General features: G+C 64.8%; 49 protein-coding genes and 5 pseudogenes (2 of these 54 cut by a window edge). 37 read left to right on the top strand and 17 right to left on the bottom strand.

The features are described from left to right. Positions 1 to 429 carry the final stretch of an acyl-CoA dehydrogenase gene (locus tag ACUXVH_RS05150; RefSeq protein ID WP_065364859.1) on the top strand. 1,374 nt of this gene lie to the left of the window's left edge, so the window shows 429 of its 1,803 coding nt (coding positions 1,375-1,803); the start codon falls outside the window, past its left edge; its stop codon occupies positions 427 to 429. Between the two features lie 156 nt (positions 430 to 585). Here the strand turns inward: ACUXVH_RS05150 and ACUXVH_RS05155 are convergent, their stop codons facing one another. The 4 genes and pseudogenes from ACUXVH_RS05155 to ACUXVH_RS05170 all read right to left on the bottom strand — a co-directional run bounded on the left by ACUXVH_RS05155 (position 586) and on the right by ACUXVH_RS05170 (position 3,171). Further along, entirely contained in the window at positions 586 to 1,431 is an 846-nt protein-coding gene (locus ACUXVH_RS05155) for a methyl-accepting chemotaxis protein (RefSeq protein ID WP_370511282.1), read from the bottom strand. 21 nt (positions 1,432 to 1,452) lie between these two features. Next, positions 1,453 to 2,523 (bottom strand): annotated as a pseudogene (locus ACUXVH_RS05160) (cache domain-containing protein); the annotation flags it as partial. Between the two features lie 118 nt (positions 2,524 to 2,641). Continuing rightward, the gene (locus tag ACUXVH_RS05165; RefSeq protein ID WP_011058865.1) at positions 2,642 to 2,944 is read right to left on the bottom strand and encodes a cell division protein ZapA; all 303 of its coding nucleotides are present in this window, start codon (positions 2,942 to 2,944) and stop codon (positions 2,642 to 2,644) included. Continuing rightward, positions 2,941 to 3,171: a hypothetical protein gene (locus ACUXVH_RS05170; RefSeq protein WP_015633896.1), complete on the bottom strand. Its 231-nt coding sequence runs from the start codon at positions 3,169 to 3,171 to the stop codon at positions 2,941 to 2,943. Before ACUXVH_RS05170 ends, ACUXVH_RS05165 begins: the two co-directional genes overlap by 4 nt. Positions 3,172 to 3,482: 311 nt before the next feature. Between ACUXVH_RS05170 and ACUXVH_RS05175 the strand changes: the two are divergent. The 11 genes and pseudogenes from ACUXVH_RS05175 to trxC form a co-directional block, all read left to right on the top strand. Continuing rightward, a pseudogene (locus ACUXVH_RS05175) lies at positions 3,483 to 4,253 on the top strand (MCP four helix bundle domain-containing protein); the annotation flags it as partial. Then, a complete protein-coding gene (locus ACUXVH_RS05180) occupies positions 4,245 to 5,108 on the top strand; it encodes a methyl-accepting chemotaxis protein (protein WP_370511283.1) in 864 nt (287 codons plus the stop codon). The pseudogene ACUXVH_RS05175 and the gene ACUXVH_RS05180, both read left to right, overlap by 9 nt. Positions 5,109 to 5,368: 260 nt before the next feature. Further along, positions 5,369 to 6,025: pseudogene (locus ACUXVH_RS05185) on the top strand (MCP four helix bundle domain-containing protein); the annotation flags it as partial. A 303-nt stretch (positions 6,026 to 6,328) separates the two neighbouring features. Beyond that, a pseudogene (locus ACUXVH_RS05190) lies at positions 6,329 to 6,928 on the top strand (methyl-accepting chemotaxis protein); the annotation flags it as partial. A gap of 176 nt (positions 6,929 to 7,104) precedes the next feature. Continuing rightward, a complete protein-coding gene (locus tag ACUXVH_RS05195) occupies positions 7,105 to 8,847 on the top strand; it encodes a potassium/proton antiporter (protein ID WP_011058861.1) in 1,743 nt (580 codons plus the stop codon). A 62-nt stretch (positions 8,848 to 8,909) separates the two neighbouring features. Then, positions 8,910 to 12,263 (top strand): mechanosensitive channel MscK, encoded by a 3,354-nt coding sequence (gene mscK, locus ACUXVH_RS05200; RefSeq protein ID WP_065364858.1) that lies wholly within the window; start codon positions 8,910 to 8,912, stop codon positions 12,261 to 12,263. Between the two features lie 49 nt (positions 12,264 to 12,312). Beyond that, on the top strand, positions 12,313 to 13,776 hold the full coding sequence (gene selO, locus ACUXVH_RS05205; protein WP_065364857.1) for a protein adenylyltransferase SelO: 1,464 nt from the start codon (positions 12,313 to 12,315) through the stop codon (positions 13,774 to 13,776). Positions 13,777 to 13,950: 174 nt separating this feature from the next. After that, on the top strand, positions 13,951 to 14,391 hold the full coding sequence (locus tag ACUXVH_RS05210; protein WP_015633891.1) for an IgaA/UmoB family intracellular growth attenuator: 441 nt from the start codon (positions 13,951 to 13,953) through the stop codon (positions 14,389 to 14,391). 82 nt (positions 14,392 to 14,473) lie between these two features. Further along, entirely contained in the window at positions 14,474 to 15,418 is a 945-nt protein-coding gene (locus ACUXVH_RS05215) for a hypothetical protein (protein ID WP_065364856.1), read from the top strand. A 26-nt stretch (positions 15,419 to 15,444) separates the two neighbouring features. Continuing rightward, positions 15,445 to 16,395, top strand: a complete 951-nt coding sequence (locus ACUXVH_RS05220; protein ID WP_255313378.1) for a hypothetical protein — start codon at positions 15,445 to 15,447, stop codon at positions 16,393 to 16,395. Positions 16,396 to 16,494: 99 nt separating this feature from the next. Beyond that, positions 16,495 to 16,929 carry a thioredoxin TrxC gene (gene trxC, locus ACUXVH_RS05225; RefSeq protein WP_015633888.1) on the top strand — a complete coding sequence of 145 codons (435 nt, stop codon included), beginning with the start codon at positions 16,495 to 16,497 and terminating at the stop codon, positions 16,927 to 16,929. Positions 16,930 to 16,980: 51 nt separating this feature from the next. On the opposite strand, the gene ACUXVH_RS05230 is transcribed toward trxC, so the two are convergent. After that, positions 16,981 to 17,751, bottom strand: coding sequence for a ParA family protein (locus tag ACUXVH_RS05230; protein WP_011058854.1), 771 nt, complete (start codon positions 17,749 to 17,751; stop codon positions 16,981 to 16,983). A 345-nt stretch (positions 17,752 to 18,096) separates the two neighbouring features. On the opposite strand from ACUXVH_RS05230, the gene ACUXVH_RS05235 reads away from it, so the two are divergent. From ACUXVH_RS05235 to ACUXVH_RS05345, 23 genes are all read left to right on the top strand, one after another. Then, a complete protein-coding gene (locus ACUXVH_RS05235) occupies positions 18,097 to 18,816 on the top strand; it encodes a beta-ketoacyl synthase chain length factor (RefSeq protein WP_011058853.1) in 720 nt (239 codons plus the stop codon). Next, entirely contained in the window at positions 18,792 to 19,613 is an 822-nt protein-coding gene (locus ACUXVH_RS05240) for a lysophospholipid acyltransferase family protein (RefSeq protein WP_011058852.1), read from the top strand. The genes ACUXVH_RS05235 and ACUXVH_RS05240 overlap by 25 nt, the downstream gene beginning before the upstream one ends. Then, complete coding sequence (locus ACUXVH_RS05245) at positions 19,582 to 19,854, top strand: phosphopantetheine-binding protein (protein ID WP_011058851.1); 273 nt, start codon at positions 19,582 to 19,584, stop codon at positions 19,852 to 19,854. Before ACUXVH_RS05240 ends, ACUXVH_RS05245 begins: the two co-directional genes overlap by 32 nt. 9 nt (positions 19,855 to 19,863) lie before the next feature. After that, complete coding sequence (locus tag ACUXVH_RS05250; RefSeq protein ID WP_011058850.1) at positions 19,864 to 20,118, top strand: acyl carrier protein; 255 nt, start codon at positions 19,864 to 19,866, stop codon at positions 20,116 to 20,118. Continuing rightward, positions 20,115 to 20,660, top strand: coding sequence for a COG4648 family protein (locus ACUXVH_RS05255; RefSeq protein ID WP_011058849.1), 546 nt, complete (start codon positions 20,115 to 20,117; stop codon positions 20,658 to 20,660). Before ACUXVH_RS05250 ends, ACUXVH_RS05255 begins: the two co-directional genes overlap by 4 nt. Further along, positions 20,657 to 22,330 carry an ApeI family dehydratase gene (locus tag ACUXVH_RS05260; protein WP_065364854.1) on the top strand — a complete coding sequence of 558 codons (1,674 nt, stop codon included), beginning with the start codon at positions 20,657 to 20,659 and terminating at the stop codon, positions 22,328 to 22,330. The genes ACUXVH_RS05255 and ACUXVH_RS05260 overlap by 4 nt, the downstream gene beginning before the upstream one ends. Before the next feature lie 65 nt (positions 22,331 to 22,395). Beyond that, complete coding sequence (locus tag ACUXVH_RS05265; RefSeq protein WP_065364853.1) at positions 22,396 to 23,130, top strand: glycosyltransferase family 2 protein; 735 nt, start codon at positions 22,396 to 22,398, stop codon at positions 23,128 to 23,130. Then, positions 23,127 to 24,083, top strand: coding sequence for an LpxL/LpxP family acyltransferase (locus ACUXVH_RS05270; protein WP_015633885.1), 957 nt, complete (start codon positions 23,127 to 23,129; stop codon positions 24,081 to 24,083). The genes ACUXVH_RS05265 and ACUXVH_RS05270 overlap by 4 nt, the downstream gene beginning before the upstream one ends. Further along, positions 24,064 to 25,608: an HAL/PAL/TAL family ammonia-lyase gene (locus tag ACUXVH_RS05275; protein WP_065364852.1), complete on the top strand. Its 1,545-nt coding sequence runs from the start codon at positions 24,064 to 24,066 to the stop codon at positions 25,606 to 25,608. Before ACUXVH_RS05270 ends, ACUXVH_RS05275 begins: the two co-directional genes overlap by 20 nt. Continuing rightward, entirely contained in the window at positions 25,601 to 26,026 is a 426-nt protein-coding gene (locus ACUXVH_RS05280) for an acyl-CoA thioesterase (RefSeq protein WP_065364851.1), read from the top strand. Before ACUXVH_RS05275 ends, ACUXVH_RS05280 begins: the two co-directional genes overlap by 8 nt. Continuing rightward, a complete protein-coding gene (locus ACUXVH_RS05285) occupies positions 26,023 to 26,703 on the top strand; it encodes an outer membrane lipoprotein carrier protein LolA (RefSeq protein ID WP_065364850.1) in 681 nt (226 codons plus the stop codon). The genes ACUXVH_RS05280 and ACUXVH_RS05285 overlap by 4 nt, the downstream gene beginning before the upstream one ends. After that, positions 26,687 to 29,029, top strand: coding sequence for an MMPL family transporter (locus ACUXVH_RS05290; protein ID WP_065364849.1), 2,343 nt, complete (start codon positions 26,687 to 26,689; stop codon positions 29,027 to 29,029). The genes ACUXVH_RS05285 and ACUXVH_RS05290 overlap by 17 nt, the downstream gene beginning before the upstream one ends. Continuing rightward, positions 29,023 to 30,213, top strand: a complete 1,191-nt coding sequence (locus tag ACUXVH_RS05295) for a hypothetical protein (RefSeq protein ID WP_011058842.1) — start codon at positions 29,023 to 29,025, stop codon at positions 30,211 to 30,213. The genes ACUXVH_RS05290 and ACUXVH_RS05295 overlap by 7 nt, the downstream gene beginning before the upstream one ends. Further along, positions 30,200 to 31,447 (top strand): NAD(P)/FAD-dependent oxidoreductase, encoded by a 1,248-nt coding sequence (locus ACUXVH_RS05300; protein WP_065364848.1) that lies wholly within the window; start codon positions 30,200 to 30,202, stop codon positions 31,445 to 31,447. The genes ACUXVH_RS05295 and ACUXVH_RS05300 overlap by 14 nt, the downstream gene beginning before the upstream one ends. Beyond that, positions 31,444 to 32,205 carry a class I SAM-dependent methyltransferase gene (locus ACUXVH_RS05305; RefSeq protein WP_019095190.1) on the top strand — a complete coding sequence of 254 codons (762 nt, stop codon included), beginning with the start codon at positions 31,444 to 31,446 and terminating at the stop codon, positions 32,203 to 32,205. The genes ACUXVH_RS05300 and ACUXVH_RS05305 overlap by 4 nt, the downstream gene beginning before the upstream one ends. After that, on the top strand, positions 32,202 to 32,687 hold the full coding sequence (locus ACUXVH_RS05310) for a DUF3261 domain-containing protein (protein ID WP_065364847.1): 486 nt from the start codon (positions 32,202 to 32,204) through the stop codon (positions 32,685 to 32,687). The genes ACUXVH_RS05305 and ACUXVH_RS05310 overlap by 4 nt, the downstream gene beginning before the upstream one ends. Continuing rightward, positions 32,684 to 33,880, top strand: coding sequence for a beta-ketoacyl-[acyl-carrier-protein] synthase family protein (locus tag ACUXVH_RS05315; RefSeq protein ID WP_019095189.1), 1,197 nt, complete (start codon positions 32,684 to 32,686; stop codon positions 33,878 to 33,880). Before ACUXVH_RS05310 ends, ACUXVH_RS05315 begins: the two co-directional genes overlap by 4 nt. After that, positions 33,877 to 34,350 (top strand): ApeP family dehydratase, encoded by a 474-nt coding sequence (locus ACUXVH_RS05320; protein WP_011058837.1) that lies wholly within the window; start codon positions 33,877 to 33,879, stop codon positions 34,348 to 34,350. The genes ACUXVH_RS05315 and ACUXVH_RS05320 overlap by 4 nt, the downstream gene beginning before the upstream one ends. Continuing rightward, entirely contained in the window at positions 34,347 to 35,075 is a 729-nt protein-coding gene (gene fabG, locus ACUXVH_RS05325; RefSeq protein WP_065364846.1) for a 3-oxoacyl-ACP reductase FabG, read from the top strand. Before ACUXVH_RS05320 ends, fabG begins: the two co-directional genes overlap by 4 nt. Continuing rightward, on the top strand, positions 35,075 to 36,301 hold the full coding sequence (locus ACUXVH_RS05330) for a beta-ketoacyl-ACP synthase (RefSeq protein WP_011058835.1): 1,227 nt from the start codon (positions 35,075 to 35,077) through the stop codon (positions 36,299 to 36,301). Before fabG ends, ACUXVH_RS05330 begins: the two co-directional genes overlap by 1 nt. Before the next feature lie 25 nt (positions 36,302 to 36,326). Continuing rightward, positions 36,327 to 36,776: a hypothetical protein gene (locus ACUXVH_RS05335; protein WP_065364845.1), complete on the top strand. Its 450-nt coding sequence runs from the start codon at positions 36,327 to 36,329 to the stop codon at positions 36,774 to 36,776. Positions 36,777 to 36,838: 62 nt separating this feature from the next. Further along, the gene (locus tag ACUXVH_RS05340; RefSeq protein ID WP_015633874.1) at positions 36,839 to 37,285 is read left to right on the top strand and encodes a hypothetical protein; all 447 of its coding nucleotides are present in this window, start codon (positions 36,839 to 36,841) and stop codon (positions 37,283 to 37,285) included. A gap of 192 nt (positions 37,286 to 37,477) precedes the next feature. Beyond that, the gene (locus ACUXVH_RS05345) at positions 37,478 to 37,969 is read left to right on the top strand and encodes a hypothetical protein (RefSeq protein WP_015633873.1); all 492 of its coding nucleotides are present in this window, start codon (positions 37,478 to 37,480) and stop codon (positions 37,967 to 37,969) included. Here the strand turns inward: ACUXVH_RS05345 and ACUXVH_RS05350 are convergent. Beyond that, positions 37,937 to 38,836 (bottom strand): LysR family transcriptional regulator, encoded by a 900-nt coding sequence (locus ACUXVH_RS05350; RefSeq protein WP_011058831.1) that lies wholly within the window; start codon positions 38,834 to 38,836, stop codon positions 37,937 to 37,939. The genes ACUXVH_RS05345 and ACUXVH_RS05350 overlap by 33 nt on opposite strands. Before the next feature lie 120 nt (positions 38,837 to 38,956). On the opposite strand from ACUXVH_RS05350, the gene ACUXVH_RS05355 reads away from it, so the two are divergent. Beyond that, entirely contained in the window at positions 38,957 to 40,216 is a 1,260-nt protein-coding gene (locus ACUXVH_RS05355; protein WP_065364844.1) for an MFS transporter, read from the top strand. 466 nt (positions 40,217 to 40,682) lie between these two features. On the opposite strand, the gene hemE is transcribed toward ACUXVH_RS05355, so the two are convergent. The 11 genes and pseudogenes from hemE to pilM all read right to left on the bottom strand — a co-directional run bounded on the left by hemE (position 40,683) and on the right by pilM (position 56,151). After that, entirely contained in the window at positions 40,683 to 41,750 is a 1,068-nt protein-coding gene (hemE, locus tag ACUXVH_RS05360; RefSeq protein ID WP_065364843.1) for a uroporphyrinogen decarboxylase, read from the bottom strand. A 251-nt stretch (positions 41,751 to 42,001) separates the two neighbouring features. Then, entirely contained in the window at positions 42,002 to 43,420 is a 1,419-nt protein-coding gene (locus ACUXVH_RS05365; protein WP_011058828.1) for an FAD-dependent oxidoreductase, read from the bottom strand. A gap of 33 nt (positions 43,421 to 43,453) precedes the next feature. Further along, positions 43,454 to 47,902 (bottom strand): glutamate synthase large subunit, encoded by a 4,449-nt coding sequence (gltB, locus tag ACUXVH_RS05370; protein WP_011058827.1) that lies wholly within the window; start codon positions 47,900 to 47,902, stop codon positions 43,454 to 43,456. Between the two features lie 348 nt (positions 47,903 to 48,250). Then, positions 48,251 to 49,831 carry an SPOR domain-containing protein gene (locus ACUXVH_RS05375; protein WP_053156027.1) on the bottom strand — a complete coding sequence of 527 codons (1,581 nt, stop codon included), beginning with the start codon at positions 49,829 to 49,831 and terminating at the stop codon, positions 48,251 to 48,253. Positions 49,832 to 49,841: 10 nt separating this feature from the next. Then, positions 49,842 to 50,942, bottom strand: a complete 1,101-nt coding sequence (gene aroB, locus ACUXVH_RS05380) for a 3-dehydroquinate synthase (RefSeq protein ID WP_011058825.1) — start codon at positions 50,940 to 50,942, stop codon at positions 49,842 to 49,844. A 145-nt stretch (positions 50,943 to 51,087) separates the two neighbouring features. Further along, positions 51,088 to 51,606, bottom strand: coding sequence for a shikimate kinase AroK (gene aroK, locus ACUXVH_RS05385; protein ID WP_011058824.1), 519 nt, complete (start codon positions 51,604 to 51,606; stop codon positions 51,088 to 51,090). A 4-nt stretch (positions 51,607 to 51,610) separates the two neighbouring features. Beyond that, positions 51,611 to 53,278: pseudogene (locus tag ACUXVH_RS05390) on the bottom strand (type IV pilus secretin PilQ); the annotation flags it as partial. Positions 53,279 to 53,376: 98 nt separating this feature from the next. Next, complete coding sequence (locus ACUXVH_RS05395; protein WP_065364841.1) at positions 53,377 to 53,907, bottom strand: pilus assembly protein PilP; 531 nt, start codon at positions 53,905 to 53,907, stop codon at positions 53,377 to 53,379. Further along, a complete protein-coding gene (locus ACUXVH_RS05400; protein WP_019095186.1) occupies positions 53,904 to 54,527 on the bottom strand; it encodes a type IV pilus inner membrane component PilO in 624 nt (207 codons plus the stop codon). Before ACUXVH_RS05400 ends, ACUXVH_RS05395 begins: the two co-directional genes overlap by 4 nt. Continuing rightward, positions 54,524 to 55,090, bottom strand: coding sequence for a PilN domain-containing protein (locus tag ACUXVH_RS05405; RefSeq protein WP_065364840.1), 567 nt, complete (start codon positions 55,088 to 55,090; stop codon positions 54,524 to 54,526). Before ACUXVH_RS05405 ends, ACUXVH_RS05400 begins: the two co-directional genes overlap by 4 nt. Continuing rightward, on the bottom strand, positions 55,090 to 56,151 hold the full coding sequence (gene pilM, locus ACUXVH_RS05410) for a type IV pilus assembly protein PilM (RefSeq protein WP_065364839.1): 1,062 nt from the start codon (positions 56,149 to 56,151) through the stop codon (positions 55,090 to 55,092). Before pilM ends, ACUXVH_RS05405 begins: the two co-directional genes overlap by 1 nt. 220 nt (positions 56,152 to 56,371) lie before the next feature. Between pilM and ACUXVH_RS05415 the strand changes: the two genes are divergently transcribed. Then, a protein-coding gene (locus ACUXVH_RS05415; RefSeq protein WP_370505886.1) for a penicillin-binding protein 1A crosses the window boundary here: on the top strand, positions 56,372 to 57,262 show its 5' end (the start). It continues 1,542 nt past the right edge of the window; the window shows 891 of its 2,433 coding nt (coding positions 1-891); the start codon lies at positions 56,372 to 56,374; the stop codon falls past the right edge of the window.

Consider the following 57,262-nt stretch of genomic DNA (forward strand, 5'->3'; position numbering starts at 1 on the left):
CAGAACGGCGGCGCCGGGCTCAAGCGCCTGGTACGCCTGATTGCCGAGACCGGCGAGCGGGCCCGCGCCCATCAATCACTGGACGCCCTGCGCCTGCCCCTGGAACAACTGGTAACGCGCCTGCAAAGCGTGACGCTGGGGTTGCTGGGTGACCTGGCCAGCGGCAAGGTCACCGCCACCCTGGCCAACTCGGCGCTGTATCTGAAAGCCTTCGGCCATGCGGTGATCGGCTGGCGCTGGCTGGAACAGGCCATCCGGGCCGAGGAAGGACTGGCGCGAGCAGTGGCGGCGGATCGGGATTTCTACCTGGGCAAGTTGCAGGCCGCGCGCTACTTCCTGACCTGGGAAGTGCCAGGCTGCCAGCACGAGCTGGCACTGCTGGAAGCGCGGGACGATACCTGCCTGAGCATGCAGGACGCCTGGTTCTGAGGCCACCCAGGAGCCGGCTGCCGACGAAGGCGCCCGGCCTGACGCACCGCGGCGCATGGTTCGCTGGCAAGCCAGCTCCTGCACCAGGCGCCATTGCTCCCCGTAGGAGCCGGCTTGCCGGCGAAGGCGCCCGGCCTGACGCACCGCGGCGGGTGGTCAGTGCAGCTTGAAGCCGCCCACCTGTCGGGCCAGGTCCTCGGAGAGGCGCTGCAGGGTCCGGCAGTCTTCACGGCAGGCCTGGACTTCGGCCGCGGTGGCCCGGGCCAGATCGGAGATGCCCTGGACATTGCGGTTGATCTCTTCGGTCACCGCCGACTGCTCCTCGGTGGCGGTGGCCACTTGCTGGTTCATGTCGCTGATGTGCTCAACCTGCCCGGTAATCGCTGTCAGCGAAGCCCCGGTCTGCTGGCTGGACTGCACCCCGGTACCCGTGGCCGACTGCCCGGCATGCATGGAGGCCACGGCATTCTCCGCGCCCTGCTTGAGGCTCTGGATCATCTGCTGGATCTCGTCGGTGGAAGCCTGGGTGCGCTGGGCCAGGGTCCGCACTTCGTCCGCCACCACGGCAAAGCCTCGGCCCATTTCCCCGGCACGGGCTGCCTCGATAGCCGCATTGAGGGCCAGCAGGTTGGTCTGCTCGGAGACCCCGCGGATCACCGCCAATACCTGATCGATGGAGGCCACCTGATGCGCCAGTTCACTGACAGCGCTGGCGGCCAGGGCAATTTCCCCGGACATGCTTTCGATGTGCCGGATCGAGCCGTCCACCACCCCCTGGGCCAGCTGGGCCTCATCCCGGGCCGCCTGGGACGCATCGGCCGCCTGCCCGGCATTGCGCGCGATGTCCTGGACGGTCAGGCCCATCTGGTGCACGGCCGTGGCCACCATGTCGGTCATTTCCTGCTGCCGCCCCGAGCGCTCGGCAGTGTTCTCCACCACCGCCGCCACCTGCCCCACGGATGAGCGCAGACGCTCGGTGGTGGCCAGCACTTCGCCGATCATGCCGTGCTGGCTGTCGAGAAAACGATTGAAACCCCGGGCCAGGTCCCCCAGCTCGTCGGCCCGGCTGGCATCCAGGCGCAGGGTCAGGTCGCCACCACCGCTGCCGATGGCTACCAGCCCGGCGGTCACCTGGCGTACCGGCCGCACCAGGCCGCGAGCCAGCCAGATCACCAGCAGCAGGCAGACCAGGGCGATAGCCAGGCCGATGCCGGTGGTCAGCCACAAGGTTTGCCGGGCATCGGCGTAGATCTGCGCTTCGGGCACCTCGGCCACCAGCGACCACCCCATGCCCCGCAGTGGCAGGCTCAGGGCCACAAAGTCTTCGCCGTCGCGCACGAACCGGCTGCTGGCCAGCCCCTCGTGCCCCATGACCGCCTGGGCGGCCGACTCGCCGATCTGCTCGGACAGGTGCCGCTTGCCGCTGAACTGCGCCTCGGGGTGAACCTGGATCAAGCCGTCGGCGCGCACCAGATAGACCTTGCCGTGCTCGCCGAAGCTGAAATCATGGATCAGTTGCGACAGCGCCTGCATCTTCAGCCCGAGCCCGGCCACCCCCACCAGCTTGCCGTCCTTCTTGACCCGCATGTCGATGAACATCGCCAACTCGCCGGTGGCCACATCGGTGTCGATGTTGAGCAGCCGCGGCTTGTCGCTGTCGATGAAGCTGTAGAACCAGGCGTCCTTCGGATTGGAACGGCTGAGGGTGCGATCCAGCCCCTTCTCGTTGTAGTAGTGGTTGGTCGCGGTGCCCACCATCAAGGTGGTGAAGGCCTGGTTTTCGGCGCGGATGCCTTCCAGGTAGTCGACGAACACCTGGGCCTGGGCCGGATCCTCGCCGCCTGCCAGCCAATCGCGCAGCATGCCGTTGCTGGCAATGTCCCGGGCGACCGTCAGCGGCTGGGCGAGGATGCGTTCGATATCGTTGCGCATGGCTTCGATGCTCGAAGGCAGCGCCTTGTCCACCAGGTAGTTCTGGGTCAGGTGGTTGATCACCACGGTGTAGACCGCCACCACCACCAGCAGGCTGACCAGCAGGGCCGAGCCCATGCTGAGGACCAGTTGCCATTGAATACTGCGTCGCCAGAATTGCATGGAACACCTCTTTCTTATTGGTATAAGAGGCTGAAATGTCGCGCCAGCCGCGGAAGGTTGTATACAAACATTAGTTATGTTTGTCCAACCTATAACCCTGCGGCTGTGTGCAGTTCCGTCAGTTCTGTTGAATGGTCTTGGCAATGACCTCGACGGTGGCGCTCACTTGCTCCTGATAGCGCTCCAGTTCCTGGGCATGGCGCTTCTGCATCTCGATCTGCTGCGAGCACAGGTTCATCGCCGCCAGCACCAGCAGGCGCTCGCCGATCAGCGTCGGGTACTTCTTCTTGGTGTCGGCCAGGGCCGCCTTGAGCATCAGCGCAGCGTCCATCAGGGTCTGTTCTTCCCCGGCCGGCGCCTTGATCGAGTAATCCTCCCCCAGGATCGAAACGACCTTCACTCCATCGATGTGATGTCTCATGGATTGGCCGGGCTCGCGCTGACACGCTCAACCAGCGCCTGGATCCGGGCAGCGGTGGCGCCTTGCTTTTCTTCCTGCTCCATCAGGCTCAGTTGCAGGCTTTCGTTTTCATCCTTGGCCTGGTCCAGTTGTTCCTTGAGGGCTGCGTTCGTACCGAGCAGTTCCTGGTTCTGTACCACCAGGTCGCTGACCAGCTGTTCCAATTGGCTGAGGGATGCTTCCAACATTTTGATCTTCCGGGCTTTTTGCAAAGGGCGCGTACGATAAAGAAAAGTCACCCTGGATGCCAGGGTTATCCAGGCGCAAAGCCTTGATTTTACTGGCGATGACCCTTCCGCGAGAGCTGTTAGAGACTGTCATTCTGCGCTCCGGTTCCTGACGCCTCGTCGGAGTCTCGGACTTTTATGAACTTTCCCAGTTACGCATAAGAAATTTCTGAAACTGCATCCGCCGGTTCAAGAAGCCATTGTTCAACGCGATAGACAGGTACGTCCCTGATCCTGCCAGCGCAATAAAGCGCTCACCCGAGGTAATGTCCATGTCCCTGCGCTCCCTGAATATTGCCCCGAGGGCTTTCCTCGGATTTGCCCTGATCGGCTGCCTGATGCTGTTTCTCGGGGTGTTCGCCCTGAATCAGATGGGCAAGATCCGCTCAGCCACCGAGCGCATGAGCCAGGACACCATCCCGAGCATCAAGAGCGTCGATGAATTCACCCAGCTCAGCCTGCGCCAACGGGTCCAGGCCTACCGGCTGCTGCTCAACCGCGAACCCCAGGCCCAGCAGCAGACCCTGGATGCCATCGACCAGCGCAACCAGAAGATCGAAGAAGCCCGGGCCCAGTACCTGAAGCTCATCAGCAGCCCCGAGGAGCGCCTTGCCTACGAGCAATACGGCACGCTGCTGAGCCACCACCGGCAGTTGGAGAGCCAACTGATCGAGCTGTCGCACAACAACCAGCTTGAGGCCATGCAACAACTGCTCAATACCGACCTGATGGACAGCGCCGAAAAGATCAACGCGGTCCTCAACCAACTGGTGGAGATCAACAGCCATTACGCCACCGTCGCCGACGATGATGCTGCCGCTCAGTACCGCAGAGCCTTCAATCTGGTGGTAGGGCTGCTGGTGCTGGCCAGCGCCCTGACCCTGCTGTTCGCCTGGCGCCTGATCCGCAGCATCACCCAGCCCATCGCCAATGCCCTGAGGGCCGCCGAAGAGATCGCCGAAGGCAACCTGACCCGCCCCATCACGGTCGATGGCAGCGACGAAGCCGGGCGCCTGCTGCAAGCCATGGTCACGATGCAGGAAAAGCTGCGCGACACCCTGCAGAGTATTTCCGGCTCCGCCCATCAGTTGGCGTCGGCGGCCGAAGAGCTCAACAGCGTCACCGAGGAAGGCGCCCGCGGCCTGACCCAGCAGAACAACGAGATCGAACAGGCCGCCACCGCGGTCAATGAAATGACCAGCGCCGTGGAGGAAGTGGCGCGCAATGCGGTGAGCACCTCCGAAGCCTCGAAGAGCGCCACCACTTCCGCCGGCGACGGCCGCGACCTGGTGCGCGAAACCGTGTCGGCCATCGAGCGCATGAGCTCCGACGTGCAAGGCACCGCCAGCCTGATCGGCGACCTGGCCAACGAGTCCCGGGACATCGGCAAGGTACTGGACGTGATTCGCGGCCTGGCCGACCAGACCAACCTGCTGGCCCTCAATGCCGCCATCGAGGCTGCCCGGGCCGGTGAGGCCGGTCGCGGTTTTGCCGTGGTCGCCGACGAAGTCCGCGCCCTGGCCCACCGCACCCAGCAGTCCACCAGCGAAATCGAACGCATGATCGGCAGCATCCAGAGCGGCACCGAGCACGCCGTGGACTCCATGCGCAACAGCACCGAACGCGCCGAATCGACCCTGAGCATCGCCCGGGGGGCCGGCCAGTCCCTGGACACCATCAACAGCGCCATCAGCGAAATCAACGAACGCAACCTGGTGATCGCCAGCGCCGCTGAAGAACAGGCCCAGGTGGCCCGTGAAGTGGACCGCAACCTGGTGAACATCCGCGACCTGTCGGTACAGTCCACCACCGGTGCCAACCAGACCCAGGCCGCCAGCAGCGAGCTGTCACGCCTGGCGGTCGACCTGAACAACCTGGTCACCCGATTCAAGCTCTGAAGCCCTTGCGCCCTGCTCCAGCTCCCGCCGTTGAGCGGTGGGGGCTGGTGAGGGTGGCGTTCAAGGCACCCCAGCAGGCAGGTACCGGACAGGCTTAATCCACGGCGAGACTCAAGACTTTAGTCGTACGACCGATAAGTCACGGTAGAGTCAGTCTCAAGCCCCGCACGGATGCGCCCTTTTTGGTACCTACCATGTCCCTTCGTAATATGAATATCGCTCCGCGGGCCTTCCTCGGCTTCGCCATGATCGGCGGCTTGATGCTGATCCTCGGGGTGTTCGCCCTGAACCAGATGAGCAAGATCCGCGGCGCCGCCGAAGACATCACGTCGAGCAGCGTGCCAAGCATCAAGAGCCTCGACGAATTCACCCAGTTGACCCTGCGCCTGCGGGTGCTGTCCTACCGCTTGCTGGTGAACCGTGAGCCGGACGTGCAGCAAAAGACCATCGAACTGCTGGAAATGCGCAACCAGCAGATCCGCGCCGCCCAGGTCATCTACGAAAAATTCATCACCAGCCCGGAAGAAAAATCCGCCTACGAGCAGTATCTCCAATTGCTGGGCCAGTACCGGCAGATCGAAGAGCGGATGAAGAGCCTGTCGCGCAACAATCAGGTGGATGAGCTGCGCAACTTGCTCAACACCGAACTGCTGAACAACTCCGAAGCCATGAACACCGTGCTCAACCGCTTGCTGGAGATCAACACCCAGCAGACCGTGGACACCAACCAGCAAGCCGCCGAACAGTACTCCTCGGCCTTCAACCTGGTGGTGGCGCTGCTGGTGCTGGCTACTGGCCTGACCTTCCTCTTCGCCTGGCTGCTGACCCGCAGCATCACCCAGCCCATCGCCAACGCCCTGGGCGCCGCCGAGGAAATCGCCGAGGGCAACCTGACCCGGCCGATCAAGGTCGATGGCAGTGACGAGGCCGGGCGCCTGTTGCAGGCCATGGCCAAGATGCAGGAAAAACTGCGCGACACCCTGCAGCGCATCTCCGGTTCCGCCACCCAGTTGGCTTCGGCGGCCGAAGAGCTCAACAGCGTCACCGAGGAAAGCGCCCGCGGCCTGACCCAGCAGAACAACGAGATCGAACAGGCCGCCACCGCGGTCAATGAAATGACCAGCGCCGTGGAAGAAGTGGCACGCAATGCGGTGAGCACCTCCGAAGCCTCGAAGAATGCCACCGCCTCCGCCGGCGACGGCCGCGACCTGGTGCAGGAAACCGTGTCAGCCATCGAGCGCATGAGCTCCGACGTGCAAGGCACCGCCAGCCTGATCGGCGACCTGGCCAACGAGTCCCGGGACATCGGCAAGGTGCTGGACGTGATTCGCGGCCTGGCCGACCAGACCAACCTGCTGGCCCTCAATGCCGCCATCGAGGCCGCCCGTGCCGGTGAGGCCGGTCGCGGTTTTGCCGTGGTCGCCGACGAAGTCCGCGCCCTGGCCCACCGCACCCAGCAGTCCACCAGCGAAATCGAACGCATGATCGGCAGCATCCAGAGCGGCACCGAGCACGCCGTGGATTCCATGCGCAACAGCACCGAACGCGCCGAATCGACCCTGAATATCGCCCGGGGTGCCGGCCTGTCCCTGGACACCATCAACAGCGCCATCATCGAGATCAACGAACGCAACCTGGTGATCGCCAGCGCCGCTGAAGAACAGGCCCAGGTGGCCCGGGAAGTGGACCGCAACCTGGTGAACATCCGCGACTTGTCGGTGCAGTCCTCCACCGGTGCCAACCAGACCAGTGCAGCCAGCAACGAGCTGTCGCGCCTGGCCGTGGACCTCAACGGCATGGTTGCCCGCTTCCGCCTCTGAAACACCCCGCCAGCCCTGGATGGCGCCGGTAAAACGGCGCCGGAATTCGCACCTGGGGAATCCGCCACTGTCGCCAAAAGCTTTTTGACAGTGGCGTATTTCAACAGGTTAGAATCGCTGGCACGCAGACTGCATGGTCAGCCTACGCCCGCCTTTTTCGCCCTGGAGTACTGCCTTTGAATGCGACGACCATCAACAGCCTGTTCTTGATCGGCGCGTTGCTGGTAGGTGCGAGCATTCTGGTGAGTTCACTTTCATCGCGCCTGGGCATCCCGATCCTGGTGATCATCCTGGCCGTGGGCATGACCGCCGGGGTGGACGGCGGCGGCATCATCTTCGACAACTACCCGACCGCCTACCTGGTGGGCAACCTGGCCCTGGCCGTGATCCTGCTGGACGGCGGCCTGCGTACCCGGGTCGCGAGTTTCCGCGTGGCCCTGTGGCCGGCGCTGTCCCTGGCCACGGTGGGGGTGCTGATCACCACTGGCCTGACCGGCATGGCAGCCGCCTGGCTGTTCGACCTCAACCTGATCCAGGGCCTGCTGATCGGCGCCATCGTCGGCTCCACCGACGCCGCCGCGGTGTTCTCGCTGCTGGGGGGCAAGGGCCTCAACGAGCGGGTCACCGCCAGCCTGGAGATCGAATCCGGCAGCAACGACCCGATGGCGGTGTTCCTCACCGTGACCCTGATCGACATGCTCGCCAGCGGCCACACCGGCCTGCACTGGAGCCTGCTGACGGACCTGATCCGCGAGTTCGGCATCGGCGCGGTGATCGGCCTGGGCGGTGGCTGGCTGATGTTGCAACTGGTCAACCGCATCCACCTGGCCACCGGTCTGTACCCGATCCTGGTGGTGGCCGGCGGCCTGGTGGTGTTCGCCCTGACCAACGCCCTGCACGGCAGCGGCTTCCTCGCCGTGTACCTGTGCGGCCTGGTGATCGGCAACCGCCCGGTACGCAGCCGCCACGGCATCCTGCACATGCTCGACGGCATGGCCTGGCTGGCACAGATCGGCATGTTCCTGGTGCTGGGGCTGCTGGTCACCCCCCACGACCTGCTGCCCATCGCCCTGCCGGCCCTGGGCCTGGCGCTGTGGATGATCCTGTTCGCCCGACCGCTGTCGGTGCTGGTGGGCCTGGCGCCGTTCAAGGCCTTCCATGGCCGGGAAAAGGCCTTCATTTCCTGGGTCGGGCTGCGCGGTGCGGTACCGATCATTCTCGCGGTGTTCCCGCTGATGGCCGGGCTGCCCAATGCCCAGCTGTACTTCAACCTGGCGTTCTTCATCGTCCTGATCTCGCTGCTGGTGCAGGGCACCAGCCTGCCGTGGGTGGCCAAGTGGCTGAAGGTGACGGTTCCACCGGAGCCGGCACCGATCTCCCGGGCGGCCCTGGAGGTCCACGTCACCAGCGAGTGGGAGCTGTTCGTCTACCGCCTGGGGGCGGAGAAATGGTGCATCGGCGCCGCCCTGCGGGAGCTGAAAATGCCCGAGGGCACGCGCATCGCCGCACTGTTTCGTGGCCAGCAACTGCTCCATCCGTCGGGTAGTACGGTGCTCGAAGCCGACGATCTGCTGTGCGTGATCGGCCATGAACACAACCTCCCGGCCCTGGGCAAACTCTTCAGCCAGGCTCCGGAACGCGGCCTGGACCTGCGCTTCTTCGGTGACTTCGTGCTCGAGGGCGATGCCCAGCTGGGCGCGGTCTCGGCGCTCTACGGGCTCAAGCTCGACGGCCAGGACGCAGACATGCCGCTGGGCGCCTTCATCGCCCAGAAGGTCGGTGGTGCACCGGTGGTCGGCGACCAGGTGGAATGGAACAACACCATCTGGACCGTGGCCGTGATGGACGGGAACAAGATCGGCAAGGTCGGCGTCAGATTCCCCGAAGGAAGTCGCCCCGGCCCCGGACTCTTCCTCTAAACTGCGGAACGCGTCAGCCCCCGGCATGGCGCCCCCTATTCCTACTTGCTTGACCGACCTCTATGCCTATCCTGCGTAAATTTTTCGCTGTTGCCCTGCTGGGCCTGAGCCTCTCTGTCGGCGCGGTACAGGGCGGTGACCCGCCCAGCGCCGAGGCGGTCCAGCAGAGCCTGGACAAGATCGCCGAGCGCAAACTGCCGGAGGCCGACCAGAAGGCCCTGCAGACCCTGCTGCAGAACACCCTGAACCAGCTGGCCAACAAGCAGAACTATGAGCAGCGCCTGAGCGATCTCAAGCAGCAATTGAGCAATGCCCCGCGCCAGACATCGGAAAACCAGCGCGAACTGGCCCGCCTGAAAGCCAGCAAAGTGGTCCCGGTGATCCAGCGCTACGGCTCGTTGCCGGTATCGCAGCTCGAACAGCTGCTGACCGAGCGCACCAGCCTGCAGGGCGACCTGCAAAAGGCCCTGGCCGACGCCAATACCCTGGACATCACCGCCCAGACCCGCCCCGAGCGCGCCCAGGCGGAGATCAGCAGCAGCCAGACGCGCATCCTGCAGATCAACGCCGCACTCAAATCCGGCAAGGACGGCGGCAAGCTACTCAGCGCCGACCAGCGTAACCTGCTCAACGCCGAGCTGGCAGCGATCAACGCGCTGATCCCCCTGCGCCGCCAGGAACTGGCCGGCAACAGCCAATTGCAGGATCTGGGCAGTAGCCAGCATGACCTGCTGATGGAAAAGACCGCGCGCCTGGAGCAGGAAATCCAGGACCTGCAGACCCTGATCAACCAGAAGCGCCTGGCCCAGTCCCAGGAAACCGTGACCCAGCAGTCCATCGAGGCGCAGAAGGCCGGGAGCAGCAGCCTGCTGGCCACCGAGAGCGCCAGCAACCTCAGGCTCTCCGACTACCTGCTCAAAAGCACCGACCGCCTCAACGAACTGACCCAGCAGAACCTGCTGACCAAGCAGCAGCTGGACAGCGTGACCCAGAGCGATGCGGCCCTGGACGAGCAGATCAACGTGCTCAAGGGCAGCCTGCTGCTGTCGAAGATCCTCTATAAACAGAAGCAGGCCCTGCCGCGCCTGAAACTGGACCGCGACCTGGCGGACGAAATCGCCGACATCCGCCTCTATCAGTTCGAAGTCAATCAACAGCGCGAGCTGCTGGGCAGCCCCAGCACCTACGTCGACAACCTGCTCAAGAACCAACCCCCGGAACAGGTCACGCCACAACTGCGCCGGACCCTGATCGATCTCGCCATCACCCGCGCCGACCTGCTGGAACGCCTGAACCGCGAGCTGAGCGCGCTGCTCAATGAATCCATCACCCTGCAGCTGAACCAGAAGCAACTGCTCAGCACCTCCCAGAGCATGCGAGCGACCCTCGACGAGCAGATGTTCTGGATCCCCAGCAACAAGCCGCTGGACGCCGAGTGGCTGCAAAGCGTCCCCGTGCGCCTGGAGCGCCAGGTCACTACCCTGCCCTGGGCCTCCAGTCTCAGCGAACTGACTGACGGCCTGGCCCAGCGGCCACTGCTGTTCCTGCCCCTGGCGCTGCTGTTCGGCGCCCTGCTGTGGCGGCGCAAGGCCCTGTATGCGCGCCTGAACAAGGTGCACAAGGACATCGGCCATTTCAAACGCGACAGCCAGTGGCACACACCGCTGGCGATCCTGGTGAACATCCTCCTGGCGATGCCGGTAACCCTGGTCCTGGCCCTGTGCGGCTACGCCCTGCAGATCGACGCCCGTGGGCAGAACGCCAACCTCGGCGCCGCGCTGCTGCAGATCGCCCAGGCCTGGCTGGTGTTCTATACCGCCTATCGGATCCTCGCCCCCGGCGGCGTGGCGGAACTGCATTTCCGCTGGGAAAAACCCCAGGTGGAATTCCTCCAGGGCTGGGTCCGCCGCCTGGGGCTGGTGGTCCTGGCACTGGTGGCCGTGGTGGCGGTGGCCGAGCACCAACCCGCGGCCCTGGCCGAGGACGTGCTGGGCATCGCCGTGGTGCTGACCTGCTATGCACTGATGGCCTGGCTGCTGAGCCGCCTGCTGCTGAGCAGCCCGACCCACCAGAACACCTCGCTGTTCCGCAAGGCCGTGGGCGTGCTCTTCACCCTGCTGCCGATCGCCCTGTTCATCGCCGTGTGCTTCGGCTACTACTACACCGCCCTGAAACTCAGCGACCGGCTGATCAACACCCTGTACCTGCTGATGTTCTGGCTGGTGATCGAGGCCACCTTCGTCCGCGGCCTGAGCGTGGCGGCCCGGCGCCTGGCCTACCAGCGCGCGCTGAGCAAGCGCCAGGCCGCCAAGGAAGCCGGGGAAAGCGGCGAGGCGGTGGTGGAAGAGCCGACCCTGGATATCGAGAAGGTCAACGAGCAATCCCTGCGCCTGATCCGCCTGGCCCTGCTGGGCGGCTTCATGGCGGCGCTGTACTGGGTATGGGCAGACCTGATCACGGTGTTCTCTTACCTGGACAACGTCACCCTCTACGAATACACCAGCGGCACCGGCGCCAACATGAGCATGGTGCCCATCAGCATCGGCGACGTCATCGGCGCGCTGATCATCGTCGGCATCACCTTCGCCCTGGCGCGCAACCTGCCTGGCCTGCTGGAGGTACTGGTGCTGTCCAAGCTGGACCTGGCCCAGGGCAGCGCCTATGCCACCACCACCCTGCTGTCCTACGCCATCGCCGGGATAGGTTTCGTCGCCACCCTGTCGACCCTGGGGGTCAGCTGGGACAAGCTGCAATGGCTGGTGGCCGCCTTGTCCGTGGGCCTGGGCTTCGGCATGCAGGCGATCTTCGCCAACTTCATCTCCGGCATCATCATCCTGTTCGAGCGCCCGGTACGGATCGGCGACACCATCACCATCGGCAACCTGTCGGGCACCGTGAGCAAGATCCGCATCCGCGCCACCACCATCACCGACTTCGACCGCAAGGACATCATCGTCCCCAACCAGACCTTCATCACCGGGCAGTTGATCAACTGGTCGCTGACCGACACCATCACCCGGGTGACCCTCAAGCTCGGTGTCGACTACGGTTCGGACCTGGACCTGGTCAAGGAACTGCTGCTCAAGGCCGCCCGGGAGAACCCGCGGGTCCTCAAGGAGCCGGAACCCCATGTGTACTTCCTGAACTTCGGTGAAAGCACCCTGGACCATGAGCTGCGCATGCACGTGCGCGAGCTGGGGGACCGCAACCCGGTGGTCGACGAAGTCAACCGCTTCATCAACCGCGAGTTCAAGAAACAGCACATCAACATCTCGTTCCGGCAGATGGAGGTCTACCTGAAGAACCTCCACGGCCAGGAATACAAGATGGTGCCCATCGAACCCGAGGCCAAGACCATAGTCCCGGTGGCCGAGGGCAAGCCGCTGCAGGAACCGCCGGCCAGCAAACTCGACTAAGGCCTCTTTCCCCAGCAGAATACTCGGACATTCTGCTGGGAGATGGCCGTTGAAAGCCCTCGACGAACTGACCTTCGACAACCGCTTCGCCCGCCTGGGCGACGCCTTCTCGACCCACGTACTGCCCGAACCCCTCGACAACCCGCGGCTGGTGGCCGCCAGCCCTGGCGCCATGGCGCTGCTGGACCTGGACCCGGCCGTGGCCGAAACCCCGGTGTTCGCCGAACTGTTCGGCGGGCACAAGCTGTGGGCCGAGGCCGAGCCCCGGGCGATGGTCTATTCCGGGCATCAGTTCGGCTCCTACAACCCGCAATTGGGGGACGGCCGCGGGCTGCTGCTGGGCGAGGTCTACAACCAGGCGGGAGAACACTGGGACCTGCACCTGAAGGGCGCCGGCCAGACGCCCTATTCGCGCATGGGCGATGGCCGCGCGGTGCTGCGCTCGTCGATCCGCGAATTCCTTGCCTCCGAGGCCCTGCATGCCCTGGGCATTCCCAGCAGCCGCGCACTGTGCGTGATCGACTCGGACACTCCGGTATGGCGCGAGAAGCAGGAGCGCGGGGCCATGGTCCTGCGCCTGGCACCGAGCCATATCCGCTTCGGCCATTTCGAGTATTTCTACTACACCAAGAAACCCGAGCAGCAGAAGCAGTTGGGGGAGCATGTGCTGGCCCTGCATTTCCCCGAGTGCCAAGAGCTGCCTGAACCCTACCTGGCGATGTTCCGCGAGATCGTCGAGCGCAATGCCGAGCTGATTGCCAAATGGCAGGCCTACGGTTTCTGCCACGGGGTGATGAACACCGACAACATGTCGATCCTGGGCATCACCTTCGACTTCGGCCCCTTCGCCTTCCTCGACGATTTCGACGCCCACTTCATCTGCAACCACTCGGACGATCAGGGGCGCTACTCCTTCAGCAACCAGGTACCCATCGGCCAGTGGAACCTCAGCGCCCTGGCCCAGGCCCTGACCCCGTTCATCAGTGTCGAGGCGCTGCGCGAAAGCCTGGGCCTGTTCCTGCCGCTGTACCAGGCCCACTACCTGGACCTGATGCGCCGGCGCCTGGGCTTCACCCAGGCCGAGGACGACGACCAGCAGCTCGTGGAACGCCTGCTGCAACTGATGCAGAACAGCGGCGTCGACTACAGCCTGTTCTTCCGCCGGCTGGGGGAGCACGCCCCGGAGCAGGCGCTGGCACGGCTGCGGGACGACTTCGTCGACCGCAACGGCTTCGACGCCTGGGCCGAGCTGTACCGGGAACGGGTCGCCCGCGATCCGATCCAGGGCCAGGACCTGCGCCGCGAGCGCATGCACGCGGTCAACCCGCTGTACATCCTGCGCAACTATTTGGCGCAGAAAGCCATCGACGCCGCAGAAGCCGGGGACTACAGCGAAGTGCGCCGCCTGCATCAGGTGCTGAGCCGGCCTTTCGAGGAACAGGCCGGCATGGACAGCTACGCCGAACGCCCGCCGGAGTGGGGCAAGCACCTGGAAATCAGCTGTTCGTCCTGAGTCGGGCGAAGCTGTCCATCGATACCTTCAAGCCCTAGGCCAACCTGCGGACCTGCCGCAGGTTGAGCAGGCGCTTGCCGTCCAGCACTGGCTCAACCTGGGATTGCGCATGGACCCGCCACTGACGGGCAGGGATAATGCGCGCCCTGATTTCCAGTACCTGCAAGGATGCACATGAACCTGTTCTTCACCCTGGCCACCCTCGCCCTGGCCGTCTTCAGCCTGGTGTCGGTCGTCATCTACCTGAGCCGCCGCGCCAAGTACCGCATGAACCTGCAGGACCTGCACCTGCACGGTAAGGCGCACCGCAGCATTACCCAGGCCGAACTGGACGAGCTGGCCAAACAGACCGCCAGCCTGCAACGCATCCAGGGCAGCGGCGGCATGTCCTACAAGCCGATCAGCGACAGCGTCTATCTGATTAGCGGCGGCACCGCGAGCGACGGTCTGGAACTGCAGGTCCAGTCGGTGAAACACATGTCGATCGCCGGTATTCCCGTGGAATTTCCCTTCCCGATGGAAAGCTTCCTGGCCGACAACAACCAGGCCGAAGTGGTGATCGCCAAGAAGTTCGCCGTGGTCATCGGCCTCAACGGGCATCGCCTGGCCCAATGACGCACTGGCGGCCTGGCTGCCACCTTCACCGCTCGCCCATGCCCCGAGCCCTGCCACCATCGCTGCCCTGCAAGAGTCCGCCATGAAACGTCGCTACCTGCTGCTGTTGCCCCTGCTGCTGTCGCTGGCCGGGTGCAAGGAAGACTTCGCCACCCTGCACTTCCAGGAGTCGGTGCGCTCCGACCCCAAGGCCGGCCCGCAATACTCCGACCAGTTGGTGCACGAGGCGTACAAACACAGCATTTACACCGCGCTCGGCGCCCAGGGCCTGGACCCGGACGCCATCGCCCTGGAGCGGGACCAGGAGGACGACAAGGTCATTCACCTGCGCCTGGTGGACTACTCCCTGAGCCCGGAACAACGGGGCAGCCTCAAGGCCATCCTCGAACAGGTCGTCAGCGCGCGAAATGCCAGCTCGATGAACCTGCGCCTGGAGCTGGACAACGCCCATGCCAAGGTCACCCCTTCCGGCACCAGCGACCTGCCGGACAACATCGACGCCCCCCTGGCGTTCGAGCCGGAGTTCGGCATGCTGCTGGACCGCAGCTACGAAGACAGCATGCAGGCCATCGTCAACGCGAGCGAAATCGAAGGCCCGGTCAGTTGCAAGATCACCGCGCGCCTGGCCATGCCCAGGCCCTTGAAACTGATCGCCTACGAAGCCCTTGAACAGGACAACAGCGAGCGCGGCCTGATCTCCTTGCTGACCCGCGGCGGCAGCATTGCCAAGGTGCCACTCAAGGTGCATTTCGATGACCCGGACCTGAACCGGCTCCTGCGGCACAAAACCGTCCAGGCCTGGCCATCCAGCTCGAAGATCACCCGGCCCGCCCCGGTGCCCCTTGACGAATTCGCCATCGTCATCGGCTCCATCGGCGTCCAGACCCTGACCTCGGCCCTGGCCTTCGACACCCGCAAGGACGAGCTGCAAGCGCTGTGCGAGCAGAAGATGCAGACCTTGGGCCGGCCGTTCACCTTTCACATGGGCCGGACCCTGGATCGCCTGACCAGCGTCGACTACCGCTAACAGCCACTATGCGACCAGGATTTCCATTGAACCGACGTCTCTCCACTGCCGCCCTGTTGCTGATGCTGCTGACCGGCTGCAAGCAGACCTACCTCACCCTGCATTTCCAGGAAGAAGTGGGCAACCCCCAGCAGGCCCGGATAGTGCCGTACTTCGCAGAGGCCATCACTCAGATGGCCGCCGGGATCGGCATCGAACCCGACGCCATCGGCCTGGAAATGGACCGCAAGGACGACAAGACCCTGCATATCAGCCTGGACAGCAGCGTGCCCGAACCCCAGCGCCAGCGCCTGCAAGCGCTGTTCAGCGAGATTGTCGAGGCACGCGCAGCCGGCACCTTCGAAGCCGTTCTGGAGATCGCCCCGCAAACCGGGAGATACACCACCCCCGAGTACCGCAAAAGGGCCATGGCCTTGCCGCGACGTTTCTCCCTGGCGCTGGAGCCGGTGAAATACGCCGACGTGCTGTTTCATTACTCGATGGAGGAGTTGATCAGCGGCAAGCTCGCGGCCACCGGCACGCCCAACGAGGCGTTCTGCCAATACCAGGCCTCCCTCCAGGCGCCGGGCATGCCGTTCAGCCAGATGGGCAGCAAGGCCGGTAGCGGCACAGGGGATTACAACGTGTATCTGGAGTGGAAAGACGGCAAGCGCGAACCGGCGCAATACTTGTTCGGCAACATCACTTTCGCCAACCCCACGCTCAACCAGATGCTGTTCGACAACCGCATCCAGCTGTCCGCGATCAAGACCTCCTGGGGCACGCGAGCGGACCGCCGGGCCGACCGCGTCGGTTTCAGCGTCGGCTCCCTGGGCCTGCAGTACCACGAAGACGGGGAGATTTCCCCGTTGCAACACATCGGCTTCATGGGCAGGTGCGAGGGCATGGCCATGGCGCTGGGGCGGCCCTTTACCTTCTACATCGGCCGCTCCATGGACCGCCTGGTCAGCGTCGAACTGGCCCCGCCCAGCGCATGAGCCCTGGAGCCGCAACGGCTCCAGGCCGACCGCTGCGACTTGATATTGCCCCCGGGCGCCGCCATCTAAGGCGCTCTACCCTGTTTGCGGAGCCCGACCATGTCCGACCCACTGCTGATCCCCTGCCCGCACTGCAACGGCCTCAACCGCATTCCCGCCGAGCGCCTGGGGGACCACCCCAAGTGCGGGCGCTGCAAGGCCGAGGTCTTGCTGAGCAAACCCTTTGACTTGAAACAGGGCGACTACGCCAGCCAGATCAAGGGCGACCTGCCGTTGCTGGTGGATGTGTGGGCAGACTGGTGCGGGCCGTGCAAATCCTTTGCGCCGGTCTTCCAGCAAGCCGCCGCGCAGCTCAGCGGCAAGTGCCGCCTGGCCAAGCTGGACAGTGAAGCCAACCCGCAGCTGGCGGGGCAATTGGGGATTCGCTCGATCCCCAGCCTGATTCTGTTCAAGAACGGTCGGGAAGTAGCCCGGCAAAGCGGCGCCTTGCCACTGCCGCAATTGTTGAGCTGGCTGCGCAGCCAGGGGATTTGACGCAGCGCCAAGAGCCGCAGGCCAAACCCTGTGCTCATGGCCTCTTGAGGGTCAGGCGTTTTCCAGCAGGTTGTGCAGGTCGACGAATTGCTGGGTCAGCTTGTGTCGTGGGTCCAGGTGGATCAGCGGCATGCTGGCCTGGTGGGATTCACGCATGCGCACCGAGCTGCCCAGGTACACCGGCAGCACTGGCAGGCCCTCGCTGATCAGTTCGTCGAGCATCTGCTGCGGCAGGCTGGCCCGGGCCTGGAACTGATTGACCACGATGCCCTCGACCTCCAGCCCCTCGTTGTGGTCTTCCTTCAGCTCTTCGATCTCCGCCAGCAGGCCGTACAGGGCCTGACGGGAAAAACTGTCGCAGTCGAAGGGGATCAGCACACGATCAGCGGCGATCAGCGCCGATACCGCGTAGAAATTCAGGGCCGGCGGGGTATCGAGGTAGATCCGGTCGTAATCCTCGGCCAGTTCGTCCAGCAATTTGCGCAGCTTGTTGATCTTGTGCTTGGCCTCAAGCTTGGGCTGCAGGTCCGCCAGCTCGGCGGTGGCCGTGATCACGTGCAGGTTGTCGAAGGGGGTCTCGTAGATATCCACCTGGTTTTTCTTGGCGAACGGTCCGGACGACAGGGTTTGCTTGAAAAAATCGGCAATGCCCATGGGAATGTCCTCGCCGGTCAGGCCGGTGAGGTACTGGGTCGAGTTGGCCTGGGCATCCAGGTCCACCAGCAAGGTGCGATAGCCCTCGCTGGCGCTGACCGCCGCCAGATTGCAGGCAATACTGGATTTGCCCACGCCACCTTTCTGATTGAACACCACACGCCGCATGTCTAGACCTCCCTGTATCAAAGATCACCGAGTGTAGTAGGCCACGCGGCCCCTTAGCTACCTTGCTGTCACACAGATTTTCCTTGCCCGCAACCCTGGCACAAACACCGGGCAATGTCGGCCCCGAGGCCGACCTGGGACTGAAAGACTTCAGATAGTGGCAAAAAGACACCTCGCATCGCGTCGGATTTTTCTCTTTTGCGACCAACAGGCCAAGGAGCATTTGCTACAAGCCAGTCGCACCGGGATAATGCGCGCCACTGACGCCTTCGCGTCACTCAGGCCAATCGCCGATCGAAGCGATATGCCGCGTCAAGGAAGCCCGCAGGGGCGGGATGAAATCAAGTGATCAAGTTCAACATCGCTCAATGGCGTGCGTGGGCCCCTGGGCTCGAAAGCGTGGACGCCTGGCAGGCCTGGAGCCGTCAACCGGCCCTGCCTGAAAACAGCGATGCCGCCCCCGATGTGTCCTTTCTCCCCGCCATGCAGCGACGCCGTCTCAGCCGCCTGGCGCGCATGGCGTTCAGCGTCGGCTGGCCCCTGGCCGAGGGCCTGGAACAACTGCCGCTGGTGTTCATCTCCCGGCATGGCGAAACCCCGCGCACCTTCGAGATTCTCAGCGACCTGGCCGCCGAGCAGCCGTTGTCGCCCACCCAGTTCAGCCTCTCGGTACACAACGCAGTGATCGGCCTGTGGTCGATCATGCGCGGCGAAACCAGCGAAATGACGGCCCTGGCCGCTGCCGGCGATGGCCTTGAGCATGGCCTGCTGGAGGCGGCCACGCTGCTGGCCGACGGCGCCCCCCATGTACTGCTGGTGATCACCGAGGAACAACCGCCCGAGGCCTATGCCAGCTGGATCGACGACGTGCCGTTCCCCTATGCCCTGGGCCTGCTGCTGACCCCCGGCGACGACTGGCAGTTGTCCCTGGGCAGCCATGACGGTCAAACGCCCAGGGCCCAATGGCCCCACGCCCTGAATCTGCTGCGTACCCTGCTGGGCGCGCAGACCTTTTGCCAACATGCCTGGATGAATCGTGTATGGACCTGGCAACGCAACCACTGAGCGCCAAGGGCCGCAATGCCTACTACTGGCGCCTGACGGCCACGGCGCTGAGCTTTGCACTGTTCGGAATAGGTGGTTTGTGCCTGCGCCTGGTGATTTTCCCCCTGCTCGCCTGCCTGCCCGGCGACGCCCAGCGCCAGCGCCAGCGGGCGCGCAAGACCGTCAGCCGGCTGTTCTGGCTGTTTATCCGCTTCATGGCCAGGAGCGGCGTGCTCACCTATGAGGTCCAGGGCGCCGAGCGGCTCGGGCGACCGGGGCAGATGATCATCGCCAACCACCCCTCGCTGATCGACGTGGTGTTCCTCATCGGCCTGGTCCGCGACGCCAACTGCGTGGTGAAGCAGAGCCTGTGGAACAACCCCTTCACCCGCGGCCCGGTGCGCGCCACCCAGTACATCAGCAACGACGGCAGCATGGACATGCTCGACAGTGCCTGCGGGGCGCTGCAAGCAGGCCAGACCCTGATCGTCTTTCCCGAGGGCACCCGCACCCAGCCGGGTGCCGCTCCGGCCTTTCATCGGGGAGCGGCGGCCATTGCCCTGCGCGGTGCGAAGATCATCACCCCGGTGGTGATCCGGGTCAGCCCCAGCACCCTGACCAAGGCCGAACCCTGGTACCGCATCCCGCAACGCCGTGTGCACTTCAGTTTTCACGTCGGTGCCGATATAGACCCACAGACCTTTGCAGCCCAGGGCCCGGCGCCCCAGGCTTCGCGCAAGCTCAATGAGCACTTGCACCATTTTTTCATTAAGGAGCTCGCCAGAGATGAGCGATACACACCCGGACCTGATGCTTGAAATCAAACTGCTGATCATCGACGCCCTGGGCCTCGAAGACATCAGTGCCCAGGACATCGGCAACGACCAGACGCTGTTCGGCGAAGGCCTCGGCCTGGACTCGGTGGATGCCCTGGAGCTGGGCCTGGCGATCCAGAAGAAGTACGGCATCAAGATCGACGCCGACGCCAAGGACACCCGCAACCACTTCAGCAACGTGGCGAGCCTTGCGGCGTTCGTCACTGCAAAACAGGCAGCTTGAGAACCGACCATGCAAACCCGTGACGATATCTTCAACACCCTGCGCGATGCCCTGGTCGAGCTCTTCGAACTGGAGCCCGAGCGCGTCAGCCTCGAGTCCAACCTGTACGAAGACCTGGAAATCGACAGCATCGATGCGGTCGACCTGATCGACCACATCAAGCGCCAGACCGGCAAGAAAATCGCCGCCGAGGAATTCAAGTCGGTGCGCACCGTCAACGACGTGGTCGAGGCGGTCTACCGTCTGGTCCAGCCGGCCGCATGAGCCGGCTGATCGGCCTGGGCTTGTTGCTGGCCGGCCTGCTCTACCCCTTCGCGGTGTACTTCGGCATGGAGCATTTCGCTCCGTGGCAGTTCGGCCTGCTGCTGGGCGGCCTGTGGCTGGCCCGGGCGCTGACCGGCGAACGCCGCCCCGGCAGCCTGTGGATGGCCATTGCGGCGATCGCGTTCTGCCTGCTGCTGGCCTGGTTCGACAACCCGGCGCTGCTGCGCTGGTACCCGGTGCTGATCAGCGCCTTCATGCTCGGCCTGTTCGGCCTGAGCCTGAAATACGGCCCCCCGGTGGCAGAGCGCCTGGCCCGCATCAGCGAGCCGCAATTGCCGGAAAAGGCCATACGTTATACGCGCCAGGTGACCGTCGCCTGGAGCGTGTTTTTCCTCTGTAACGGAATGCTCGCCGCGGCCCTGACCCTGTGGGCGCCGCTGAGCTGGTGGACGTTGTACAACGGCCTGATCGCCTATGGGCTGATGGGCCTGCTGTTTGCCATTGAATGGCTGTTACGACAACGGGTAAGAGGCCGTAGATGAACTGGATTCCCCTTGAGCAGCTGTTGCTCAAGCTACATACGCCGCGAGCGGTCAGCGCCGCGCCGGCCATCGACCTGGGGGCCGTGCAGGAACAGGCCCTGAGCCTGGCCGCTGCCCTGCAAGCCCGTGGCGTACGGCGCCTGGCGGTGCACCTGGAAGACGCCGTGGAACTGGCGGTGGCCCTGCTCGGCGCCTGGCGTGCCGGGGCCAGCGTGCTGTTGCCCGCTGACCTGCAAGCCCAGACCCGCCAGCGCTGGTCGAGCGAAGTCGACCTGTGGCTGACCGACCAGGACACGCCCCTGCACCAGTTGCAGGCCAGCCCCCTGGCCCCGGCCGAGCTGGACCTGGACACCTGCCAGTTGAGCCTGTGCACCTCCGGCTCCAGCGGCGAACCCAAGCGCATCGAGAAGAACCTGCGGCAACTGGCCAACGAGGTCGTCGCCCTGGAGCACCTGTGGGGCGCCGACCTGGGCCAGGCCTGGATCATCGGCAGCGTCGCCACCCAGCACATCTACGGCCTGCTGTTCCGCGTGCTCTGGCCACTGTGCGCCGGGCGGCCTTTTGTACGCCGCCAGCTGCCATTTCCCGAAGACCTGCAACGGGCCAGCCGCGAGTGCCCGGCGTTTGCCTGGGTGGCGAGCCCGGCCCTGCTCAAGCGCATGGGCGACAACCTCGACTGGCCGGCCCTGAGCCAGGTACGGCGGGTATTTTCCTCCGGCGGCGCCTTGCCCGCCGAAGCGGCCAGCGGCCTGCACCAGCGCCTGCAGCAATGGCCGACGGAAATCCTCGGCAGCTCGGAAACCGGCGGCATCGCCTGGCGCCAGGGGCCAGGCCTGTGGCAGCCCTTCGCCGATGTACGGCTGAGCCAGGATGCCGACGGCGCGCTGTTGATCGCCTCGCCCTACCTGCCGGCCGGGCATGTGGAACACACGGCCGACGCCGCGCGGATCGCCGCCGACGGGCGCTTCGAACTGCTGGGGCGCCTGGATCGCATAGTCAAGCTGGAAGAAAAACGCATTTCCCTGCCCATGCTTGAGCAGGCCCTGGCCAGCCACGAATGGGTGGCGGAAGCGCGACTCGGGGTGATCGAAGACAACCGCGCCTACCTCGGCGCCCTGCTGGTGCTCAGCGAGCCCGGCCTGCATGCCCTGCGCAACCAGGGCCGGCGCCACCTGACCCAGGCCCTGCGCCAGCACCTGGCCGGGCATTGCGAAGCCCTGGCCCTGCCCCGGCGCTGGCGCCTGGTGCGGCAACTGCCGCTGAACAGCCAGGGCAAGCTGCCCCAGGCGCAGGTCCAGGCCCTGCTGCTGGCTCCACGCCCGCAAGCCCCGGAAGTGCTGGAGCAACGGCAGCACGAGGAGGAGTGGCAGCTGCAACTGGCCATTCCGCCGGACCTGGCGTACTTCAGCGGGCACTTCCCCCAGACCCCGGTGCTGCCGGGGGTGGTGCAGGTGGACTGGGCCCTGGCCCTGGGCCAGCAACTGCTGGAGCTGCCGGGCCGCTTCGCCGGCATGGAAGTGCTGAAGTTCCAGCAACTGGTACGCCCCGGCGACCGCATCCAGCTGAACCTGCGTTTCGATGCCCAGCGCCAGAAACTGTATTTCGCCTACCTCAATGACGGGGCTCCCTGCTCCAGCGGGCGGATCGTCCTGGAGGCCAGCTGTGGATAAGTTGTACGGCCTCGCGCCCGGGATTCGCTGGCAAGCCAGCGCTTACGCTGAAGGGGCCCGCTGCCATGCATAAGCCTTGCGCGGTGATACCGGTCTACAACCATGAAACCGCCGTGCCGGCGGTGGTCGAGGCGCTCCTGGCCCGCGGCCTGCCCTGTGTCCTGGTGGACGACGCCAGCAGCCCCCAATGCGCGGCGGTGCTGGAGCAACTGGCCGGCCGAGACCAGGTGTTCCTGATCCGCCTGGCGATCAACCAGGGCAAGGGCGGCGCGGTCATGGCCGGCCTGCGCGAAGCCGCGCAGCTGGGCTTCAGCCATGCCCTGCAAGTCGATGCCGATGGCCAGCACGACCTCACGGATGTGGATAACTTCATCCAGCACTCCCAGGCCCACCCCGAGGCGCTGGTCTGCGGTTATCCACAGTACGACGCCAGCGTGCCCAAGGGGCGCCTGTATGCCCGCTACCTGACCCACGTGTGGGTCTGGATCAACAGCCTGTCACTGCAGATTCCCGATTCCATGTGCGGCTTCCGGGTCTACCCCTTGCCACCGACCCTGGCCCTGCTGGACTCGGTGCAACTGGGCCGGCGCATGGACTTCGATCCGGAGATCCTGGTGCGCCTGGCCTGGCGCAACCAGCCCATGCGCTGGCTGCCGACCCGGGTCCACTATCCCCAGGACGGCCTCTCGCACTTTCGCCTGTTCCATGACAACGCGCTGATCTCGAAGATGCACGCCAAGCTGTTCTTCGGCATGTTGGCGCGCCTGCCGCTGATCCTCTGGCGCCGGTGGCGCCCATGAGCCAGGAGCAACCCAAGGAGCCCGGCAACGAACACTGGGCCGGCCATCAGGAGCGCGGCAGCTTCTGGCTGATGAAGCTCACCGCCCTGGGCGTGCGGGTGCTGGGGCGCCGGCTGCTGAGCCCGGTGCTGTACGCCATCGTGTTCTACTTCTTCCTGTTCGGCCGCCGGGCCCGGCGCAGCATCTGGCAGTACCAGCAGCACCTGGCCCAATGGAGCGGGCGCGACGAGTTGCGCCCCAGCCACTGGCGGGTGTTCGGCCAGTTCATGGCCTTTGCCGATGCCCTGCTGGACAAGCTCGACGTGTGGAACGGCAAACTGCGCATCGAACAGATCGAGATCGTCGACCCGGCGCAACTGCGCCACCAGTTGCGCGGCGAACGCGGGCAGATGCTGGTCGGCGCGCACCTGGGCAACCTGGAAGTGTGCCGGGCCCTGGCCGAGCTGGGGGAGCAGGTGACCATGAACGTGCTGGTGCACACCAAGCACGCCGAACGCTTCAACCGCCTGCTGGGCGAAGCCGGGGCCAGTAACCTGCGGCTGATCCAGGTCAGCGAGCTGGACCCGGCGATCATGCTGCAACTGAGCCAGCGCCTGGATCGCGGCGAATGGCTGGCGATTGCCGGGGACCGCGTGCCGCTGCACGGCGGGCGCAACGTGCGGGTGGATTTCCTCGGCCACCCGGCCGCCTTCCCCCAGGGCCCCTGGCTGCTGGCCGGGCTGCTCAAGTGCCCGGTCAACCTGCTGCTGTGCCTGAAACAGCAAGGCCGCTACCAGGTGATCCTCGAGCCCTTCGCCGACGCCGTGCAGTGGAAACGCAATGACCGCCAGCAGGTGATCGCCCAGTGGACCGCCCGCTACGCCGAGCGCCTGGGCCAGTACTGCCTGCAAGCCCCGCAACAATGGTTCAACTTTTACCCATTCTGGAAGACCGATGACGACCTCGACCCATGAGCCGGTAACCTTCGGCGAACACCCCCTGCGCATCGAAGACGTGCTGGCCCTGGCCAACCGCCAGGTGCCGACGCGCCTGCAAGGCGACGCCGCCTGGCGCCAGCGGATCGCCAAGGGCGCGCAGTTCCTCGATTCCCTGCTGGACAAGGAAGGGGTGATCTACGGCGTGACCACCGGCTACGGCGACTCTTGCGTGGTGGCGGTGCCGCTGCAGCACGTCGAGGCGCTGCCGCGCCATCTGTACACCTTCCACGGTTGCGGCCTGGGCAAGCTGCTGGACGCCCAGGCTACCCGCGCGGTGCTGGCGGCGCGCTTGCAGTCGCTGTGCCACGGGGTGTCCGGGGTGCGCGTGGAACTGCTGGAGCGCCTGCAGGCCTTCCTCGACCAGGACATCCTGCCGCTGATCCCGGAAGAGGGCTCGGTGGGCGCCAGCGGCGACCTGACGCCGCTGTCCTACGTGGCGGCCACCCTGTCCGGGGAACGCGAGGTGATGTTCCGCGGCGAACGGCGTGAGTCCGCCGACGTGCACCGCGAGCTGGGCTGGGAACCCCTGGTGCTGCGGCCCAAGGAAGCCCTGGCGCTGATGAACGGCACCGCGGTAATGACCGGGCTGGCCTGCCTGGCCTTTGCCCGGGCCGACTACCTGCTGCGCCTGGCAACCCGCATCACCGCCCTCAACGTGGTGGCCCTGCAGGGCAATCCGGAACACTTCGACGAACGCCTATTCGCCGCCAAGCCGCACCCGGGGCAGATGCAAGTGGCCGCCTGGCTGCGCCAGGACCTGGCGATCGACGCGCCGACCGCGCCCCTGCATCGCCTGCAGGACCGCTACTCGCTGCGCTGCGCCCCCCATGTGTTGGGGGTGCTGGCCGACAGCCTGAACTGGCTGCGCGGTTTCATCGAGACCGAGCTCAACAGCGCCAACGACAACCCCATCATCGACGCCGAGGCCGAGCGCGTGCTGCACGGCGGGCACTTCTATGGCGGGCACATCGCCTTCGCCATGGACAGCCTGAAGAACCTGGTGGCCAACGTCGCCGACCTGCTGGACCGGCAGTTGGCCCTGCTGGTGGACGTGCGCTACAACCACGGCCTGCCGAGCAACCTTTCCGGCGCCAGCGCCGAGCGCGCCATGCTCAACCACGGCTTCAAGGCGGTGCAGATCGGCGCCAGCGCCTGGACCGCCGAGGCCCTGAAAAACACCATGCCGGCCAGCGTGTTCTCGCGCTCCACCGAGTGCCACAACCAGGACAAGGTGAGCATGGGCACCATCGCCGCCCGGGACGCGATCCGCGTGCTGGAGCTCACCGAACAAGTGGCCGCCGCCACCTTGCTGGCGGCCAACCAGGGGGTCTGGCTGCGCGGCCAGGAAGCCGATGCCCGGCCTTTGCCACCAGCCCTGGATGCCATGCACCGGCAACTGGCCGAGGACTTCGCACCGGTGATCGAAGACCGCGCCCTGGAGCACGAACTGCGCCTGTGCCTGCAACGCATCGCCGAACAACACTGGAGGCTGCATGCGTAGCAAGGGAGTGATCCACGCCGACACCCAGATCCAGGTGCCCTTCTTCGACGTCGACACCATGCACGTCGTCTGGCACGGGCATTACGTCAAATACCTGGAGGTCGCCCGCTGCGCCCTGCTGGATAAGCTCGGCCACAACTACCAGCAGATGCTCGAATCCGGCTACGCCTGGCCGGTGATCGACCTGCAACTGCGCTACGTGCGCGGCGCGGTGTTCGGCCAGAGCCTGAACGTGCGCGCCAGCCTGGTGGAGTGGGAAAGCCGGCTGAAGATCAACTACCTGATCACCGACCAGGCCACGGGCGAGCGCATGACCCGCGCCAGCTCGGTGCAGGTGGCCGTGGAGATCGCCAGCCGGGAAATGCAACTGGCCTCGCCCAAGGTCTTCACCGATGCCGTCGCGAGGGCCTTGCCATGAAGGTAGGAACGAGCTTGCTCGCCAAGAGGGTCGGTCTGCCTGCCAGCTGCATGAGGCTGCGTACCGTGGTGCGGCGGTTCGCGAGCAAGCTCGCGCCCACGCTCTTGGTGCTCTGGTGTGTGCCGGGGCTGGCCCAGGCCTTCGACCTGCAACAGTTGAGCGATCAACTGTCGCGGCCGGAAGTGATCCACGGTCGTTTCATCCAGGAAAAACACCTGCGGGCCCTGCCCCAGCCATTGACCAGCAAGGGTCACTTCGTGCTGGCGAAAAACCATGGCCTGCTGTGGCTGCTGCAGACCCCGTTGCAACAGGACTACCGCATCACTGCCCAGGGCATCGCCCGGCGCGATGGCGGCGGCTGGCAGATGCTTCCCGGCAAGAGCGCCGGGGCCGAGCAGAACCGCCTGTTCCTCGCTGTGCTGCAAGGCGACAGCAGCGGCCTGCAGCGGGACTTCGAACTCAAGCTGCAAGGCAGCGCGCAGAACTGGCAGTTGCAACTGATCCCCCGTTCCCTGCTGCTGAAACAGATCTTCAACCAGATCAACATCGACGGCGGCGAGCTGGTGCAGCGCATCGAACTGCTGGAAGCCCAGGGCGACCGCACCCTGCTGATCATGCAGGACAGCAGCAGCGCCCAGCCGCTCAGTGAAACGGAGCAACATGACTTTGCCGAGTGAACGCTGGCTGCCGCGGTTTTTCCTGATTCTGCTGACCCTGGTCCTGGCCCTCGGTGCCTGGCAATGGCGCCATGGCGCGCCGCTGTCGGCCAACCTCATGGAACTGGTACCCGGCACCGCCCCGGATGCCCTGGAGCAACAGGCCGAGCAACGCATGCAGGAACCGCTGAACCGGGAAATCCTGGTGCTGGTGGGGCATGCCGAACGTCAGCAGGCAGTGGCCATGGCCCGGCAACTGGCCGAGCAATGGCAGGCCAGCGGGTTGTTCGAGAAGGTCCAGTGGAACCTCCAGGCCGACCTGCCGGCGCTGCGCCAGCAACTGTTGCAGGGCCGCCTGGCGATGCTCGGGGCCAAGGATCGCGAGCAACTGGCCCAGCAGCCCCAGGCGTTTATCCAGCAACGGGTGCAGAGCCTGTTCGACCCGTTCGGCGGCTTTACCCTGGTGCCCAGCCAGGATGACTGGCTGGGCCTGACCGGACGTATCCAGAACAGCCAGCCGCAACACGGCGCGGTGCAACTGGACATCGGCAGCGGCGCCCTGGTGGCCGAGGCCGACGGCCAGCACTGGGTATTGCTGCGGGCCCGCACCGGCGGCAACGCCTTCGACATGCAACTGCCTCTGCAAGTGGCTGACCTGCTGCGCCACAGCCGTGAGCAGGCCAGCCAGCAACAGGTACAACTGTTGGCCGCCAGCGGTTTGCTGTACGCCGCCAACGGCCAGCAACAGGCCACCCGGGAAATCACCTGGGTCGGCGGCGGCGCCACCCTGGGCATCCTTTTGCTGTTGCTGCTGGCCTTCCGCCGCTGGCGTGCCCTGCTGGCCTTCGTCCCGGTGCTGGTGGGCATGCTGTTCGGCGCCGTGGCCTGCGTGGCGCTGTTCGGCCGCATGCACGTAATGACCCTGGTGCTGGGGTCGAGCCTGATCGGCGTGGCCGTCGACTACCCCCTGCACTACCTGTCCAAGAGCTGGAGCCTGAAACCCTGGCGCAGCTGGCCGGCCCTGCGCCTGACCCTGCCGGGGCTGAGCCTGAGCCTGGCCACCAGTTGCATCGGCTACCTGGCCCTGGCCTGGACCCCGTTCCCGGCCCTGACCCAGATCGCCGTATTCTCCGCCGCCGGCCTGGTGGGCGCCTACCTGGCGGCGGTGTGCCTGCTGCCGGCACTGCTCAAGGGGGTGCAACTACGCCCGGCGCATTGGCCGCTACAAGTGGCCCAAGCCCTGCTGCAGGCCCGCGCGGCCTTGCTCAAGCGGGTGCCCAGCCCGGTGCTGCTGGTATTGCTGGCGCTGTTCTGCGCCGCCGGCCTGTGGCAGCTCGAGAGCAAGAACGACATCCGCCAATGGGTCGGTGCACCGCCGCAGTTGCTGCAGGAAGCCCAGGCCATTGCGCGGATCACCGGCTATCAGCCCACCAGCCAGTTCTTCCTGGTGCGCGCCACCGATCAGCAGCAACTGCTGGAGCGCCTGGAGGCCCTGGACCTGCGCCTGCAACAGCTGGTGAACCTGGGCAAGCTCAAGGGCTACCTGTCGCTGAACCAGTTGCTCAGCCAACCGACCGAACAACAGCAGGTGCGCGAAGCCCTCAAGCAGCTGCCGCGTTTCTGGCAGCCGCTGCTGGACCTGGGGGTGCCCCTGGCCGCCCTGCAAGCGGAGCTGGAACAGCTGCAGCAATTGCCGGTGGAAGACCTCGACGCCGCGCTTTCCGGGCCGCTGGCCGAGCCCTATCGCCCGCTGTGGCTGGGAGCCAACACCAACGGCGTGGCCGCCATGGTCAGCCTGCAGGGGCTGAACGACGCCGCCCTGCTGCGAATCCAGGCCGATGATCTGCCAGGGGTGCAACTGGTGGACCGCCTGGGTGAGCTGAACCGGGTATTCGCCGCCACCCAGGTCAGCGCCGCCGAACTCAAGCTGGCCTCCTGCGTGCTGATCGTGCTGCTGTTGATCCTGCCCTTCGGCCTCGGCGGCGCCTTGCGCCTGGTAGCCCTGCCCCTGCTGGCAGCCCTGTGCAGCCTGGCCAGCCTCGGCTGGCTGGGCCAGCCCCTGACCCTGTTCAGCCTGTTCGGCCTGCTGCTGGTGACGGCCATCAGCGTCGACTACGCGATCCTCATGCGCGAGCAGATCGGCGGCGCCGCGGTGAGCCTGCTGGGCACGCTGCTGGCGGCCCTGACCACCTGGCTGTCGTTCGGCCTGCTGGCCATTTCCAGCACCCCGGCGGTGAGCAACTTCGGCCTGGCGGTCAGCCTGGGGCTGGCCTTCAGCTTCATCCTCGCGCCCTGGGCCGGCCACAGGCCGCACCCGGCGCCCGACGCAGAGCGTGCAGCATGCTGACCCTGATGTTCTGGCTACTGGCCCTGGCGCTGTTTGCCCTGGCCACCCACATCGGCCGGCGCCTGGGCCTGATCCCGATTGTCAGCCAGCTGCTGCTGGCGACCTTCGGCCTGCCGCTGCTGATGCTGCTGTGGATCGAACCGCACTGGCAGCTAAGTGGTGCGCAGCTGGTTTCGCCGCAGTGGCTCAAGCATCTGTACAGCCTGAGCTTTGCCTTGCTGCTGGGGCATATCCTCAGTGACGTGATCGACCTGCGCCTGGACCGCCAGAGCCTGAAGATCGCCGTGCCGAGCTTCGGCATTCCCTTCGCCTGCGGCCTGGCCACCGCCTTCTGGCTGCTGCCGGCGCAACCCTGGATCAGCTCCCTGGCGGTCGGCCTGCTGTTCGCCATCACCGCGATCCCGGTGCTCTACCTGTACCTGCGGCACATCCAGTACCCGCCCGCCGCCACCCGGCGCCTGGTGCAGACCGCGATCCTCATCGACCTGACCTGCTGGAGCCTGTTCGCCCTGGCCCAGGGCAGCCTGCACCTGAGCAGCCTGCTGCTGCCCCTGGCCGGTGCCTGCCTGCCCCTGGTGCTGCGCGGCCTGGGCCTGCGCCAGCCGCTGCTCTACAGCCTGGGCTTTTTCGGCCTGCTGGTGGTGGCCGAGCACTACCGGCTCAATGCGCTGATCTTCGGCATCGGCTACCTGCTGTGCATGGCCGCCCTCAAGCTGGCGCTGGTGCTGCCGTTACAGGCTGCCTGGATGAACCGCTTGCAGACCTACATCGCCATCCCGCTGATCCTGACCTTCGGCATCGTGCAGATCGATGTGCACAGCGCCATGGGCAGCCTCGGCTGGGTGCAACTGGCGGCCCTGCTGCTGTTGCCGATTGCCAGCAAGCTGCTGGGCAACTGGCTGGGCCTGGGCTGGGCCGGCGCTTCCTTTACCGGCGCCAGCCGCTGGCGGGAAAGCCTGCTGCTGAACATTCGCGGCTTGAGCGAGATCGTCTTTCTCAACCTGCTGCTGCAACAACAGTTGATCAGCCCGGCGCTGTACTTCGCGCTGATGCTCATGGGCCTGATCGCCACCCTGCTGCCGGCCCTGGCCGGAATGCACCGAACTCCCCAGGCGGCGCCCCACGCTGCCCCCTTGAACCTGAACATCGCCAAACCGGCAAGGAGCCCCAGTGCCAACAGTTGAAATGGAACGTCGCCAAGTCGTGGTGATCGGTGCCGGCCCCTCGGGGGCCATCGCGGCCGCGCTGCTCAAGCGCCAGGGCCACGACGTGCTGATCGTCGAGCGGCAACATTTCCCGCGTTTCTCCATCGGTGAAAGCCTGCTGTCCCACTGCCTGGATTTCGTCGAGGAAGCCGGGATGCTGGAGGCGGTGCAAGCCGCCGGCTTCCAGCTCAAGAACGGCGCGGCCTTCGCCTGGGGCGAGCACTACAGCACCTTCGATTTCGGCGACACCTTCAGCAATGGCAAGCCCACCACCTTCCAGGTGCAGCGCGCCGACTTCGACAAGCTGCTGGCCGACCAGGCCGCCCTGCAAGGGGTGGAGATCCGCTACGGCGAAGAGATTGTCGCGGTGGAGGTGGAGCGGCCCTTGCCGCAACTCGACTGCCGCCGTGAAGACGGCAGCCAGTACCGCATCGAAGCCGACTTCATCCTCGACGCCAGCGGTTACGGCCGGGTCCTGCCGCGCCTGCTGGAACTGGAAGCGCCGTCGAACTTTCCGGTACGCCGAGCGGTGTTCACTCATGTCGAAGACCGCATCGACTGCGAGCACTTCGACCGCAACAAGATCCTCATCACCACCCACCCCGAGCACCGCGACATCTGGTTCTGGAGCATCCCCTTCAGCAACGGCCGCTGCTCGGTAGGGGTGGTGGCCGCCCAAGCGCATTTCGCCGGGCGCGATGGCGACCTGGACGCCTGCCTGCGGGGCTTCATCAGCGAAACCCCGAGCCTGGCCAAGGTGCTGCAATACGCCGAGTGGGACACCCCGGCGCGGACCATCGGCGGCTACTCGGCCAACGTCAGCACCCTGCATGGCCCGGGCTTCGCCCTGCTGGGCAACGCCGCGGAATTCCTCGACCCGGTGTTCTCTTCCGGGGTGACCATCGCCATGCGTTCCGCGAGCATGGCCGCCGCCGTGTTGCACCGGCAGTTGCAGGGCCAGGGCGTCGACTGGGCGACGGAGTTCGCCGAACCGCTGAAACGCGGCGTGGACACCTTCCGCTGCTACGTCGAGGGCTGGTACGCCGGTACTTTCCAGGACGTGATCTACCATCCGGGCAGCTCCCCGGAAATCCGCCGCATGATCAGCTCGATCCTCGCCGGTTATGCCTGGGATGAACGCAACCCTTTCGTCAGCGAGCCCAAGCGCCGGCTCAAGGCCCTCTCGGAAGTCTGTGCGAGGGACCGCGCATGAGTGAGCAAACCAGCCAGTACCTGAGTGACAGCTACGTCGAGGAAACCCGCTTCGGCTTCTGGTTCCTGCGCAGCCACACCTGGCAGCACCATGTGCTGCGGGTGGCGATCAATGACCTGCGCTCGCTGTTCGATGGCGAGCTGCCCCGGCATCCGGTGTTGCTGGACGCCGGTTGCGGCCAGGGCAAGTCGTTCCAGTACCTGCGCCAGGTGTTCGCCCCGCAGCGCCTGATCGGCCTGGACGCCGACCCCCACAGCCTCAAGCTCAGCGCCGAGGAAGCCCGGCGCCAGCAGATGCAGGTGGAGTTGATCGGCAGCGACTGCGCGACCCTGGAACTGGCCGACGCCAGCGTCGACCTGCTGTTCTGCCACCAGACCTTCCACCACCTGGTGGAACAGGAAAAAGCCCTGGCCGAGTTCTACCGGGTGCTCAAGCCCGGGGGTTACCTGCTGTTTGCCGAATCCACCGAGGCCTATATCGACACCTGGGTGATCCGCTGGCTGTTCCGCCATCCGATGCATGTGCAGAAAAGCGCCGCCCAGTACCTGCAGATGATTCGTCAGCAGGGCTTTGAATTCGGCCCGCAGAACGTGTCTTATCCCTACCTGTGGTGGAGTCGCGCCAAGGACTTCGGCCTGCTGGAGCGCTTCGGCCTGCGCCAGCCGCCGCCGGTGGGCCAGCGCGAGGAAACCCTGGTCAATGTGGTGGCCCGCAAGCCGCTCGCTCCCCCTGTTGCCGAGGAAGGTCCGTCCGAATGATCCGTGCCCTGCTGCTCGGTTGTGTCCTGTTGCTGAGCGCTTGCGTCAGTCAGGCTCCGCTGCCCGAGCGCACGCCCTCGCTGGTGCTGCCGTTGCAGCTCCACGTACAGCGCCAGCTTCAGGACCAGCGCCAGGACTGGCTGCTGGTGATCCAGGCCGAAGGCCCGGACCTGCGCTGGTCGCTGATGGACCCGCTGGGCATTCCCCTGGCCCGTCAGCGTCTGGTGGGCGGACACTGGCAGGCCGACGGCCTGCTGCCACCCAACCCGGAGGCCCGGGAGCTGTTCGCGGCCCTGCTGTTCGCCCTCACACCCGAGGCGGAACTGGTCGCCAATTACCCGGGCGCCCACCAGCAAGGCGCCCAACGTACCCTCGGCCCACGCTGGCGGATTGACTATCAACAACCTCTGGATTTCGAGTTGAACCTGCCTCAAGGCCCGCACTACCACATCACTGCACTGAGCACCGAGGCCACGCCATGACGGCCTACCTCAATGCCCTCGGGGTGATCTGCGCCCTGGGCCGCAATCGCCAGGAAGTCGCCCGCAGCCTGTTTGCCGGCGACTGCTCAGGCATGCGCGACGAAAGCCACTGGGTGCCCGAGCGCACCTTGCCGGTGGCGGCAGTGCGCAGCCCGCTGGCGGGCATGCCGGCGGGCCTCGAAGCCCAGAACAGCCGCAACAACCAGCTGCTGCTGGAGGCCACCCGGCAGATCGAAGGCGACATCCAGCAGGCCATCCAGCGCTACGGCCATGGCCGCATCGGCATCGTCCTGGGCACCAGCACGTCGGGCATCGACGAAGCCAGCCGGGGCATCGCCCGTTACCTGCAGGACCGGCAATTCCCGGCGGGCTACGACTACCGTCAGCAGGAGCTCAGCGCCCCGGCGAACTTCCTCGCCCAATGGCTGCAACTCTGCGGCCCGGCCTATGTGATTTCCACCGCCTGTACCTCCAGCGCCCGGGCCCTGATCAGTGCCCGGCGCCTGCTCGATCTGGGCCTGTGCGACGCCGTGCTGTGCGGCGGGGTCGACAGCCTGTGCAAGCTGACCCTCAATGGTTTCACAGCCCTGGAGGCGGTCTCCGGGCAACGCTGCAACCCGTTTTCCCGCAACCGCGACGGGATCAACATCGGTGAAGCGGCGGTGCTGTTCCTCATGAGCCGGGAGCCTGCCGGCGACGCCCCTGTTGCCCTGCTGGGCGGTGGCGCCAGCTCCGACGCCTATCATATTTCCGCCCCGGCCCCCGATGGCCGCGGCGCCCTGCAGGCCATGAGCCAGGCCTTGCGCAGCGCCGGCCTGCAGCCACAGCAGATCGGCTACCTGAACCTGCACGGCACCGCCACCCAGCACAACGACGCGATGGAAAGCCTGGCCGTGGCCCAGCTGTTCCCCGAAGGCGTGCCCTGCTCTTCGACCAAACCCATGAGCGGCCATACCCTGGGGGCCGCCGGGGCCCTGGAGGCGGCGTTCTGCTGGCTGGCCCTGAGTACCGACAACCCCGGCCTGGCGCTGCCGCCCCATGTCTGGGATGCCCAGGCCGACCCGTCTTTGCCGCCACTGCGCTGGGTCACCCCGGACGATCGCCTGGCCCCCCACGCACCGCGCCGCCTGATGAGCAATTCCTTCGCCTTCGGCGGCAACAACGTCAGCCTGATTATCGGAGACGCCCCATGATTGACTGGCCGCTCGCCGAGTTGCTGCCCCACGCCGGGGACATGATCCTCATCGATCAGGTCCTGGCCTTTGATGAAGAACAGATCCGCACCCGCCTCGAAGTTCGCCCCGGTGGCCTGTTCAACCGCCCCGACGGCAGCCTGCCGGCCTGGGTCGGCGTCGAGCTGATGGCCCAGAGCGTGGCCGCCTACGCCGGTTGCCGCGCCCGCCAGCAAGGCTTGCCGGTGGAGCTGGGCTTTCTTCTGGGCACCCGCAAATTCGAATGCAATGTCGAGCACTTCCCCCTCGGCAGCACCCTGGAAATCCATGCCCTGCGCTCTCTGGAAGACGACAACGGCATGGGCGTGTTCGAGTGCCACCTCAGTGGCCCCGGCATCACCGCCAGCGCGCGCCTGAACGTGTTCCGTCCGCCACAGGCCGCCGACTACCTGCATGAAACACCTGCCTCTTCTACAGGAACACCGTCATGACTGACTCCGTACTGGTCACCGGCTCCAGCCGTGGCATCGGCCGTGCCATCGCCCTGCGTCTGGCCCGGGCCGGGTATGACCTGGTGCTGCACTGCCGCAGCGGCCGCACCGAAGCCGAAGCCGTCAGGGGGGAAGTCCAGGCCCTGGGCCGCAGCGCCCGCGTCCTGCAATTCGATGTATCGGACCGGGAGGCCTGCCGGGCTGCCCTGGAGGCCGATGTCGAAGCCCATGGCGCCTATTACGGCGTGGTGCTCAACGCCGGCCTGACCCGCGACGGCGCCTTCCCGGCCCTCAGCGAAAAGGACTGGGACCAGGTGCTGCGCACCAACCTCGACGGTTTCTACAATGTCCTGCACCCGGTGATGATGCCCATGATCCGCCGCCGCGCAGCCGGGCGCATCGTCTGCATCACCTCGGTCTCGGGGCTGATCGGCAACCGTGGCCAGGTCAACTACAGCGCCTCCAAGGCCGGCGTGATCGGCGCCGCCAAGGCCCTGGCCATCGAGCTGGGCAAGCGCAAGATCACCGTCAACTGCGTGGCCCCGGGGCTGATCGACACCGCCATGCTGGATGAAAACGTGCCGGTGGAAGAACTGCTGAAAATGATTCCCGCGCAGCGCATGGGCACCCCGGAAGAGGTGGCCGGCGCGGTGAATTTCCTGATGTCCGCCGAAGCGTCCTACATCACTCGCCAGGTGCTGTCGGTGAACGGGGGCCTGTGCTGATGAAACGTGTGGTCGTCACCGGCATGGCCGGCATCACCTCCCTGGGCAGCGACTGGGCCAGCATCGCCGAGCGCTTTGCCGCCAACCGCAGCGGCATCCGGCGCATGGACGAGTGGGACAGGTTCAGCGAACTCAACACCCGCCTGGCCGGCCCCATCGATGACTTCCAGGTGCCCGGGCACTGGACCCGCAAGCAGCTGCGCAGCATGGGCCGGGTTTCGCGCCTGGCCGTGGGCGCCGCCGAGCAGGCCCTGGCCGACGCCGGGCTGCTGGGCGACCCGTCGATCAAGGACGGGCGCATGGGCGTGGCCTGTGGTTCTTCCACCGGCAGCACCGACGAGATCAAGGCCTTCGGCAACATGCTGCTCAACTCGGTGGCCGAGGGGCTCAACGCCAACTCCTACGTGCGCATGATGCCCCACACCACCGCCGCCAATATCAGCATCTTCTTCGGCCTGACCGGGCGCCTGATCCCTACCTCCAGCGCCTGCACCAGCGGTAGCCAGGGCATCGGCTACGCCTATGAGGCGATCAAATTCGGCCGCCTGCCGCTGATGCTCGCCGGCGGCGCCGAGGAACTGTGCCCCACCGAAGCCATGGTGTTCGACGCGCTGTATGCCACCAGCCTGAAGAACGATGCGCCGCACACCAGCCCGCGCCCCTACGACAGCGGCCGTGACGGCCTGGTGATCGGCGAAGGTGGCGGCATGCTGGTGCTCGAGGAGCTGGAGCACGCCCTGGCCCGTGGCGCGCGCATCCACGCGGAAATCGTCGGCTTCGGCAGCAACGCCGACGGCCAGCACACCACCCGCCCCGAACAGAGCACCATGCGCCGGGCCATGGAGCTGGCGCTGGAGGATGGGGCCCTGGCCCCGGAGGCCATCGGCTACGTCAACGGCCATGGCACCGCCACCGAGCAGGGCGACATCGCCGAGACCCTGGCCACCAGCAGCCTGTTCGGCAGCCGCATGCCCATCAGTTCGCAGAAGAGTTTCCTCGGCCACACCCTGGGCGCCTGCGGCGCGCTGGAATCCTGGTTCAGCATCGAGATGCTCAACCGCGACCTCTATGTGCACACCTGCAACCTGGATCAGGTCGACCCCCGCTGCGGCGAGCTGGACTACCTGCAGGGAGGCTTTCGCGCCATGAGCCACGAATACGTGATGAACAACAACTTTGCCTTTGGCGGCGTCAACACCTCGTTGATCTTCCGCCGCTGGTCCTGATGCCCCACCTCACTGGAGAAATGGAATGTCTTCCCTGTTTCGCGCCACCCTCATCGTCCTTGCCCTGCTGAGCGTCACCGCTTGTACCAGCAAGCGCATGTACACCCCCAACCGGGTGCTCCCGGCCACCATCCAGGCCGACCAGGAGCAGGTCAAGCAGGCGATCCTGAAGAACCTCGTAGCCCGCAAGTGGACCGTGCAGCGCGTCAGCCCGGAGCTGATCCAGGCCGAGATCACCGTGCGTCAACAGTTCCACGCGGAGATCGATATCCAGTACTCCGCCAGCTACTACAAGATCGTCTACCGCGACAGCCGCGACATGGACTACAAGGACGGCAAGATCCACAAGAACTACATCCGCTGGGTGCGCCTGCTGGACAAGGGAATCCTGCGCGAACTGCGGGACGACCAGAACGAGCGGGCCGCGCAACAGCTGTCGGATGCCGCGGCCAAGAGCTTCCCGGCCGCACAATGAGCCCTTCCCTGTGACCCTGGTCACAGGGCTGCTTCACCCCCTTTGATGTCATGGAGAATGCGATGCGTTTGAAGACACTGGCGGCCACCGCCACCCTGCTGCTGTGCACCCTGCCCGGCGTCAGCCAGGCCCGCGATACCACCCTGTATCTGCCCTTCGACAAGGTCGTGGCCGAGGCCATCAGCACCGGCAAGATCGACGGCAGCGTGAAGTTCTACCTGGCGGGCAACAAGCCGGCCGGCAAGGTCAGCGTGCTGAGCCCCGGCGCCGTGACCAACAAGAAGACCAATGCCTTCGGCAAGGCCGACCAGGTGGCCTGCGAGTGGGCCTTGCAGTCGGCACTGATCACCCTGCATGAAGCGGCGAAGAAAGTCGGCGCCAACGCCGTGACCGACATTGCCAGCTTCTACAAGAGCCACGAGCGCAAGGACGCCACCACCTATGAGTGCCATGCCGGCGCCATCATGGCTGGCGTAGCGCTGCGCGGGGATCTGTCCAAGGTCCAGTGACCTGCGACTGACAACGCAAAGGGCGCCTGGGGCGCCCTTTGCGTTTCCGGTTTTTTTCCGGAAGCGCGCCAATCGCCGTCTACACTCGCAACAGCAGGCCGGGTGACCGCCGCCTGCGGGAGCCAAGTGGCGCGATCGGGCATCGGCCGGCGTGACAGTGGCGCCCCTTTCACGTCCGTCAAGGAGCCGACCATGCAAGTGAAAGCACTGATTGCCCTGGCCCTGCTAACGACCCTGAGCCCCGCCAGCCAGGCCACCAACCTGATGTACATGCCCTTCGAGAAAGTCGTGGCCGACGCCGAGCGCGCCGGGCGCCTGGATGGCAGCGTGAGCTTCCATCTGGCCGGCAACCCACTTCCGCCAGTGCTCCAGGTGCGGCTCACCGAAGTCACCACCAACAAGAAGACCAACGCTTTCAACAAGAGCGATATCGCCGCCTGCGAATGGGCCCTGCAGTCGGCCCTGATCACCCTGCAAGCCGCAGCCAAGCGGGTCGGCGCCAACGCAGTGACCAATATCGTCAGCTACTACAAGCACCACGTGCGCAAGGACCTCAACACCTACGAATGCCATGCCGGGGTACTGATGGCCGGAGTGGCCCTGCGCGGCGACCTAGTGAACCTGCAGGCCCCGGTGCGGCCCAACAGCCCCTCAGGGCGTAGCCCCGGTCTTGCGCGTCAGTAGCTCGACAAAGGCCTTGGCCATGGGCGAAGCCTGATCCTTGCGCTGCACCAGCCACACCGCCGACATCGCCGCCGGGTCCAGCAGGCGGCGATAGACCACGCCGTCAATGCGCATGCGCTGGTAGGACGCCGGCAGCACCGACACCCCCAACCCCGCCGCCACCAGGCCGATGATGGTCATGGCTTCCGCCGCCTCCTGAGCGAAATGCGGGGTAAAGCCGGCATCCCGGGACAGGCTCAGCAACTGCGCATACAGGCCGCTGCCATAGCTGCGGGGGAAAAACACAAAGGGCTCATGGGCCAGCTCCGCCAGGTGCAGCCCCTCTTCACTGCCACTGGCCAGCGGGTGCTTGGAACTGAGCACCGCCACCAGCGGCTCGCGCAGCAGCTCCACCACCGACAGCGAATCCGGCAGGGGCAAGGGCCGCATGATGCCGACCTGGATCGCCTGGTCCACCAGGGCCTCGGCCACCTGGGTGCTGCTCATCTCCTTGAGCTTGAGGTGTACCGCGGGAAAGCGCTGGCGAAAGGCGAAGATCGCCTGGGGAATGGTCGAATTGAAGGGTGCCGACGAGGTGAAGCCGATCTTCAGTTCCCCCAGCTCGCCCAGCTGCGCACGCCGCGCCACGTCCGCCGCCTTGTCCACCTGGGCCAGTACCAGCCGCGCCTCTTCCAGGAACAGGCGCCCGGCCTCGCTGAGCTCGACCCGACGATTGGTGCGTTCAAACAGGCGCGCCCCCACCTCCTGCTCCAGCGCCTGGATCTGCTGGCTCAGGGGCGGTTGGGAGATGCCCAGCACCTGGGCTGCACGGCCAAAATGCAGTTCTTCGGCGACAGCGATGAAGTAGCGCAGGTGACGCAGTTCCATGAGGGCCTCATTAAGTCTTAAAACCTATCAAACAGGTCGAACAATATATTGGAAAGAATCATTAGCCAGCTATATGCTTTTTCCATTGCCTGACCGGCTGCGTTCCCCCCGAGGTCCCCCGTGAAATCCGCTGTTGCCCCCTCCGCCCACGAACCCCCTGCCACGCCCCTGGACGAGGTGGTCGCCCAGCTCAACGAGGTCTATATCGAAAAAGGCACGCCGATGTTCATGCGCACCGTGCTGGCGCTGTTCTCCGGCGGTTTTGCCACCTTCGCCCTGCTGTATTGCGTACAGCCGATGATGCCGCTGCTGTCCCGGGACTTTTCCATCAATGCCGCCCAGAGCAGCCTGATCCTCTCGGTCGCCACCGGCATGCTGGCCATCGGGTTGTTGATCACCGGGCCGGTTTCCGACCGCATCGGTCGCAAGCCGGTGATGGTTGCCGCCTTGCTGGCCGCCGCCCTGTGCACCATCGCCAGTGCGCTGATGCCGAGCTGGCACGGGGTGCTGCTGATGCGCGCGCTGGTGGGCCTGTCCCTGAGCGGGCTGGCAGCGGTGGCCATGACTTACCTGAGCGAGGAGATCCACCCCCAGCACATCGGCCTGGCCATGGGCCTGTACATCGGTGGCAACGCCATCGGCGGCATGAGCGGGCGACTGATCACCGGGGTGCTGATCGACTTCGTCAGCTGGCACACGGCGATGCTGGTGATCGGCGGCCTGGCACTGATCGCTGCCGCGGTGTTCTGGCGCATCCTTCCCGAATCACGCAATTTCCGCCCCCGTTCGCTGCACCCGCGCAGCCTGCTGGACGGCTTTGCCATGCACTTTCGCGATGCCGGCCTGCCCTGGCTGTTCCTCGAAGGTTTCCTGCTGATGGGGGCATTCGTCACCCTGTTCAACTACATCGGCTACCGCCTGCTGGCCGAGCCCTATCAACTGAGCCAGGCCTGGGTCGGGATGCTGTCGGTGGTGTACCTCTCGGGCATCTACAGCTCGGCAAAGATCGGCGCCCTGGCCGACCAGCTGGGCCGGCGCCGGGTGCTCTGGGGCACCATCGTGCTGATGCTGGCGGGGATCGCCCTGACCCTGCTGACCCCGCTGTCCCTGGTGCTGATCGGCATGCTGCTGTTCACCTTCGGCTTCTTCGGTGCCCACTCGGTGGCCAGCAGCTGGATCGGCCGTCGCGCCACCAAGGCCAAGGGCCAGGCGTCGTCGCTGTACCTGTTCAGCTACTACGCCGGCTCGAGCATTGCCGGCACCGCCGGCGGGGTGTTCTGGCACCTGGCGGGTTGGAACGGCATCGGCCTGTTTATCGGCGCCTTGCTGATCGGAGCCCTGTTGATCGCCATGAAACTCGCCAAACTCCCCCCTTTGTAGGAACAGGCTTGCCGGCGAAGTGTTCCGCCAGGCAGGCGCAGGTCTTGAGGGCCCATTCGCCAGCAAGCTGGCTCCTACACCGAGCGTATCTGGCTGGCCGCCCCCTGTAGGAGCTGGCTTGCCAGCGAAGGCGTGCGCCAGGCAGGCGCAAGTCTTGAGGGCCCTTTCGCCAGCAAGCTGGCTCCTACACCGAGCGAATCTGGCTGGCCGCCCCCTGTAGGAGCTGGCTTGCCAGCGAAGGCGTGCGCCAGGCAGGCGCAGGCCTTGAGGGCCCTTTCGCCAGCAAGCTGGCTCCTATACCGAGCGAATCTGGCTGGCCGCCCCCTGTAGGAGCTGGCTTGCCAGCGAAGGCGTGCGCCAGGCAGGCGCAGGTCTTGAGGGCCCTTTCGCCAGCAAGCTGGCTCCTGCAAAAAGTGTCCGCCAATGAAAACGCCCGGCAGGTGCCGGGCGTTTTTTAGGGAGGCGCTTATTCGTGGTATTGCGCCGACAACTCGTGCACCGCTTCCAGGAAGGCTCCGGCGTGCTCCGGTTTCACTTCCGGAGTGATGCCGTGGCCCAGGTTGAACACGTGGCCGCTGCCCTTGCCGTAGCTGGCGAGGATGCGCGCAACTTCGCTGCGGATCGCCTGTGGGTTGGCGTAGAGCACGGTAGGGTCCATGTTGCCTTGCAGCGATACCTTGCTGCCGACCCGGCGGCGGGCTTCGCCGATGTCACAGGTCCAGTCCAGGCCCAGGCTGTCCGCGCCGGCATCGGCAATGCTTTCCAGCCACAGGCCGCCGCCCTTGGTGAAGAGGATCACCGGAACCTTGCGCCCGTCGTGTTCGCGGATCAGGCCACTGACGATCTTGCGCATGTAGGCCAGGGAGAACTCCTGGTAGGCCGCCGCCGAGAGGCTGCCGCCCCAGCTGTCGAAGATCTGCACCGCCTGCGCGCCGGCACGGATCTGCCCGTTCAGGTACGCGGTGACCGACTGGGCCAGCTTGTCCAGCAGCAGGTGCATGGCTTGCGGGTTGTCGTAGAGCATGGCCTTGGACTTGCGGAAGTCCTTGGAGGAGCCGCCTTCGACCATGTAGGTGGCCAGGGTCCAGGGGCTGCCGGAGAAACCGATCAACGGCACACGGCCGTTGAGTTCGCGACGAATGGTGCTGACCGCATCCATCACATAGCCCAGGTCCTTTTGCGGATCGGGGATCGGCAGGGCTTCGATGTCGGCCAGGGTGCTGACCACTTTCTTGAAGCGCGGGCCTTCGCCGGTTTCAAAGTACAGGCCTTGGCCCATGGCATCGGGGATGGTCAGGATGTCGGAGAAGAGGATCGCCGCATCCAGCTGTGGATAGCGGTCCAGAGGCTGCAACGTGACTTCGCAAGCGAACGCCGGGTTCATGCACAGGCTCATGAAGTCACCGGCGTTGGCACGGCTGGCGCGGTATTCAGGCAAGTAGCGCCCAGCCTGACGCATCATCCACACCGGGGTGACGTCTACGGGTTGCTTGAGCAGGGCACGAAGGAAACGGTCGTTCTTCAGGGCAGTCATGTCGGCATCCGGAAAAAAAGTGGGGGCATTTTCTCAGAGCGCGACACAAAAGGCACGGCAAGAGCCGTGCCTTTTATGTATCAGGTCAATTTGTCGCGGACTACAAGCAGTTGTTTAAGCGTCGCGAGCGAAGGCAAGGCAAGGCGAAAACAGACGAGGAAGCGGAGTTGACTGCTGTCAATGAGCATTCCGAGTCTGTTTCTGCGTAGCGCCGCAGGCGTGCAGCGCGCAGCATTGCCGAGCGCAGCAGCTTAAACGCCCAGGTAGTCGAGGATGCCTTCGGCGGCGTTACGCCCTTCGAAGATCGCCGTCACCACAAGATCAGAACCGCGCACCATGTCACCACCGGCAAAGATCTTCGGATTGCTGGTCTGGTGCTTGAACTGGCCCTGTTCCGGGGCCACGACACGGCCCTGGCTGTCGGTCTGGATGCTGAACTGCTCGAACCATGGCGCCGGGCTTGGACGGAAACCGAAGGCGATGACCACGGCGTCGGCCGGGATGATCTCTTCAGAACCCGGGATCGGCTCGGGGCTGCGGCGGCCACGGGCGTCCGGCTCGCCGAGACGGGTCTCGACCACCTTCACGCCTTCGACGCGGTCTTCACCGACAATGGCGATCGGCTGGCGGTTGTAGAGGAACTTCACGCCTTCTTCCTTGGCGTTCTTCACCTCTTTGCGCGAGCCGGGCATGTTGGCTTCGTCACGACGATAGGCGCAGGTCACCGACTTGGCGCCCTGGCGGATCGAGGTGCGGTTGCAGTCCATCGCGGTGTCGCCACCGCCCAGCACCACCACCTTCTTGCCTTTCATGTCGACGAAGTCTTCCGGCGACTTTTCAAAGCCCAGGTTGCGGTTGACGTTGGCGATCAGGAAGTCCAGCGCGTCATAGACGCCCGGCAGGTCCTCACCGGCAAAGCCGCCCTTCATGTAGGTGTAGGTGCCCATACCCATGAACACCGCATCGTATTCGGCGAGCAGCTGCTCCATGGTCACGTCCTTGCCCACCTCGGTGTTGAGGCGGAACTCGATGCCCATGCCGCTGAAGACTTCGCGACGATTGCTCAGCACAGTCTTTTCCAGCTTGAACTCGGGAATACCGAAGGTCAGCAGACCGCCGATTTCCGGGTTCTTGTCGAACACCACTGGGGTCACGCCGCCACGCACCAGCACGTCGGCACAGCCCAGGCCTGCCGGGCCCGCGCCAATGATCGCCACGCGTTTGCCGGTGGGCTTGACCTTGGACATGTCAGGGCGCCAGCCCATGGCGAAAGCGGTGTCGGTGATGTACTTCTCCACCGAACCGATGGTCACCGCGCCAAACCCGTCGTTGAGGGTGCAGGCACCCTCGCACAGGCGATCCTGCGGGCACACCCGGCCACAGACTTCCGGCAGGGTGTTGGTCTGGTGCGACAGCTCGGCGGCGGCGAGGATGTTGCCCTCGGCCACCAGCTTGAGCCAGTTGGGAATGAAGTTGTGCACCGGGCACTTCCATTCGCAGTACGGGTTGCCACAACCCAGGCAACGGTGGGCCTGGTCGGCCGACTGCTGGGGTTTGAAGGGTTCGTAGATTTCCACGAACTCTTTCTTGCGTTGACGCAACAGTTTCTTCTTCGGATCCTTGCGCCCGACATCGATGAACTGGAAGTCGTTATTCAGACGTTCAGCCATTATCAAAACCTCATCACACTCTTCAGGCGCATATCACTGCGGGTTGGCACGGGTGCTGGAAAGCAACGACTTCAAGCTGGCAGCCTTGGGCTTGACCAGCCAGAAACGGCGCAGGTAGTCGTCGAGGTTCTCGGCGAGGTTACGGCCCCATTCGCTGTCGGTTTCCTCGACGTACTCGTTCAGCACGCGCTGCAGGTGGCTGCGATAGGCTTCCATCGCTTCGCCGCTGATCCGTTGGATTTCCACCAGTTCGTGGTTGACCCGGTCAACGAAGGTGTTGTCCTGGTCCAGCACATAGGCGAAACCGCCGGTCATGCCTGAGCCGAAGTTGTAACCGGTCTTGCCCAGGACGCAGACGAAACCACCGGTCATGTACTCGCAGCAGTGATCGCCAGTGCCTTCCACCACGGTGTGGGCACCGGAGTTGCGCACGGCGAAACGCTCACCCGCGGTGCCAGCGGCGAACAGCTTGCCGCCGGTGGCGCCGTACAGGCAGGTGTTGCCGATAATGGCGCTGTCCTGGGTCTTGTAGACGCTGCCCTTGGGCGGAACGATCACCAGCTTGCCGCCGGTCATGCCCTTGCCCACGTAGTCGTTGGCGTCGCCTTCCAGGTAGAGGTTCAGGCCGCCGGCGTTCCACACGCCGAAGCTCTGCCCCGCAGTGCCCTTGAAGCGGAACGTGATAGGCGCCTGGGCCATGCCCTGGTTGCCGTGGAGCCTGGCGATCTCGCCGGAGATCCGTGCGCCGATGGAGCGGTCGCAGTTGCAGATATCCAGGGCGAAATCGGCGCCGCTCTTGTCATTGATCGCAGAGCGGGCCATCTCGACCATTTTCTCGGCCAGCAGGCCCTTGTCGAACGGCGGGTTGCGGTCCACCTGGCAGAACTGCGGCTTGTCCGCCGGAATGTGGTCACTGCCCAGCAACGGGGTCAGGTCCAAGTGATGCTGCTTGGCGGTCTGGCCTTCCAGCACCTCCAGCAGGTCGGTCCGGCCGATCAGTTGCTCCAGGGAACGCACGCCAAGCTTGGCCAGCCACTCACGGGTTTCCTCGGCGACGTAGGTGAAGAAGTTCACCACCATGTCGACGGTGCCGATGTAGTGATCCTTGCGCAGTTTCTCGTTCTGGGTCGCCACACCGGTGGCGCAGTTGTTCAGGTGGCAGATGCGCAGGTACTTGCAGCCCAGGGCGATCATCGGCGCGGTGCCGAAGCCGAAGCTCTCGGCGCCGAGGATGGCTGCCTTGATCACGTCGAGGCCGGTTTTCAGGCCGCCGTCGGTCTGCACCCGGACCTTGCCGCGCAGGTCGTTGCCGCGCAGGGTCTGGTGGGTTTCCGCCAGGCCCAGTTCCCACGGCGCACCGGCGTACTTGATGGAGGTCAGCGGCGAAGCGCCGGTGCCGCCGTCGTAGCCGGAGATGGTGATCAGGTCGGCATAGGCTTTGGCCACACCGGCAGCGATGGTGCCAACGCCGGCTTCGGCCACCAGCTTCACCGACACCAGCGCCTGAGGGTTGACCTGCTTGAGGTCGAAGATCAGCTGCGACAAGTCTTCGATCGAATAGATGTCGTGGTGCGGCGGAGGCGAAATCAGGGTCACGCCGGGGACTGCGTAGCGCAGCTTGGCGATCAGGCCGTTGACCTTGCCACCAGGCAGCTGGCCGCCCTCGCCGGGCTTGGCGCCCTGGGCCACCTTGATCTGCAGCACTTCGGCGTTGACCAGGTACTCCGGGGTCACGCCGAAACGGCCAGTGGCCACTTGCTTGATCTTCGAGCTCTTGATGGTGCCGTAGCGCGCCGGGTCTTCGCCGCCCTCACCGGAGTTGGAACGCGCGCCGAGGCGGTTCATGGCTTCGGCCAGGGCTTCGTGAGCCTCCGGCGACAGGGCGCCCAGGGAGATACCGGCAGAGTCGAAGCGCTTGAGGATCGACTCCAGGGGCTCGACTTCGCTGATGTCCATCGGCGTGTCCAGGGTCTTCACCTGGAACAGGTCGCGGATCATCGACACCGGGCGGTTGTCCACCAACGCGGTGTATTCCTTGAACTTGGCGTAGTCGCCCTGCTGCACGGCGGCTTGCAGGGTGTTGACCACGTCCGGGTTGTAGGCGTGGTACTCACCACCGTGGACGAACTTCAGCAGGCCGCCTTGCTGGATCGGCTTGCGCGGGCTCCAGGCTTCGGTCGCCAGGGCTTTCTGCTCGGCTTCGATGTCGACGAAACGTGCGCCCTTGATCCGGCTCGGCACGCCACGGAAGCTCAGGTTGCAGACCTCCTCGGACAGGCCGATGGCTTCGAACAGCTGCGCGCCACGGTAAGAGGCGATGGTGGAGATGCCCATCTTCGACAGGATCTTCAGCAGGCCCTTGGTGATGCCCTTGCGGTAGTTCTTGAACACCTCGTAGAGGTCGCCCAGCACTTCACCGGTACGGATCAGGTCGCCCAGCACTTCGTAGGCCAGGAACGGATAGACCGCCGAGGCGCCGAACCCGATCAGCACCGCGAAGTGGTGCGGATCGCGGGCGGTGGCGGTTTCCACGAGAATGTTGGAGTCGCAGCGCAGGCCCTTTTCAGTCAGGCGGTGGTGCACCGCGCCGGTGGCCAGGGAGGCGTGGATCGGCAACTTGCCCGGAGCGATATGGCGGTCGCTGAGGACGATCTGGGTGCGGCCGGCGCGAGCGGCTTCTTCAGCCTGGTCGGCGACATTGCGGATCGCGGCTTCCAGGCCGACGCTCTCGTCGTAGTTGAGGTCGATGACCTGGCGCTCGAAACCCGGGCGGTCGAGGTTCATCAGCGAACGCCACTTGGCCGGGGAGATCACTGGCGAGCTGAGGATCACTCGCGAAGCGTGCTCGGGCGACTCCTGGAAGATGTTGCGCTCGGCACCGAGGCAGATCTCCAGGGACATGACGATGGCTTCGCGCAGCGGGTCGATCGGCGGGTTGGTGACCTGGGCGAACTGCTGGCGGAAATAGTCGTAGGGGGTACGCACGCGCTGGGACAGCACCGCCATCGGCGTGTCGTCGCCCATCGAACCCACCGCTTCGTAGCCCTGCTCGCCCAGCGGGCGCAGCACCTGGTCACGCTCTTCGAAGGTGACCTGGTACATCTTCATGTACTGCTTGAGCTGGTCGACGTCGTAGAAGGCCGAACCGTGGTCGTTGTCTTCCATGGTGGCCTGGATGCGCAGGGCATTCTTGCGCAGCCATTGCTTGTACGGATGACGGGACTTCAGACGGTTGTCGATGGCGTCGGTGTCGAGGATCTGCCCGGTCTCGGTGTCCACGGCAAAGATCTGGCCCGGGCCGACCCGGCCCTTGGCGATCACGTCCTCGGGCTGGTAGTTCCACACGCCGATTTCCGAAGCCAGGGTGATGAAGCCGTTCTGGGTGGTGACCCAGCGCGCCGGGCGCAGGCCGTTGCGGTCCAGCAGGCAGACGGCGTAGCGGCCGTCGGTCATGACCACGCCGGCCGGGCCGTCCCACGGCTCCATGTGCATCGAGTTGTATTCGTAGAACGCGCGCAGGTCGGCGTCCATGGTCTCGACGTTCTGCCACGCTGGCGGAATGATCATGCGCACGCCGCGGAACAGGTCGATGCCGCCGGTGACCATCAGCTCCAGCATGTTGTCCATGCTCGAAGAGTCGGAACCCACGCGGTTGACCAGCGGGCCGAGCTCTTCCAGGTCCGGGATCAGGTCGTTGGCGAACTTGGTGCGCCGGGCCACGGCCCAGTTGCGGTTGCCGGTGATGGTGTTGATCTCGCCGTTGTGGGCGAGGAAGCGGAATGGCTGGGCCAGCGGCCATTTCGGCAGGGTGTTGGTAGAGAAACGCTGGTGGAACACGCAGATCGCGGTTTGCAGGCGTTCGTCACCCAGGTCCGGATAGAAGGCGGCGAGGTCCGCCGGCATCATCAGGCCCTTATAGATGATGGTCTTGTGGGAAAAGCTGCAGATGTAGTGGTCGGTGTCGGCGGCGTTGGCCACCGAGGAGCGACGACGGGAGCTGAACAGCTTGATGGCGAAATCCTGGTCGCTCAGGCCCTGGCCGCCGATGAATACTTGTTCGATCTGTGGCAGGCGCTCCAGGGCCAGACGCCCGAGCACACTGGTATCGATCGGTACTTTGCGCCAGCCCACCAGTTGCAGGCCGGCGGCGAGGATCTCGCGGTTCATGTTTTCGCGAGCGGCTTCGGCTTTCACCGGGTCCTGGTTGAAGAACACCATGCCCACCGCATATTGCTTGGGCAGCTCGATGCCGAAGTGCTCCGTGGCGACTGCGCGCAGGAACAGGTCGGGCTTTTGCATCAGCAGACCGCAACCGTCGCCGGTCTTGCCGTCCGCGTTGATCCCACCGCGGTGGGTCATGCAGGTCAGGGCCTCAATGGCCGTTTTCAACAGGGTATGACTGGGTTCGCCCTGCATATGGGCTATCAGGCCGAAACCACAGTTATCCTTAAATTCATCTGGTTGGTACAGACCTGCTTTCATAGACACTTTCTCACCAGGCTGCCTCTTTTAGAGGCAAATTTCTTTTCAATTCAACCACTTGCATTCCGCGCCGAACGTACGCCAGCTTTGCGGGGGCAAAAGGGAGGTCATTGTACACACCGACACAAAGCCCCACAAATTTAGCGACGATCTGTCGTAAATTCATGTCGCATTTATGAACGTTTTAAAGCGATATGCTGTGCTAGTCAAAAAGTTTTGCTTTTGACTGCCGCGACTCAAAAACTACTGTGACGCAGACACCACAAGGCACGCGGCCTGTAAGGCAGCATGCCGATGCGGAAATTTGAGGTTGCCGGGAGAGGCGGCCTGGGTAAGGCCGCCGAATCTTCAGCGAGTTGTTGCCAGTTCTTGTTGAACGCTAGCGACAGTGCGAGGCCAAGGTTTACCAGCCTGAACCTTCGCTGGCAAGGATTTGATGGCGCTGACCGCTGCATCGCGGCTTGCGAAGTTGCCGTAGGTGATCACATACAGCGGCTTGCCGTTGAGGACTTTCTTGAAGTAGCGGTATTCGCCGCCCTGTTCCTTGACGAAGTTCTGCGCGGTGGCTTCCGAGCTGGTACCGAGGATCTGCACCACGTAGTTGCCTGGCGCCTGGCCAGCGTACCAGCTGCCACCGGCGGCCTTGGCCACGGTGACCGGCTTCTCGGCCGGCTTGGCCGGAGCAGGCTTGGCTGCCACTGGTTTCTCTGCCGGCTTGGCGGCAGGTGCAGGCTTGGCCGTGGCCACCTGGGTCGGTGCCGGGGTTGGACGCGCTGCCGGAGTCGGCGTCGGGCCAGCCGTAGCCCCAGCAGGCGGCGCGGTGGTGGTCACGGTCGGTGGAACGGCGCTGGAGCCTTCAACCGGTACCCCGTCGTCACCCTCACTGATACCCCCTGCGGCTTCGGCCAGAGGGCCGCGCATCACGGGCTGCGACTGGCCGACCAACGGCAGCGGCATTGGCTGTGACGAACCGGCGAACTCTACTGACGGGCTGCCATTGGCATTGGGTGTCGGTGTTTGCCCCAAAGGCAGCTGCGCTTGCTCATTGGCCGGAGCGCCGGTGGTTGGAGCCTTGCTGCGGCCCGGCATCAACCAGGCCGCGGCCACGGCCACCACCACGACAGCGGAGATGGCCAATACGTGTTTCTTCGGCATGTTGAACCCCATACTTGGACGCTTGACCGCAGAGCGGCTGGCGATCATTGCTTCGATCATTGCATCCCTGGCGACCTGGTTGATGTTGCCCGGCCAGCCATCGGAGCTTTCGTGAATATCACTGATCTGATCTGCAGAGAAAAGTTCGATGCCCTGCCCCGCACCTTCAAGCCGCTGGGCCAGATATTCGCGGGTTTCCTCTTCGGTATAAGGCTGCAACTCGATGACGTGGAAGCGCTCTTCCTCGGTATTGAGCTGGTCCAGTGCGGCGATCAGCGACGACTCGCCGAACAGGAACACATGGGGACGACCTTCCGGAGCGCCGGCCGCCAGGGCCAGCAGGGCCTCGAGGGCGGACTCGTCGAGCTGCTCGGCATCATCCACCAGCAGATAGACTTCCTGACCGGTCAGGGCCAGCTGCACTATCTGGGCGAGGATCGCGCCGATTTCAGCCTCCGCCACGTTCAGCGCCTGGGCCACCTGGCGCAGCACGCCGGCAGCGTCGCCGGCGCCGCGGGCCGACACCACCACGCTCTGCACCGATTGCTTGTTGGTACTGGCTACCAGCGCCTGGCGCAGCAGGGTCTTGCCGCTGCCCTGAGGCCCGGTGACCACCAGCAGCAACTGGCTGTAGCGGGCCAGGTGATGCAGTTGCCCCAGCACGGGCTTGCGCTGGGCAGGAAAGAACTTGAAGCCAGGGACCCGGGGAGCGAAAGGATCGTGGCTCAACTGGTAATGGCCGAGGAAAGCCTCGTCGGCGTGCAAACTAGTCATCGGGATCTTATTAACCTTTAAGCTGAGCCAGGGCGCGGTAGTCCGCTCCCAGCGTGGCCTGTAAAACCTCTTTCGGATAATCGTCGGTCACTACGGCTTCGCCCATGCGGCGCAACAGCACCAGACGCAAACGACCGTCGATCACTTTCTTGTCAATTGCCATGTGTTCGAGAAAATCCGCTTCGCTCATTTCCTCTGGCGGGATGACCGGCAAGCCCGCGCGCTGGAACAGGCGAATACCGCGGTCACGCTCCTGGCTGGTGATCCAGCCCAGGCGCGCGGACATTTCCAGGGCCATTACGGTGCCAGCAGCCACCGCCTCACCGTGCAGCCACACACCGTACCCCATGTGGGTTTCGATGGCGTGGCCGAAGGTATGCCCCAGGTTGAGGGTGGCCCGCACTCCCGATTCACGTTCGTCGGCACCCACTACCGCGGCCTTGGCCGCACAGGAGCGCTCGATGGCGTAAGTCAGGGCCTGCTGGTCCAGGGCCCGCAGGCGGTCGACGTTCTCTTCCAGCCAGGTGAGGAAGGGCTCGTCGCAGATCAGGCCGTACTTGATCACTTCCGCCAGACCGGCCGACAGCTCGCGGCTGGGCAGGGTGTTAAGGCTGGTGGTATCGATCAGCACCACGTTGGGCTGGTAGAAGGCGCCGACCATGTTCTTGCCCAGCGGGTGGTTGATACCGGTCTTGCCACCGACCGAGGAGTCCACCTGGGACAGGAGGGTGGTTGGAATCTGGATGAAATCCACGCCCCGCTGGTAGCAGGCCGCGGCAAAGCCGGCCATATCACCGATCACGCCGCCACCGAGGGCGATGATGGTAGTGCGTCGATCGTGGCGAGCAGTGAGCAGGCCATCGAAGATCAACTGCAGGGTTTCCCAGTTCTTGTAGGCCTCGCCATCGGGCAGGACCACCGAGATCACCGAGAACTGCCCCAGGCTGCGGGTCAGACGCTCAAGGTAAAGCGGCGCGACGGTCTCATTGGAAATGATCGCCACTTGCCGCCCGGCGATATGCGGCACCAGCAGCTCGGGCTGGTCCAACAGACCTTCACCAATGTGAATCGGGTAGCTGCGCTCGCCTAGATCGACCTTAAGTGTCTGCATGTGTCCCCACAGTGAAGATGGAAGCAGGCATTGTGCCCTGCATTGACGATGGGCCTCGTCTGGTCTTCTGACGCAGCCCGATAGCTCTGCGCCACACCTTGGCGGTCTGGCGCGACGCCGAGAATAGCGCATTTCGCTCGACGCATTAACGGGGTGGCAGCTGCTGCAGGCGCTCCAGTATGTCCAGTACCACCATTCGTGGCGGCCGCTCATCGGTTTCCACCACCAGATCGGCAATTTCCCGATAAAGCGGGTCGCGGATTTCCAGCAGGTCGCGCAGGGTCTTGGCCGGATCGGCGGTGCGCAGCAGGGGACGATTGCGGTCCCGGGCGGTGCGCCCCACCTGTTGCTCGACCGAGGCGTGCAGATAGACCACTCGTCCGCCAGCGTGCAGCGCCCGACGATTGGCCTCGCGCATCACTGCACCACCGCCAGTGGCCAGGACCACGCCGTCAGTGCCACAGAGCTCGGCGATCATCGCCTGTTCGCGATCACGAAAGCCCGGTTCGCCTTCCTTATCGAAGATCCACGGGATATTCGCGCCTGTACGCAGTTCAATTTCCTTATCGGAATCTTTGAATGGCAGGCGCAGCTCTTTGGCCAGTAAGCGACCGATGGTGCTTTTTCCAGCCCCCATCGGCCCAACAAGAATCAAATTTCGCACAGAATCAACGACTCACAGCAATCGCCTGGTTGTTCATGATACGCGGAGTGAGAAATACCAGCAGCTCGGATTTTTTCTCCGACACCACGTCACGCCGGAAAAGGCGGCCAAGATACGGCACATCGCCAAGAAATGGCACTTTATCTACAACCTTGCTCTGGGTATTCGAGAAAACCCCGCCGATGACGATGGTTGCCCCGTCGTTGACCAGGACCTTGGCATTGACCTCGTTCTTCTTGATCGGCGGTACATCCTGGACCTTGTTCAGGTAGTCCGGCTCATCCTTGGTGACCTTGACCTCCATGATGATGCGGTTGTCCGGGGTGATCTGCGGCGTCACTTCAAGCGACAGCGACGCCTCCTTGAAGGACACCGAGGTAGCGCCGCTGGAGCTGGCTTCCTGGTAGGGGATCTCGGTGCCCTTGAGGATCTTTGCGGTTTCCTTGTCGGAGGTGACCACCTTGGGCTGGGAAACGATCTCGCCGTTGCCGGTCTTCTCCATGGCGGTCAACTCCAGGTCCAGCAGCACGTTGTCGGTGATGTAGGCGATACCGATGCCCGAGGTATGGGCGCTAGCCCCCAGATCGACAAAGGGCGAGTTGCTGCCGCCGCTGCCCGGAGCGCCGATGCTGCTGGAACTGCTGGCAGCGTTCTGCACCCCGCTGGCGCTCCAGTTGCCCTGGTTCTGCACCGAGCCGCCCCAGCGCACGCCCAGGCTCTTGTCGTAGTCAACGTTGGCCTCGACGATGCGTGCTTCGATCATCACCTGGCGCACCGGAACATCCAGTTGGGCGACGATGCGCCGAAGTTCGTCGAGGCGCTCCTGGCTCTGGTAGGCAATGATGCTGTTGGTGCGCTCATCCACGGTGATCGAGCCACGCTCATCGGCTTTTTCCTCGGCACGGGTCACCGACTGGAACAGCTTGGCGATGTCCGCCGCCTTGGCGTAGTTGACCTGCAACAGCTCCCGACGCAACGGCGCCAGGTCCTCCAACTGCTTCTGTGACTCCAGCTCCTGACGCTCCCGGGCGGCAATCTCATCCGCCGGAGCCACCAGCAGCACATTGCCGATCTTGCGTGAATCAAGGCCCTTGGTCCGTAGCACCAGATCCAGGGCCTGATCCCAGGGCACGTTCTGCAAGCGCAGGGTGATGCCGCCCTGCACCGTGTCGCTGGCCACCAGGTTGAGGCCCGTGAAATCGGCGATCAGTTGCAGCACCGAGCGCACCTCGATGTCCTGAAAGTTCAGCGAGAGCTTTTCCCCCTTGTAGGCAGGTCGGGCCGCAGCCGCCCTGCTGCTGGTCTCGGCCAGGGGGCGGACACTAACCGTCAGGCGGTTGTCGGTCTGGAAGGTGGAATAGTCGAAGGCGCCCTTGGGCTCCAGGGTGACGGTGGTACGCCCGGCAGCCGTATCCGCAGTGATGTACTGCACCGAGGTGGCGAAATCCTTGACGTCCAGGCGAACCCGCAGCGCCTCGGGCAATTGGGTACGGGCAAAATCGAGGACGATCCGGCCCTCGCGCCGCTGGACATCGACAGCGATGCGCGGGTCGGACAGGTCGATCAGCACATTGCCTTCGCCCTCCTCGCCGCGCTGAAAATCCACGCCGCGTATCGACCCGGCCACTGCCTGCGGCTTTGCAGGCGCCCGAGCTGCCGCCCCCGGAGCAGCGGGCTTGGGCTCGGCGGCGCCGACCAGCGGTGCCAGCAGCGCTATCCATAGCGCTACACCGAGGGCTGAAACAGTCCTGTTCATTTTCCAGATTCCACTTAAGAGTGTTTTTTCAGCGCCAGTGTTCGCGGCCGCTCCAGCCAGGCTCCCGCTCCATCGGGAACAATTTCCACCACCTCGATCTGCGATTCGCTGATGGTCACAACCCGGCCTTCGTTGCGCCCCAGGTAGTCGCCCACCTGCAAGCGGTGGATGCCACCTGCGCCGCGCAACAGGGCAAAGCTCCCGGAGGCGTTGGACAGGGTCCCGACCATTTGCAACTGCTCGATATCGAACCCCTCCAGGTATTGCCGGGCTCGCTGCGGGTCGGGCCGGACCGCACTGGCCCCTTGCCGACGGGCCGCCAGGTCAAGCCTTTGCAGCGGCTGGAACGGACTGCGCAATGCGCTGGCGTCATAGGTGAACGAGGGGTAAGACCGGATTACCGGCATTGGTTCAATCGGCCCGGGCGCTTGCAGGCGCATCTGGTTCATGTAGGCGTCCAGGTCGGCAAAGTCGTCATCGGCGCCACCACACCCCCACAGCCCGGCACAAAGGCAGCCAAGCACCGCCCAGCGCAGGCGCCTCATGAGTGCGGCTCCGGAGCGTCGTACCTGTAGGTGCGCGCCTCGATGCTCATGCGCAACAGCGCCGGATTGCCCACCGCCACAGGCTGAATGCGAAAATCATGCAAGGTGACGATGCGCGGCAGGCCGGCGACGCCACTGACGAAGCTCGCCAGGTCGTGATAGGCACCGGTGACAGTAATCTGGATCGGCAACTCGACGTAGAACTGCCTGGCCACCTCCGGTTGCAGCCTGATTTCCTCGAAGGCCAGGCCACTGCCCAGCCCCACGCGACTGATGTCCTCCAGCAGGCCGGGGACCTCGGTGTCGCTGGGCAACTGACGCAACAGCAGGTCGAAGCTGTTGCGTATGACGGCCAACTGCTCCTGGTAGCGCGGTAAATTGGCTCCCTGGCGCGCCTTGCCGGCAAACTCCTGCCGGAGACGAGTTTCCTCCTGGCGCTGGCGCTCCAGTTGCTCCAGGTGCGGGCTCAGGTAAAAGCCGTAGCCCACTAGCAGAACCAGCAGCAGAAGCAGGGCCGCCACCAGACTCCTGGCCGGCCCGGGCCAGGAGCCCAGGTTGGCCAGCTCCAGCTCCCGCAGATCGATACGCCGCAACTCTGCCAGCCATTGTCGGGGGGTCATTGCCGAAGCTCTCCGGTTGGCCCAGGCGTCTGCCCGACATTCAGCCGGAACAGGTTGTTCAGCCCTTGCTGGGCGTCCACCGCGTTCTTCACCTCGGTCAGGCTGGGGGCAGCAAAACCCTCGGCAGCCTGCAGATTGCGCATCAGGTCGGACACCCTGTTGTTTGACTCGGCGGCACCGCTGATTCCAAGGTTCTGCCCCTGCAGATCCACCTCGGTGAAGTACACGCCATCAGGCAGGCTGCGGGCCAACTGCTGAAAAATCCGCACACTGTTGGAGCGGTTGCCCTGCAGCTCTTCGATGATGCCCATGCGTTCGAGCAACTGCTGTCGTTGCGCCTTGAGCCCCTGGATGCTGGCGATCTGCTTATCCAGGCGTGCCGTCGCCTGGCCCAGATACTGGTTGCGCAAATGCTGGCGCTCGATCACCCGGCTTATATAGGCGTCGGCCAACAGAATGACCCCGGCCCCGAGCACGACCATCATCGCCAGCATCTGTAGGAAACGCCGACGTCTCAGTTCGCGCGAGGCCTCGCGCCAGGGCAACAGGTTGATCCGCGCCATCAGTCGAACCCTCGCAGGGCCAGGCCACAGGCCAGGAGCAGGTTCGGCGCCTGTTCATTCAATACCTGGGGGTCGACTCGAGGCCCCATCGGCATGGCCCGGAAAGGATTGGCCAGCGACGTATCGATGCCTGTCTCGCCCTCCACCCGCCGCTCCAGGCCGGCCAGGCCGCTACCGTCTCCGGCCAGCAGCAGTTGCACCAGGGGCTGTTGCTGAGGCGAGGTGGCGAACTGCTGCAGGGAACGGCTGACCTGTTGCAGCACCTCCTGCTCGAAGGGTTGCAGCAACTCTTCGGCGCAACCCTGTGGCAAACAGCCCTGGCTCTGCGCCAGCAATGCCTGCTCCAGTGTCAGCCCGTATCGACGCTGGAGCGCTTCAATCAGAGGCCCGCTACCGAAAAGCTGCTCACGGCTATAGATCACTCGCTGGCCGTGCAGGACGCTGAAACGGCTGAGGGCCGGGCCTATATCCAGCAACGCCACGGCGCCAGGAGTCGCCAGCGGCAGGTGCGCCGCCAGCAGCAACAGGCAGCGCTCCAGAGCCAGGGGCTGGGTATCCACCACCCGGGCTGTCAGGCCGGCCAGGCCCAATACCGTTTCCAGGGCCTCTACCCGCTCGTTGCGACAGGCTACCAGCAGCACCTGAACCCGCTGCGGATTACCGGGTACCGGCCCCTGCACTTCAAAATCCAGGGCCACGTCTTCCAGGGGATAGGGAATGTACTGGCCGGCTTCCAGCCGGACCTGCTGCTCCAGTTCGTCGGTGTGCAGGCCCGCCGGCATTTCGATCAGTTTGCTGATCACCGCCTCGCCGGCCACCGCTACCGCCGCCCCCTTGAGCCGGCTGCCCGTCTTGAGCCAGGCGCGGGACAGGGCCGCGGCCAGGGCCTCGGGGTCGGCAATGTGCTGGTCAAGCACAGTATTGGGCGCCAGGGGCTCCCTGGCGTAGGCCTCGACCCGGTACCCCTGCCCCTGGCGCCCCAGGGCCAGAAGCGTGACCGATGTCGCATTGATATCGATCCCCATAAGGGAACTCGGCTTTTTGCTGAAGAGTCCAAGCACGACCAATTCCCTATGACTATCCGTGACTTACGGACTGCTTAAGCTGCATTGCGTTCAATGGTCACGTCTTGACAGACGGGCAAATGACGCTCTCGGCGGAAAATGCTTATAATGCCCAGCGTTTTTTTTCCGCTTTTACCTGCTGCGTGGGCCGGCCCCTGATGTCCGTGAATGCCCTGACGCCTAATTCATTCCTTTCTCTGGAAATCCAAAAGCCTTGATTCGTCTGCTGAAGTTTTTCGGGTGGTCCATCGTCGCGGTGTTCTGCGGGCTCCTCCTCGCCCTCTCCGGTGCGTTTCTCTATCTTAGTCCCGGCTTGCCGTCGGTTGAGGCCCTGAGAAGCATCCAGTTGCAGATTCCCCTGCGGGTGTACAGCAGCGACGGCAAACTGATCGCTGAATTCGGTGAAATGCGCCGTACTCCCATACGTTTCGCCGACATTCCGCCCAACTTCATCAATGCGTTACTAAGTGCTGAAGACGACAACTTCGCTAACCATTACGGGGTTGACCCCAGCAGCCTGATGCGTGCCGCAACCCAGCTGGTCAAGAGCGGACACATCCAGTCCGGCGGCAGTACCATCACCATGCAAGTGGCGAAGAACTTCTTCCTGAGCAGCGAGCGCAGCTTCTCGCGCAAGACCACCGAGATCCTCCTGGCTCTGCAGATCGAACGGCAGCTGACCAAGGACGAGATCCTCGAGCTGTACGTCAACAAGATCTACCTGGGCAACCGTGCCTACGGAATCGAGGCAGCGGCCCAGGTGTATTACGGCAAGTCCATCCGTGACGTGAGCCTGGCGCAGATGGCGATGATCGCCGGCCTGCCCAAGGCGCCTTCGCGCTTCAACCCCCTGGCCAACCCGGCACGCAGCAAGGAACGTCGCGACTGGATCCTGGGGCGCATGTACAAGCTCGGCAAGATCACCGAAGCGGCCTATACCGAGGCAATCAACGAACCGTTGAACGCCAGCTATCACGTACCGACTCCGGAAGTGAACGCCCCGTACATCGCCGAGATGGCCCGGGCCGAAATGGTCGGCCGCTATGGCAGCGATGCCTACACCGAAGGTTTCCGGGTCACCACCACGGTGCCCAGCGATCTGCAGGAA

The organism is Pseudomonas sp. 8(2025) (assembly GCF_052665325.1).

Excerpts from the sequence above, each read along its gene's own strand:
- ACUXVH_RS05275 (WP_065364852.1), top strand. The coding sequence starts at position 24,064 with ATGACGACCTCGACCCATGAGCCGGTAACCTTCGGCGAACACCCCCTG.
- ACUXVH_RS05240 (WP_011058852.1), top strand. The coding sequence starts at position 18,792 with ATGGACCTGGCAACGCAACCACTGAGCGCCAAGGGCCGCAATGCCTAC.
- ACUXVH_RS05400 (WP_019095186.1), bottom strand. The coding sequence starts at position 54,527 with ATGACCCCCCGACAATGGCTGGCAGAGTTGCGGCGTATCGATCTGCGG.
- ACUXVH_RS05320 (WP_011058837.1), top strand. The coding sequence starts at position 33,877 with ATGATTGACTGGCCGCTCGCCGAGTTGCTGCCCCACGCCGGGGACATG.
- ACUXVH_RS05210 (WP_015633891.1), top strand. The coding sequence starts at position 13,951 with ATGAACCTGTTCTTCACCCTGGCCACCCTCGCCCTGGCCGTCTTCAGC.
- ACUXVH_RS05395 (WP_065364841.1), bottom strand. The coding sequence starts at position 53,907 with ATGAGGCGCCTGCGCTGGGCGGTGCTTGGCTGCCTTTGTGCCGGGCTG.
- ACUXVH_RS05405 (WP_065364840.1), bottom strand. The coding sequence starts at position 55,090 with ATGGCGCGGATCAACCTGTTGCCCTGGCGCGAGGCCTCGCGCGAACTG.
- ACUXVH_RS05265 (WP_065364853.1), top strand. The coding sequence starts at position 22,396 with ATGCATAAGCCTTGCGCGGTGATACCGGTCTACAACCATGAAACCGCC.
- ACUXVH_RS05285 (WP_065364850.1), top strand. The coding sequence starts at position 26,023 with ATGAAGGTAGGAACGAGCTTGCTCGCCAAGAGGGTCGGTCTGCCTGCC.
- ACUXVH_RS05365 (WP_011058828.1), bottom strand. The coding sequence starts at position 43,420 with ATGGCTGAACGTCTGAATAACGACTTCCAGTTCATCGATGTCGGGCGC.
- ACUXVH_RS05215 (WP_065364856.1), top strand. The coding sequence starts at position 14,474 with ATGAAACGTCGCTACCTGCTGCTGTTGCCCCTGCTGCTGTCGCTGGCC.
- ACUXVH_RS05280 (WP_065364851.1), top strand. The coding sequence starts at position 25,601 with ATGCGTAGCAAGGGAGTGATCCACGCCGACACCCAGATCCAGGTGCCC.
- ACUXVH_RS05170 (WP_015633896.1), bottom strand. The coding sequence starts at position 3,171 with ATGTTGGAAGCATCCCTCAGCCAATTGGAACAGCTGGTCAGCGACCTG.
- ACUXVH_RS05230 (WP_011058854.1), bottom strand. The coding sequence starts at position 17,751 with ATGCGGCGTGTGGTGTTCAATCAGAAAGGTGGCGTGGGCAAATCCAGT.
- ACUXVH_RS05250 (WP_011058850.1), top strand. The coding sequence starts at position 19,864 with ATGCAAACCCGTGACGATATCTTCAACACCCTGCGCGATGCCCTGGTC.
- trxC (WP_015633888.1), top strand. The coding sequence starts at position 16,495 with ATGTCCGACCCACTGCTGATCCCCTGCCCGCACTGCAACGGCCTCAAC.
- ACUXVH_RS05270 (WP_015633885.1), top strand. The coding sequence starts at position 23,127 with ATGAGCCAGGAGCAACCCAAGGAGCCCGGCAACGAACACTGGGCCGGC.
- ACUXVH_RS05310 (WP_065364847.1), top strand. The coding sequence starts at position 32,202 with ATGATCCGTGCCCTGCTGCTCGGTTGTGTCCTGTTGCTGAGCGCTTGC.
- ACUXVH_RS05255 (WP_011058849.1), top strand. The coding sequence starts at position 20,115 with ATGAGCCGGCTGATCGGCCTGGGCTTGTTGCTGGCCGGCCTGCTCTAC.
- ACUXVH_RS05335 (WP_065364845.1), top strand. The coding sequence starts at position 36,327 with ATGTCTTCCCTGTTTCGCGCCACCCTCATCGTCCTTGCCCTGCTGAGC.
- gltB (WP_011058827.1), bottom strand. The coding sequence starts at position 47,902 with ATGAAAGCAGGTCTGTACCAACCAGATGAATTTAAGGATAACTGTGGT.
- ACUXVH_RS05330 (WP_011058835.1), top strand. The coding sequence starts at position 35,075 with ATGAAACGTGTGGTCGTCACCGGCATGGCCGGCATCACCTCCCTGGGC.
- mscK (WP_065364858.1), top strand. The coding sequence starts at position 8,910 with ATGCCTATCCTGCGTAAATTTTTCGCTGTTGCCCTGCTGGGCCTGAGC.
- ACUXVH_RS05155 (WP_370511282.1), bottom strand. The coding sequence starts at position 1,431 with ATGATCGGCGAAGTGCTGGCCACCACCGAGCGTCTGCGCTCATCCGTG.
- ACUXVH_RS05345 (WP_015633873.1), top strand. The coding sequence starts at position 37,478 with ATGCAAGTGAAAGCACTGATTGCCCTGGCCCTGCTAACGACCCTGAGC.
- ACUXVH_RS05375 (WP_053156027.1), bottom strand. The coding sequence starts at position 49,831 with ATGACTAGTTTGCACGCCGACGAGGCTTTCCTCGGCCATTACCAGTTG.
- ACUXVH_RS05340 (WP_015633874.1), top strand. The coding sequence starts at position 36,839 with ATGCGTTTGAAGACACTGGCGGCCACCGCCACCCTGCTGCTGTGCACC.
- ACUXVH_RS05350 (WP_011058831.1), bottom strand. The coding sequence starts at position 38,836 with ATGGAACTGCGTCACCTGCGCTACTTCATCGCTGTCGCCGAAGAACTG.
- aroB (WP_011058825.1), bottom strand. The coding sequence starts at position 50,942 with ATGCAGACACTTAAGGTCGATCTAGGCGAGCGCAGCTACCCGATTCAC.
- ACUXVH_RS05315 (WP_019095189.1), top strand. The coding sequence starts at position 32,684 with ATGACGGCCTACCTCAATGCCCTCGGGGTGATCTGCGCCCTGGGCCGC.
- ACUXVH_RS05295 (WP_011058842.1), top strand. The coding sequence starts at position 29,023 with ATGCTGACCCTGATGTTCTGGCTACTGGCCCTGGCGCTGTTTGCCCTG.
- ACUXVH_RS05180 (WP_370511283.1), top strand. The coding sequence starts at position 4,245 with ATGCAGGAAAAGCTGCGCGACACCCTGCAGAGTATTTCCGGCTCCGCC.
- hemE (WP_065364843.1), bottom strand. The coding sequence starts at position 41,750 with ATGACTGCCCTGAAGAACGACCGTTTCCTTCGTGCCCTGCTCAAGCAA.
- ACUXVH_RS05165 (WP_011058865.1), bottom strand. The coding sequence starts at position 2,944 with ATGAGACATCACATCGATGGAGTGAAGGTCGTTTCGATCCTGGGGGAG.
- ACUXVH_RS05305 (WP_019095190.1), top strand. The coding sequence starts at position 31,444 with ATGAGTGAGCAAACCAGCCAGTACCTGAGTGACAGCTACGTCGAGGAA.
- fabG (WP_065364846.1), top strand. The coding sequence starts at position 34,347 with ATGACTGACTCCGTACTGGTCACCGGCTCCAGCCGTGGCATCGGCCGT.
- ACUXVH_RS05245 (WP_011058851.1), top strand. The coding sequence starts at position 19,582 with ATGAGCGATACACACCCGGACCTGATGCTTGAAATCAAACTGCTGATC.
- ACUXVH_RS05290 (WP_065364849.1), top strand. The coding sequence starts at position 26,687 with ATGACTTTGCCGAGTGAACGCTGGCTGCCGCGGTTTTTCCTGATTCTG.
- ACUXVH_RS05260 (WP_065364854.1), top strand. The coding sequence starts at position 20,657 with ATGAACTGGATTCCCCTTGAGCAGCTGTTGCTCAAGCTACATACGCCG.